The sequence below is a fragment of the Bacillus halotolerans genome, assembly GCF_001517105.1.
In the GTDB taxonomy this organism is placed as follows: Bacteria; Bacillota; Bacilli; order Bacillales; family Bacillaceae; genus Bacillus; species Bacillus halotolerans.
Genome location: NZ_LPVF01000008.1, coordinates 230,687 through 288,357 on the forward strand (window position 1 = coordinate 230,687; position 57,671 = coordinate 288,357).

Here is a 57,671-nt window from a genome sequence, read left to right on the forward strand (position 1 = left end):
GAGATTTATGGTACTTCCCGTCAGGCCTGCCGCACTCGATTCAAGCGCTTGAAGAAGGGGCAGAGTTCCTGCTCGTATTTGACGACGGGTCATTCTCTGAAAACAGCACGTTCCAGCTGACAGACTGGCTTGCCCACACCCCTAAAGAAGTGATTGCCGCTAATTTTGGCGTAACAGAAAAAGAAATCGCCAATTTGCCAGGCAAAGAAAAATATATATTTGAAAAACCTGTGCCCGGCTGTTTAAAAGATGACATTGTGGAAGGGCCGTACGGCGAAGTGCCTTATCCGTTTACGTACCGCCTTCTTGAACAGGAGCCGATTGTATCAGAAGGAGGAAAGGTGTACATTGCGGATTCGACAAACTTTACAGTGTCTAAAACCATTGCATCCGCGCTTGTAATCGTGGAACCAGGCGCCATGAGAGAGCTTCACTGGCATCCGAATACGCATGAATGGCAATATTACATCTCCGGTAAAGCGAGAATGACTGTTTTTGCTGCTGACGGCCATGCGAGAACCTTTAACTATCAAGCCGGTGATGTCGGTTATGTTCCATTTGCGATGGGCCACTACGTAGAAAACCTCGGCGATGAACCGCTCGTCTTTTTAGAAATCTTTAAAGATGACCATTATGCCGATGTGTCTTTAAACCAATGGCTCGCAATGCTTCCTGAAACCTTCGTCCAAGAACACCTTGACTTAGGCAAAGAATTTACGGATGTCCTTTCAAAAGAAAAGCATCCGGTTGTGAAAAAGAAAAGCAGCAAATAAAAAACTGGCAGCTTGCAGAGAGCGCTCGTTCTCTCTCTGCAAGCGCTGATAAGGAGATGAACCAGTGATACATCAAAAATATTTATTACGGCAGGCCGTACAGTATGTGCTGGCAGCGGCGGCTGTGTTATTTTGCTATTTTACAATCATTCTCTGTGTCTTTTCTTTGGCGGGAACGAGCTACCGATCAGCTGCTCATGTCCTGCTTTTTGCTGTGTTATTTCTTGTGCTCGGACTATGCTTTGAACCTTTTGAACGGCTGATGATACATAGTTTTACGTTTTTTAAGACTGGAAAACGAGCTTTTATCCTTATGGCCGGCACCGTCCAGCTGCTGTTTTTATGGATGACCGCTTATACGGCAGATCAAATGATTCATAACATTTGGCTGTCAACCACAGAAGAAATGATCCTCGCAGCCGTTTTTCTTATTTTAGATAAATGCAATTCAGCACTGCCCAGCTAAAAAAAGAACGCCATCCGATTGGATGCGTTCTTTTTATTCATATCGAAGCGCGTCAACAGGCTGAAGCTTCGATGCCTTAATGGACGGCAGCAAGCCGAAAATAATGCCGACTGCCATTGAGAAAATGAGTGCTCCGATAACTGCCGGAACGGAGATGATAAAAGGCATCGGAAAGATAACCGTGATAAGTTTAGCGATGCCAAAGCCCGCCAGCACACCGAGAATTCCGCCAATACTTGTCAGCACGACGGCCTCTGTTAAAAATTGAAATAAAATCACGCGCCGCTTGGCACCGAGCGCCTTCTTAATTCCGATTTCCCGCGTGCGCTCCGTCACTGAAACAAGCATAATGTTCATGACACCGATGCCTCCGACCAAAAGCGATATGCTTGCAATTCCGCCAAGCAGCAGAGCAAATGACTGGTTAAAGGACTCCACTTCCTGAGCGACCTCCTGAAGGTCCATCACGCTGTACTCCGCTTTTTCCAAATCAGCATCTGACAGTCCTTGATTTAGAAGGTCCGCGGCCATTACACCGGCTTCTTGGATATGCTCAGAAGAGTCTGCCTGCACCGCAATCTGTGTCGGCGCGTCAAATCCTTCAATAAGCGGCCACACTTTTTTCGGCACATATAAAACCGGATTCGCATAGTCGCCATCAAACATGCTTTCTTCCTGTTTCTTTTCATGAAAAACACCGGCAACCCGGAACGGCACACCGTTCATCTCAATGTTTTTGTGCAGAGCGTCACCGTCAGGAAACAGCTCATCTCTTGCGGCCTCATTGATCATAACCACTTGGTGTGTGCTGTTTAATTCTTTTTCCGCCAGCTTTCTCCCCTCAGTGATGCTGATCGGGAACATATTGAAATAATCAGCATCCACTCCGTACACTTGAGGATAAGAAACGTTCGTTAAGTGAAAAACGGTGGCGCCTTCGGACAAGTAATATAAAGATAATCCTTTTACAACCGGGTCTGATTTTATCGTCTTAATGGTTTCTTCAGATACAGGGGGTGCGGACGTATAAGAAACCTCCTGGTAACCGCCTTCCTCCTCCCCGCCTGTTGGCTGGTACACAACATTAATCGCGTTATTTCCCATGCCGATCATGCTTTGCTTTAATTGCTCGCTTTGGCCTTTCAGCATAGAGACGATCGCAATGATCGCAGCTATACCGATAATGACACCAAGCATCGTAAGAATCGACCTCAGCTTATGTGAAAAAATAGATTGAAAGGAGATCCGAATATGTTCAAGCATGGCTAATCCCTCTCTCGTCTAACACTAATTCTCCGTCTCTGATAAACACGGTTCTTTCGGCTTTTCTGGCGACGTCCGGATCATGGGTAATCATAATAATCGTTGTGCCTTCCTGATGCAATTGTGAAAACAGCGACAAAATTTGTTCACTTGATTTTGTATCAAGCGCCCCGGTCGGTTCATCTGCCAGAATAAACCGAGGCTGATTGACAAGGGCTCTGGCAATCGCCACCCGCTGCTTTTGTCCGCCGGACAGCTTTGGCGGCTTGTAAGAAATCCTATCTTTCAAACCAACCTTTTCAAGAGCTTCATAAGCTCTTTGCCTTCTTTCTTTTTTCTTTACCTTATTGTAAATCATCGGCAGCTCGACATTTTGCAGTGCGGTAAGGCGCGGCAGCAAATGAAAGGTTTGAAACACAAACCCGATCGATTCGTTGCGAATGTCAGCCAAAGCACCGTCTTTCCCTTTTAATACATCCATCTGGTCCAGCATATAGGTTCCGGAGGTCGGCCTGTCCAAACAGCCTATAATATTCATTAACGTAGACTTCCCTGAACCGGACGGCCCCATAATGGCCAGAAATTCACCAGCTTTAACGGTGAGATTAATATGCTTTAAGATCGGCACCTCTTCTTTGCCCAGCTTGTACGATTTAGAGATATTATTCAGTGTCAGCATTGACTGTAACCTGCTTTCCTTCCTTGACGGTGGGATCAGGATAGATCACATAATCTTCCGGTGTCAGGCCGCTTTTGATTTCGACCATGTCACTTTCGTCTGTCTCCCCGATTTCAACAGGCTGTTTAACCGCCTTCTGCTCCTCATCCGTCTTCCAAACGTATGGTTCGCCATCGTCCTGGATAATCATGTCGGACGGCAGCTTAATCGTATTCGCATCTGCTTCGTCACTCATGACTTCAATATTGACATGATAGCCGACTTCAAGGCCCTTATGGCTGTCCAATAAAACAGTGAAAGGATAGTTAGAGGATTGGGGATTCATTTCCTCTTCAGCATAACTTTCTGACTCTTCCCCCTCGCCTGTTCCAGCAGGAAGCTTGCCGATTGAAGTGATCTTGCCTTTCCACTCGCCTTCACCGCCTGTTTTCAGCGTAACTCTGACTTTGCTGCCTTTTTTAATCGTGTCCATTAACAGCTCGTTGATTTGGCTTTTCACAAGGTATTTGCCCGTTGAAACGATTTGGATATACGGGCCTGCTGCCTGATCACCCGTTGCGCCGTCCGCAATATCCTGATTGACGCTTTGAACGATACCGTCATGCTTGCTTGTAATCACATTAGAACCTTTGTTTTTCGTTAGTGCAGCCAGTTCTTTTTGGTGCTGCTTCAATTCAAGCTGGCTTGTCTTTAAATCAAAATTGGCCTGGTCAAGCTCGTGTTGAAGCTGTGCTTTCTCGTCTTTTCCGGCTGTCTTCAGCTTCTTTTCAGTTTCTGCTATTGATTTTTGCAAGCGGCTGATTTGAAGGTTTGTCATTTCGGTTTGTAAATTGCTTTGCTCAATTTCGTCAGAATGATCCTCGCCCTCGTACTCGAAAAGCTTATCGCCTTTTTTAACCTTATCGCCTTCTTTGACGTACGTTTTTTTAATGCTTCCTTTCTCTGAATCTATGTATACTTTTTGCTGTTTCTCTGGTTCAACTTTTCCCGAAAACGATTGGGCAGATTCAGATTCACCGCCCATATACACCGCGACCGATTCAGCATAAGGCTCCGATGATACGGCAACTTGGTTCATATGAGTAAAAAAGTAAAAACCGCCGGCGCCGATCCCCGCCAGTAGGAGCACGCCGGCACATATCGAACCGGCAATAAGCCATTTTTTCTTCTTGGACACAATGATCTCCTCTTTCTGTAATCTTCGTAATATTTTCGAAACATTCTAACCAATATTATCTATTAATTCAAATAGACTTTCAATCTTTTTCTTCAAAATCTGGAATTAGCAAGGAAAATTATATTTTTACAGTTAAAAATAAAAAATCCCGGCGTCATACCGGGATTTTTCTTACACAGAAACAAGCTGTTTTTCAGTTTTAATCAGGTCATAAGTTAAGCATACTGGTTTATTTGTACGAGGATCAGTGACGATTTCGGCATCAATCTGGAATACCCGTTTCAAAATATCCGGCGTCATGACCTCCAGTGCGGTTCCTTCCTTGATGACCGTGCCTTTTTTGAGTGCAATCATATAATGGGAAAAACGGGCCGCATGATTCAGATCATGAATCACCATTAAAATCGTCCGCCCCTGTTCCTTGTTCAGCCTGTCAAGCAGCTGCAGGATTTCGAGCTGATGTGCGAGATCGAGATATGTTGTTGGTTCGTCAAGCAAAAGCAGCTCTGTCCCTTGTGCGAGCGCCATCGCAATCCACACGCGCTGACGCTGTCCGCCTGACAATGCCTCAATCGGACGCTCATGGTATTCCGCCATGCCGGTTTCTTCGAGGGCCCATTTGATGATGCGGCGGTCTTCATCATTTAATCTGCCGAAGCCTGATTGATGCGGAAATCTGCCGTACGACACCAATTCGTACACCGTTAATCCGCTCGGAGCCTCAGGCGTCTGCGGCAGAATGGCCATATCCTTCGCAATGTCCTTAGTAGACATTTTATGAATCGCATTGCCGTTTAAGTAAACGGCACCTTGATGTGAGCGCATAATTCTGGACATCGTTTTTAATATCGTTGACTTTCCGCAGCCATTCGGTCCAATTAAGGTTGTTATTTTCCCTTTAGGAATGGATATATTTAAATCTTCTACAATCAGCCTGTCGCCATAACCGATCCCAAGCTGTTCCGTTGATAATGAATTCAAGTTCGGTCCCCTCCTCAATTCGATTTCATCAATAAATAAATAAAGTAAGGCGCACCTAAAACGGAGATGACAAGTCCGACCGGAATTTCTGACGGGGCCAACACATTTCTCGCCAGCGTATCAGCCAGCAGAAACAGAAACGCGCCGATGAAGGCGGAAACCGGTATAAGCGTCTGGTGGCGGGGACCGGTAAGCCTTCTTGCCACATGCGGTGCAATTAATCCGAGGAACGCGATGCCTCCTGCAGCTGCGACACAGGATGCGGCAAGAGCGACCGCTGCCAGAAGGAGAATCCGTCTTTCCTTTTCAACAGCAGTGCCAAGTCCGGTCGCTAATTGGTCTCCCAGCTGTAAAATGTTCAGATAGCGTGCTTTATATAAAGTAAAAGGAAGCAAGATCACAATCCAGGGGAGTACCGCCCAGATCATGTTCCAATTGGCCCCCCATATCGAGCCTGATATCCAAACTGCAGCCTGCATAAAGTCATGCGGGTCCATTTTGAGCTGAAAAATAAGCAAAAGGGCATTAAATCCGGCATTCACACCGATTCCGACTAGGATCAGCCGAATCGGAGTCACACCTTTTTTCCAAGCCAGAAGATAAATGAGAAACGCGGCGAGGAACGCGCCTGCCAAAGCGCTGAACGGCAGCATAAACGTCCCTAAAAAGCCGAGATCTGATGCTGATCCTTGAAAAAAGTAAATAAAGAGCACAACAGCAAGCGAACCCCCGGCGTTAATCCCGAGAATACCGGGTTCAGCCAAATCATTTTGAGACACGCTTTGCAAAATGGCTCCGGCAACAGCGATACCCGCCCCAACAAGCAACGACAACATTATTCGCGGCAGCCTGAACTCAAATAAGACAAGCTCATCCCGTGCCGTCCCTTGGCCGAAAAAGACCTTGAGCGTTTGCAATGGGGCAATTTTAATGACACCCAGATTCAGACTGATAAAAAAGACAAGCACGATCAGCAGAAAAGTCACTGCTATCACAACAAGAGGTTTTTTCGTTTTCGTTTTCATTACAGCCCTCTCCTTTCACGACGTGCCAAATAAAAGAAAAAGGGAACACCGATGAGGGAGGTCAGCGCGCCGACAGGCGTTTCAAACGGCGCGTTCACGAGTCTGGCCGCAATGTCAGCAAAAACAAGCAAAACAGCGCCAAGCACCGCCGAGCAAGGAATGATCCACCGATAATCAACCCCTACCAAAAACCTTGTGATATGAGGAATGATCAGTCCGATAAACGCGATGGTGCCGGCAATGGAAACAGCAGCTCCCGTCAACACCACAACGACAAGCATGCCAACCAGTTTCACCGCTGATGTATACTGCCCAAGCCCCTTCGCCAGATCGTCACCGAGGCTTAACACCGTCACAGACCGGGCAATGATAAACGCAAACGTCAAACCGACAGCTCCTGCAATAACCAGAAGCTGAACGCCTGACCATTTCACACCCGCTACCCCGCCTGCGTACCAAAAGCTGACATCCTGTGCTACATCAAAACGGAGCGCAATTGCGGTTGAAATGCCCGTAAAGAAATAACTGACGGCCGTTCCGGCAAGAGCAAGCTTTACAGGCGTGAGACCGCCCCTGGAAAACATGCCGATGCCCAATACCGTCGATGCCCCCAGTCCCGCGCCCGCAAAGGACCACAGCACAAGCCCGAAGGCAGAAAGTCCTGGAAAAAAAAGCAAACGCAATCGAAATAGCAAAAGCAGAGCCCGATGTTATCCCCATAATAGAAGGCTCCGCCAATGGGTTTCTCGTCATGCCCTGCATGATCGCCCCAGACACGGCTAACAATGCGCCGACAAGCGCGGCAGCAGCCGTTCTTGGCAGCCGAAGATCGTGTATGATTTGGTGTGAGGTTTCATTTGGCTGGAAATGAAAGATGGCGTCCCACACAGTCCGTAAATGGATATCCGCAGCACCGAGAGAAATGGACAGCATCGTGCCGAAGCATAATAAACATACCCCCGCAACAAGCACAATGACCGCACCAAACGACCGGGATGTCCATTGAATTTCTTCATCTGATATCATCTGTTTATTTTTCATGTGACTCAACAGCCGTACTTCCTTTCGATAATGATAATGATTATCAATTGCTGTTTCAGTATATCACTTTTTTCCGCTGATTTAATAGAGCGTTTTGATAAAAACGAAAATATAAATGCAATAATATCGTGTCAACTGGCAATTATAATGGTATAATCACAGATGATAATGATTCTCTTTATCATCTATTTTTTTGGAAAGAAGGTATGAGATATGACCCATACATACAAGAAGCTTGGTGCCGCTTTTTTTGCTCTTTTATTGATTGCAGCGCTGGCAGCCTGCGGAAATCACTCAGAAAGCAAAGGCTCTTCCTCTGATTCAAAAGACGAAGAAACCGTTACATACAAGGCTGAAAACGGAAATGTGAAAATTCCTAAACATCCTAAACGGGTGGTTGTCATGGCTGACGGCTACTACGGAGACTTCAAAACACTGGGCATCAACGTCGTCGGTGCACCTGAAAATGTATTTAAAAACCCTTACTACAAAGGTAAAACCGATGGTGTCACAAATATCGGAGACGGCACTTCTGTTGAAAAAGTGATTGATTTAAAGCCTGACCTGATCATCGTTTGGACAACACAAGGCGCCGATATTAAAAAGCTCGAAAAAATCGCACCGACTGTTGCGGTGAAATACGATAAGCTCGATAACATCGAACAGCTGAAAGAATTCGCAAAAATGACAGGAACGGAAGATAAAGCGGAGAAGTGGCTTGCCGAGTGGGACAAAAAAGTTGCGGAAGCCAAAACAAAAATCCAAAAAGTCATCGGTGACAAAACGGTTTCTATTATGCAAACAAACGGCAAAGACATTTATGTATTCGGTAAAGATTTCGGAAGAGGCGGAAGCATCGTCTACAAAGATCTTGGTTTACAGGCCACAAAGCTGACAAAGGAAAAAGCCATTGACCAAGGCCCAGGATATACCAGCATTTCTTTAGAAAAGCTCCCTGACTTCGCCGGAGATTACATTTTCGCGGGTCCATGGCAATCAGGCGGAGACGATGGCGGCGTATTTGACAGTTCCATCTGGAAAAACCTCGATGCTGTCAAAAATGATCATGTCTATAAAATTGACCCGATCGGCTTCTATTTCTCAGACCCGATTTCACTAGAAGGACAGCTGAAATTCATTACGAAAAGCTTAACCAAATAAACAAAGAGCCGCACTGATCTGCGGCTCTTTTCTATATTGCAAAGAAACCGACAGGACGGAGCAGCTCATATTAAACCGCATCGCATATTTTCTTTCTCAATTCATATTAAGCTGCATCATCATCGCCGTAAGTTTTTTCAACGGTCTTTATATCGGAAAGCCTTTGTCCTTCTCCATTTTTATCTTAGTGCTGGCTTTGTTTCATTTTCTGGAGAAACTGAAAAAGCGTTTTTTGCATATTCGAATGTCTCTATCACTGACAGCGTTCCTGTCCCCTATTTTGTGTATGGGACTCATAACAGGAGAAATAAACGTTTTTATAAAAAAGACACCTGACTGCATTGTCAGGTGTCTTTTTTTATGCTTGTTTTTCTTTCGAGAATTTCTTAATCACAAACGGATAAATTGCCAGACCGACAAAGAACAAACCGATGCCGAGAATAAATGTCGTTAAATCCGCTGTACCTGTTACGATAACAAACAATGAGTATACACACGCTAAAATCGCGATCAATCCGTCTTTTACCCGGGAACCTTTCAGCTGATCATACGTTTCGCCTTTTATAACAAGCTTCAGGCTGTAAATCGCAGACACTAAATACGGAATTAAATACGCAAGGGTCGCCGCTGTCGTTAAAAACGTAAATGCGTCACTTATTGTCCGGGAAATAACAGAGAATATAAAGACCTGTGACATCACATTTGTAATGATCAGTGAAATAACCGGGCTTCCCTTTTTATTTGTTTTCGCAAAGACCGCCGGAAAATCTCCTGCTTTAGCAGCTTGGTACGGAACTTCAGAGCCAAGCAAAATCCAGCCGAGCATCGTTCCGAATAAGCAAAGAATCGCCAGCAGCGCCATAATCACGCTTCCTGCGTTTCCGACAATCGCATACAGCACATCAACGAACGGTTTTTCAGATCCGACAAGCTTATCGTGCGGCAGAACCCCCATTGTGATCAATGTGACAATAATGTAAATGCTTAACGCGATCAACAAACCTGTGATGGTCGCACGTTTCACATCACGCTGAGTACGCGCGCGTCCAGACAAGATCACTGCTGATTCAATTCCGACAAACGCCCATAGAGTAGAAATGGCGGCGTTGTGAACCTGTCCGCCGATGCCAATGCTTGTGCCGTTCTCACCTTGAATCGGAAAATAAAAATGATCGAATAATGTCGTTTGAAATACAAACAATCCGGCAATGATAAAGAAAACAAAACCTAATACTTTTGAAAACGTTGTGATAAAGTTTAATTTACTTGCACCGTTAATGCTTGCAACAAGAATCGTGTGCGTTCCCCAGAGCAAAATCGTACATACTGCAAACGTCAGCAATTGGCCGAGTGTCACCTCTTGGCTGCCGACAGCAAACAGTACACGTTTATCAACTAAAATCGGGAAAAACGAAGTCAAGTAACCGGCAAGACTTGTGATAATCGCCACGTTACTGATCCAGCTCGCCACCCAGTAGCCCCACACCATTGTGAATCCGGCAGCGTTCCCTTTCTTCGGATCAGAAAACAGCGCTCTCGCATAACTTTGCGGTCCCGCTGTCAGCTCAGGCTTGCGAATGGACAAGTGCCCGAAGACAAGCGCAATCATCAGCACGCCCGCACCTGTCAAAAGCCAAGCGGACGTAGCGCCAAGCGGACTTGCAATCGAAGCAAGCGAACTCGGCAGGGAGAAAATCCCCGATCCAACCATATTTCCAACGACAAACGCCGTTAATAACCAAAAACCCCATTTTTTTGTCTGTTCCATTCCAGTACCTCCAATGATTCTTTGTACGGACCAGAACCCGAGATCATGTAAACACAAAAAAAGCCTGAACAAAAGTCCATGCTTAAAGAAACACACACCCTTGATCTCCGGATAGCCCTCCGCGAAAAAGCACGCGGCAGTCCTGCACTTATTCAGATACAGTCCCAGCATAGAGAAGGATCGGCTTTCTCCACACTTCGGCGCTGATGCCTTTTACACATGTTTAACAGCTCCTGTCAGCCTGGCATGTGTGACTCATCATCCGCGCAACCTCTACCTCACTGAGAAAGAGTGAGGATTTATTTATTCAGTTACTCCCAGAAGGTTATCAAAGAAAGAATGATCTGTCAAAGGGAACAGATGGAAAATGCGGATAGAGCCAAGCCCTATCCGCATGCGGTTAGCGATTATTTTTCTTTTTTTGTACAGCTTCTTGAAGCGGATCATCTTTAAGAGCTGAACCGGCATCCTCAAGAGCTCCTTGGATTACGTTTTTTTCTTTTTCAGAACGTTTACCTTTATCTTTATTAAAGAAAGCCATTCGTATCACCTCTTTTAGAAAATAGGTACATCTTTAAGATGCCTTTTTCTCAGGAAATTATGCGGCTCATTTTTTTATCGGCCAAAGTTCTGTTGCTCAAACATACATTCTCTTGATATATTTGTAATTCAGAGATTTTTGCAAAAGATAAAGGAGAAGCGGGTAAATGACAGGAAAAACACACATCATGGGAGGCATCGCTTCTTGTACCGCAGCGGCTTATTATTATGGATTTGACCCAGTACTCATGGCGGCGTCCGGCGCGGTTGGCGCATTAATTCCCGACATCTGCCACACGCAAAGTAAAATCGGAAGAAGATTTCCTATCTTATCGAAAATTGTCAGTTCCGTATTTGGCCACCGCACCTTTACACACAGCCTGCTGTTTCTGCTCATCATGTTTTTTATCACAGCCACATATATTCCGGATAAAAACATATCAGCAGGGCTGATGATCGGAATGGCAAGCCACTTGGTTCTGGATGCCTGGACAGTGAACGGCATCAAATTGTTATTCCCTTCAACCATTCGCATACGGCTGCCGCTGTATATGAAGACAGGCAGTTTTTCCGAACAGCTTGTGTTGGCCGGTCTGACAATAGCATCATGCTATTATTTTTATATGCTGTTCCATGGGCGTATGTTTTAAACACGAGTGCTGAAGCTTGTCTAAGAAGACTGTTTTTAGTAGGTTTTACATAAGAAGCATCTCATGGCAGATGTTCAAGAAAACGTGAGGAGTTATCAATTGATGAAAGGAACCTTTTTTCACAATCAGCGTTTTTTAAGTTTATCCATCTTATTCATGTGGATCAAAACTTATGTGATCTATAAACTGGGTTTTGATTTGCAGATCGACTCTCTACTGCAGGAGCTGATTCTGCTGATCAATCCGCTTAGCTTCATACTCCCTCTATTTGGGATTGGACTGCTTTTAAAAGGCAGCAAGCAGCGCATCTTTTTGCTGATTGCCAATTTGGTTCTGACTGCCATTTTGATCTCCAACACGATTTTTTATGGCTTTTATATCGATTTTATTACCATCCCGGTTTTGTTTCAGGCCAGCAACATGAGCGATATGGGCAGCAGTGTAAAAGAACTGTTCAATCCTTTGTTCATCGCTCTGTTTGCGGATTTGGCTTTTCTTCTGCTGCTCTCCAGAAAAGAGAAGAGTCCCGAATCGAAAGCGAACCCCCGTACGGTCAAGCGGTACTATGCTGCTTCCTGCGGGATTCTTATATGTACGCTGGGGCTTGCAGAAATTGAACAGCCGAAGCTATTAGCACATTCCTTCGACCGGGAAGTGCTCGTCAAAAGCATTGGCCTGTTTCAGTTCCACATCTACGATACCATTTCTCAGACTGTCAATATGAGTGCGAAGGCATTTGCCGATGAAGACAGCCTCTCTACAATCAAAAACTATACTGAGGCTGACTACAGCAAGCCTGATCAAAGCAAGTTCGGACTGGCAAAGGGACGGAATGTGATTTTTGTGACGCTTGAATCAACTCAAAGCTTTGTTCTGAATGAAAAGGTAAACGGAAAAGAAATTACCCCGTTTATGAATGACCTGATGAAAAAGAGCTATTCCTTTGATCATTTTTACCAGCAAACAGAGCAAGGCAAAACGTCTGATTCGGAATTTATCGTCGCTAACTCTCTATATCCTTCACTAAGCGGCGCCGTCTTTTTTACGAAAAGTGACCATCAATTTCATACGATGTACAAATCACTCAAGCAGAATGATTATTATTCAGCCGTCTTTCACGCCAATCATAAAACATTTTGGAACAGAGATGTGATGTATAAAACGTTTGGGATTGACCGCTTTTTTGATGTCGATGAGTTCCATGTGACTCCCGAAACCTCAACAAGCTGGGGATTAAAGGATAAGGAATTTCTGGAACAGTCAGCTTCTAAACTGAAAAGCCTGCCGCAGCCGTTCTACAGCAATTTCATCACATTGACGAACCATTTTCCGTTTGAAATTGATGAAAAGAATCAGCTGATTGATGAATATGATTCAAGCAGCGACCTGTTAAACCGCTATGTGACGACGGTTCGCTATGAGGATGAAGCACTGAAGCATTTTATCAAAAAGCTCAAGGATGAAGACTTATACGAAAACTCGATGATTGTCTTTATGGGAGATCATTACGGCATATCAGAAGCCCATAATAAAGCTCTGGCTGAGTTTTTAGGAAAACGTGAAATTACGCCATATGACACCATCCAGCTTCAGCGGGTGCCGTTTATCATTCATATTCCTGGAATCACTGATCAAAATCCGGAAACAATCTCCGATGCCGGAGGACAGGTTGACGTCAGGCCGACTCTGATGCACCTGCTCGGAATTGATACAAAAGGTGATATTCAGTTTGGCAATGATTTGCTGTCAAACAACCGAACGCCATTTGCCGTGCTGAGAAACGGCAGCTTTATCACGAACGATTATGTATATACGAAAAACACATGCTACAGCCAAAAAACAGGAGAAGTGTTAGAAAATCAAGATGCGTGCGCTCCCTATAAAGAAAAAGCAAATGAAGAGCTGTCTCTCTCTGATAAAATGTTAAACGGAGACCTTCTGCGTTTTTATGGTCAATAAAAAAATCCCTTTACGAGGGATTTTTTTCATGTTTCGTATATCACTTTACCTGTCAGCTTCGTTTGATAGCCATTAAGATGAGACAGGTTGGCCTTATATTCTTCCGATTTCAAGATGCTCTTTACAGCTTCAAGCAGCTGCTGGTGTTTTTTCAAAATGACAATGTCGTATTGTTCCTCGATGAGCGGGATAAAATCAACGCTTCCCATATGTGCCGCGTGCTGCGCCCCGATTCCCGCGTCTGCATGTCCGCTCGAGACTTGGGAGGCAACAGCATAATGATCAGTCACAATGTCACTGTAGCCCTTGACGTCTGAAGGTGTCACACCAAGCAGACCAAGCTGTTCGTCAAGCAGCACTCTTGCGCCCGATCCTTTTTCTCTGTTGATGATGCGGATGTCGGTTCGTTTCAGGTCATCCCAGCCTTGTATGTTTTTCGGATTTCCTTTTTCAACATATAAGCCGGCTTTGCGAAGGACAACATTCATCTGACAAAACGGTTCGCCTGACAGAATGCGTTTGACATAAGGCGTATTATATTGAGCGGTTTCCGCATCGTACAGATGAAGACTGACAATGTCGCATTTGCCTTGGTACATGTCAATGAGGCTGTTTAAGCTGCCTTTGTATTGGCGGAGCGGCGTCTCTTGAATGGCACTTTCCAAATGCTTGCTGAGCAGATCCATCGATATATCCTGTCCGCTGATGACGACATTCCGCCTTCCCTCCGGCATCGGCTCCTGTGCCTTTCTCGGTTCTTCGGGTGAAGACACAGGCTGAGACATTCTCATGTTCGCCTTATATTGCTTTAAATCTGCTTCATCGACACGCATCTGTCTTCCGACACGGTAAGCAGGGATCATGCCTTTTTTAATCAAATCATAAACGGTCAGCTTTGATACCTTCAGCAGACCAGCAACTTCTTCTATCGTATAGGAAGAGGTTTCATTCATCATCATCACTCTCCTATTTCATTATACCTTTTCGGAGAATGTAAAAAAACCCACATACCCCAAACATAATCAGTTATAATTAGATATAACTAATTATAAGGGGTGCAATCATGTTTAAGAAGTATTTCATTCTGACCGCAGCATTAACTGCTTTTCTGCTTGCAGCAGGCTGCTCTGCCAGCCAATCATCAAGTGACAATGAGAAAAAAGTGACCTTAACTGTCTCAGCAGCTGCCAGTGCCCAGGATGCACTCGAGGAAATTCAAAAGAATTACGAGAAAACCCATCACAATATTACGATCCAAGATAACTTTGGCTCATCAGGTGCCTTGCAAAAGCAATTTTCTCAAGGAGCCGGGGCCGATCTGTTCTTCTCAGCCGCTGAGGACAAATTCCAAAAGCTTGTAGATGATGGGGATATCGCTAAAAAAGACAGCACTCATTTAGTCGGAAATGAAATTGTGCTCGTTGTGCCTAAGGATGGAGATTCACCAGTCACAGGCTTTGACAATCTGACTGATTCAGAAAAAATTGCTCTCGGGACTCCAGAATCTGTACCGGCAGGAGCTTATGGAAAAGAATCACTGACAAAGCTGTCTCTTTGGGACAAAGTAAAGGATAAGATCGTGTACGGAAAAGACGTTCGCCAGGTTCTTTCATATGTAGAAACAGGCAATGTAGACGCAGGTGCCGTTTATAAAACAGACGCGCTGATCTCTAAGAAAGTCAAAATCGTTGACGAGGCAAAAGCTGATACACACAGCCCGATCGTTTATCCGTTAGGAATTGTAAAAGATACGAAACACCATAAGGAAGCGAAGGAATTTTACGATTACCTGCAAACAGATGAAGCGATGAAAGTGTTTGAGAAATATGGTTTTACTGCTGAATAACATCAGCATTTCAGAATTCTTCACGCCGGTTATGCTTTCCTTTCAAGTGGCGGCGGTCGCCGGAATCGCGGTGATCATTCTCGGAACTTTGGCGGGGGCATGGATGTCACGAGCATCATTTTTCGGAAAAACCATACTCGAAACGATTTTTATGCTTCCTCTCGTTCTTCCGCCCACCGTTGTCGGTTTTATTTTGATCGTCATGTTTGGAAAGCATAGCTTCATCGGACAAGCGATCGAATGGATCTTTCATCAGCCCGTGATTTTCACCTGGTGGGCTGCTGTGATTGCGTCTGCTATCGTGGCTTTTCCGCTTATGTATCAATCGGCCAAAACCGGATTTTCCGATATTGACCCCGATATAGAGGGAGCGGCAATGGTAGACGGAGCAAGCAGATGGAAGGTGTTTATCCATATCTCCATTCCGCTGGCGTATCCATCGCTGCTGACCGGAAGCATTCTCAGTCTGGCGCGGGCGCTCGGTGAATTCGGCGCCACCTTAATGTTTGCCGGGAATATCCCGGGTGTTACCCAAACACTGCCGACAGCCATTTATGTCGCTTTGGATTCCGGCAACAACGCACTTGCATGGGCGTGGGTCGTCTGTATCATCGTGATTTCCTTTCTGATGCTGTTTTTGATTCAACTGAAAAAAACGCACTAAAAAAACTCCCCGTGTGCAGACGGGGAGTTTTTGATTAAAACAGAAGCTCATCGGGGTTTGGACCGACACGTTCATCTTGATTTAACGCATCAATCTTGTCCATGTCTTCTTGAGACAATTCGAAATCAAAAATATCAGCGTTTTCGATAATACGGTGTTCTTTAATCGATTTTGGAATCGTTACAACTTCATGCTGAAGATCCCAGCGCAAAATCACTTGTGCTACAGATTTATTATATTTTTCAGCGATCTGTGTCAGCACTTCGTTATCAAGCAGCTGGCCCTGCATAAGCGGAGACCATGCTTCCAGCTGGATGCCTTGCTTTTTGCAGTAGTCTCTTAATTCTTTTTGCGTCAAACGAGGGTGAAATTCAACTTGGTTCACCATCGGTTTGATTTCAGCATCTTTCAAAAGCTCTTCTAAATGATGAACTTGGAAGTTGCTAACGCCGATCGCGCGGATTTTGCCGTCTTTGTACAGCTTTTCAAGCGCGCGCCATGTATCTTTATACTTATCCTTTCCAGGCCAGTGGATTAAATATAAGTCTAAATAATCAAGCTGAAGTCTTTCAAGGCTTTTTTCAAAGGCAGCAAGCGTTGTGTCGTAACCCTGATCTTCATTCCATACTTTTGATGTAATGAAGAGCTCTTCTCTTGCAACACCGGATTCTTTAATGCCGATGCCTACACCTTCTTCATTTTTATAGACAGCCGCTGTATCAATGCTGCGGTAGCCATTTTTAATCGCAGCTTTAACCGATTCAGTCGCTTCACTTCCGTTTTCTACTTTAAATACACCAAGACCGAACCAAGGCATTTCAACTCCGTTATGTAGCTTTACAGTATCTTTTAAACTTGTTGCCACTTGAACATCCACCCTTTCATCGAAATGTAAGCGTCTATATTATCTCACATTCCTCTCAGCAGATACCAATAATACGCTTAAGAGCCTCTTTTTGCTTCTTTTTTCATACAGACGTTTTTTATTTCATAGTAAACAATGCGCATTTATACTATTTTTTTCCTATTTTATCAATTATAAGATTATTTAGACAGTGAGCAGGGTAAGCGAATACTGTAGCCCACAAAAACATAGAGGAGGAAACAAATTGAAACGTATTCGTATCCCAATGACTCTTGCACTTGGCGCCGCTTTGACAATTGCCCCTTTGTCCCTTGCCTCTGCTGAGGAAAATCCCGCACCGAAGATCTCACATAAAACAACAGCCGGAACAGCTGCCGCAGAAGTCGGTTTAAACGTCAACCTTGATTTGCTTGGGATTGCCAACCAAATCTCAGATGCCATTAAATCAGCCCAGAACCGGGACGGTTTTGTGAAAAATCTCATGGAGTCTTCCTTCTACGCATCCGGCCAAAAATATAACGTCATGGTTTTTAACTTAAGCCAGGAATATGAAGATCACTTAAATGGTGTGCAGTTTTACGGCTCGGCCGTTTATGACGGCATTACGTACGGCATTTGGGTATTTGAAGACGGAAGTTTCACAAACAAAGGAGACGGCGGCTGGATCAACTGGGCCTTCAGAGGCTGGTTCGACCGAAATGACAACACTGTCGAATTCCATCGCCCCTAACCTATAGAAAAAAGCTGGCGTCCGATGCCAGCTTTTTTTCTTGGAATTATTCGCCGCCTTCTAGCATTGCGGCTTCCACATCATTAATATATTGGCGAAGCTCATGAGAGATGTCCCGGGAAATTTCCCGCTCCTCAAAGAGCGTCTGAATCTCATTTCTGATCGCCTGCACAGCCTTCAGCTTCACTTCCAGCTTCTGATTTTCAAAATGGGCGTTCGATTTATGTTCGTGATGGCTGTGCTCCAATCTGAAAATTAATTGTTTATAAAACGAGATGACAGATAAAAATACTTCCTTATGTTCTTCCGGTATATGCTTTTCCAAATGTCCTATCGCAGCTTTAGCCGTTTTAACCCTAGTTGCTCTCATTAATCCCTCTTCGTTTAAAATCGACATCTCCGGCTTTTTATGTTCTCCGAAGAAAATCCAATACATCAGACGTTTCAGCCTTGATTTTGATAAACCGACTTTAAACGGGTTGGCATACAAAATTTCCAATTCATTAAACCGTTCTTGCAGAGCGTTTGCCGTTTCTTCCGGGATGTCTCCCCGCTCCAGCAGTTTCATCAGTTCTTCCTGCTCGGCTTTAATCCCTTGAGCACGGACTTTCCGTTCATACTTTTTTATGCGGGTTGACGTTGTATATTGCTGAAAACGAAGGTTTTTCATTTTCTCATTGTATTCGGCAATGACCGCAAGAGACGCCGTTTTGTTTGTATCATTCATGTCTTCTTTAATCGTTTTGAGAGCCGTTTTAATCAGTTTGCGTCTCGCCGTCAGCAGCTTCTTATTTTTTTCTTCGTCATCTTCTTCTTTTTCTGTCAGAAGCGGAAGCACGAAGGTGGCAATAACAAGCGTGCATAAAATGACGCCTGCGGCTAAAAAGAGAATCAGATTTCTTTCCGGAAACGGTGTGCCATCCTCCAGGAAATATGGGATGGAGAATGAACCGGCAAGCGTAACCGCTCCCCGCACACCTGAAATGGAAATTAACAATGTAGAACGAAGTCCCGGCTTATAAATGGTTTGATCTTTATTAAAGAACCACTTGCCGTTCCAGAAGAACAGCACCCACAGAAATCTAAGAAGCATTAACGTAAATGTAATGACCAGAATATAGCCGATCACTTTCATGTTGCTGATCGCTGTATCGTTAAAAATCACCGAAATGACATCCGGAATTTGTGTGCCAAGGATGACAAAGACAAGACCGTTTAAAATAAATAAAATAATGTTCCACGTACTCGATGAGACGATTTGCAGCTTCACCATCGTCGATTCGAGACGGTCCTGTTCAACCGCATGCGTAATACCGCCCGCCACAACGGCTAAAATGCCGGAAACACCGATTTCCTCCGCTGCCAAATAAATCACAAAAGGCGTCAGAATTTGAATCAGCATGTGCATCGTGACATCCTGCATGCCAAGGCGGCGCAGGAATAGACGAAAGCGGATAATCAAGAACGAAATGACAACCCCGCACAAAAGGCCGCCAACAGAAATAAACACAAAGCTGACAGCTGCTTGCGCCAGTGAAAATGCCCCGGTAACCGCTGCGGCAATCGCAAATTTAAAGGCGACCAGACCTGATGCATCATTCATCAGCCCTTCCCCTTCAAGCAGGCGCAGAATTCCTTTCGGCATCTTCACCCTTCCTGATAATGCGCTGACAGCGACAACATCAGTCGGTGAAAGAATGGCTGCCAGTCCAAAGGCCGCTGCCAGCGGAATATCAGGAATCATCCAGTGGATCGTGTATCCTCCTACAATCACAGTCGCAAATACAAGGCCAAGTGCAAGCAATAAAATTGGAGCTCTTAAATTCCAAAGCTCCGCCCGAGGCGTCCTCTTTCCATCATTAAATAGAAGAGGCGCAATAAACAAGACGAAAAACAATTCCGTGTTTAATTCAAAATGAAGCCCCTGTGGAAATGAGGCGGCAATAATCCCAAGCGCCACCTGAATCAGAGGCACTGGAATAAGCGGGATAAACCGATTGACAATGTTAGAAATCGCAATAATAGCCAGTAAAACAAGGACGACTAAAAATATGTCCAAATGCATAACCTCCTTAATCTGCTGCATATCTGCATGATGAGTTGATAAATATTTGTCCGAAGAGGCTGAGGCTTGCAAAAGATAAAGGATGGCCTTACATCCAATACTGGATTCCGCAGGAGTCTCCTCCACACTAGTCTTCTTTTATAGTACCCTTTTTAGGGTATTTTTTCTCATGATATGCTCATGGTGAACTTTTTTGCCGCAAAGCAAAATCAAAAAGAGACAGGGGCAATCCCCTGTCTCTCATCTCAATTATGAAAATTCATCCCGTCAGTTGTCGCTTTAATGATACCGGCGCGAATGACGAAATCACCGAAGTGCTCACCTTCCTCGCGTTCTTTCGCATAGCGGGAAAGCAGGACGCGCAGCTCGCTCAAAATGTCTTCTTCTCCGATATTTTCGCGGTACATTTTGCTTAAGCGGCTGCCGTCAAACGCAGCGCCTAGATACATATTATATTTGCCAGGCGCCTTTCCGATAAATCCGATCTCTCCGAGCGCATGGCGGGCGCAGCCGTTCGGACAGCCTGTCATGCGAATGGTAATTTCCTCATCACGAAGACCGTTTTCGTCAATAATCTCATCCACTTTATCTAAAAGAGACGGCAAATAACGTTCTGCTTCAGCCATCGCCAATCCGCAGGTCGGAAGAGCAACACACGCCATAGAGCTGCGGCGCAGCGCTGTATAATGCTTTCCGTCAGTTAACCCGTATTGATCGATTAATGCGTTGATTTCATCCTTTTTCTCGCTTGGAACATTGCCGATAATCAAGTTCTGATTGGCTGTCAGACGGAAATCGCCTGTATGAACTTTAGCAATTTCACGCAAGCCTGTCATCAGCTTATAATCCTCGTAATCCGTCACACGGCCGCCTTCGACAAACAGCGTAAAATGCCATTTATCTTCAATGCCTTCCACCCATCCGTAGCGGTCGCCGTTATGATCAAAATGGTACGGCTTCGCTTCTTCCAGGCTCCAGCCGAGACGGTTTTCCAATTCCTCTTTCACTGTTTCCAAACCGAGGCGGTCAACTGTGTATTTGAAACGGGCATTTTTACGGACGGAACGGTTTCCGTAGTCACGCTGAATCGTAATTGTTTTTTCAGCAACGTCATACATTTGTTCAGGGCGGCAGAACCCAATTACCTTGGCTAACTGCGGATATGTCGCTTTGTCGCCGTGCGTCATTCCCATACCGCCGCCGATTGCCACGTTAAAACCGATGAGCTTGCCATCTTCCACAATCGCAATGAATCCGAGATCCTGCGAAAAGACGTCAATGTCATTTGACGGCGGAACCGCAATACCGATTTTGAATTTCCGCGGCAGGTAAAGCGGCCCGTACATTGGCTCGACTTCTTCTGCGTCAGGCGTGCCGGCCACTCTTTCCTCATCAAGCCAAATTTCATGATACGCTCTTGTTCGAGGCAGGAGATCATCACTTAATTTTTTGGACCATTCGTATACTTCAGAATGGATTTCAGACTGGTAAGGATTCGATGCGCACATCACATTCCGGTTTACGTCTCCGCAAGCCGCGATTGTATCCAGAAGAGCCGAATGGATCGTCTGAATGGTTTTTTTCATGTTCCATTTTAAAATCCCGTGCATCTGGAACGTTTCACGCGTCGTCAGCTTTAGGGTGCCATTACCGTATTTCTGCGAAAGATCATCCATCACGAGCCATTGCTCAGGCGTCGATACGCCGCCCGGCATACGGACGCGCAGCATGAACTGATAAGCCGGTTCAAGCTTTTGCTTTTGGCGTTCATTGCGGAGATCGCGGTCATCCTGCAAATAACTGCCGTGGTGTTTCATCAGGCGGTTGTCATCATCCGGAATTCCCGCACTGATCCGATCCAGCATCACTTCTTTTAGTGTGCCGCGCAAATAATCGCTTTCTTCTTTAATGCGCTCGACGTCACTTGGAGAGCCGTCCGGTGCTTTTAAGATTTTGGTCACCATGTTGAAAAACTCCTTTCAGGTCAAATCAGTATACATCACGCTGATAACGTTTTTGCTGCTGCATATCGGCAAGATAAACTTCCGCTTTTTCACGGGTCATATTGCCTTCTTTTTCTATAATGTCTAAGAGTGTGTTATGGACATCGTGTGCCATGTGCTTTTCATCTCCGCAAATGTAAACAGCCGCTCCTTCTTGAAGCCATTCAAACAGTTCTGCGCTCTGTTCAAGCATGCGGTGCTGCACATACACTTTTTCTTCCGTATCGCGTGAGAACGCTACGTCCATTTTTGTCAGCACGCCGTCTTTCAGCCAATTCTGCCACTCTGTCTGATAAAGGAAATCTGTGACAAAATGCTGATCACCGAAGAACATCCATGCTTTTCCTTCAGCTCCCGTCTCCTCGCGCTCCTGCATAAAGGAACGGAACGGCGCAACGCCTGTCCCAGGGCCGACCATGATAATCGGTGTTTCAGGATCCTTCGGAAGCTTGAAGTTCTGATTATGCTGGACATAAACCGGCAGTGTGTCTCCCGGCTGCAGACGCTCCGCGCATAAAATCGAGCAGACGCCTTTTCGTTCGCGGCCATGCGCGTCGTACCGGACTGCACCAATCGTTAAATGCACTTCATCCGGGTTTGCGGATAAGCTGCTCGCAATTGAATAGAGGCGGGCCGGCATTTTTCGAAGAATGGATACAAACTCCTGCGCCGTTACACTGAACGGGCCATAATCCCGGATCAGATCAAGCAAATCGCGCCCTTCAATATACGCTTTCACTTTACCCTCATCTCCCGGTGCTAAAAGCTCTCTAAGCTCCTCGCTTCCCGTCAAATGAGCAGCCTGTTCAAGAAGCGGCTTTGTGAGAACAGTAATTTCATAATGAGAAATCAGCGCTTCTTTCAGCGGACGGACATCGCCTTGCTTATTCAGCGTCACAATTTCTTCGGGGTCCCAATTCATTTCCTGAAGCAGCAAATCGACAAGTACCGGATCATTTTCCGGATAGACGCCGAGGCTGTCACCAGGTTCATACGTAAGGCCTGATCCTTCAAGAGACAATTCTACATGGCGTGTTTCTTTATTTGATCCGCGGCCGTTTAAATTTAAATTTTCTAACACTTCCGCCCGGAAAGGATTTGTTCTTGAATACGCAGATTCACCAGTTTGAGGCGCTGCGGCCGGCGCAGGCGCCGAGGCGCTTCCGCCCTCGGCTTCACTTAAGCCCTCACATACGCTTTCCAGCCATTCAGCAGCCGGCTCATCATAATCCAAATCACAGTCAACGCGCGGAGAAATTCGTTTTCCGCCAAGCTCTTCCAAGCGCTGATCAAATTCTTTTCCTGTCTGACAGAAGAATTCGTATGAACTGTCACCAAGCGCCAAAACAGAAAAGCGAAGATCATCAAGCTTAGGCGCCCGTCTTCCGTGCAAAAATTCGTGAAACGACAGCGCATTATCAGGCGGCTCACCTTCGCCATGCGTACTGACGACAATCAGAAGATTGTTAATTTTCTTGAGCTGGTTCGGCTTAAAGTCGCTCATGGATGAAACGGTGACTTGAAAGCCTCGCTCCTCAAGCTGCTTGCCGGCGTTCTCTGCAAGCCCTTGTGCGTTTCCCGTCTGTGAACCGTAAAGGACGGTGACTTCTTTTGAAATGGCCGGTGCCGTTACACCCGCAGACACAGCAGCCAGCGCCCCCGATGTTTCCAAGACGGAAACAGATTGCGCTGATAAATAGCCGCTCAGCCAGATTTTCTGAGATTCTGTCAAGGTTGGCAGAAGGCGGTTAAGGAGCTCTGCCTGCTCCTGATTAAACGGACTGTTCATTACCTGAAGTTGCAACGTATCCACCTCACAAAATTGTATAAACTGATCGAAATAGTATCTAATTGAACTTTACCGGAAGACACACCGCAAGTAAAATATATTTACATGATGATAACGATTAAGATTATTAATGATAAAATCCCTTTATCTCATTTAAATGAAGAAAAAGAGAAGGCCTCCCTTCTCTTTCAATCAGCACTCTTATATAAATGAGGGGGCACAGCACTCACAAACGGACTTGGTTCACCGATAGAAGAAACAGTCAGCCCGTGCATGGCCCGGGTGCAGGCAGTGTACAGCAACCTGCGGTCGTGCTCTGTTCTATATTGTTCTTCTGAGGCATCATAGACAAGTACTGCGTCAAACTCAATTCCCTTCGCTAAATAAACCGGAATAACACAGACTCCCTTTTGAAACGTTTGGTTTTCTTTATGAATCAGCCGGATATCGGTATATTCGCTTATTTGAGCGTGTGCCTGTCTTGACTGCTGCGCCGTTTTGCAAATAACAGCAATGGTTTCATGCCCTTTCTTTCTAAGTCGCCCAATTTCTCGCGTAAGCTTTTGACAAAGATCCTCGCGGCCCTCGCTTTTTAACACGCAGGGCATTTCCCCATCTCTGTTAAAAGGCTCAATGTCCGCCCCATCCTGCAGCAGCGCTTTCGTCAATTCCACAATTTGTCTCGTTGATCTGTACGTTCTTTTTAAATGGACACATTCAGCCTGCTCTTTTTCAAAGCCGGCATCCATACGTGCTGCACCGTTTATCGCATGGGCGTAAATAGACTGATTGATATCACCGAGCACCGTTATGCTGGCAGACGGAAAAATACTCCTTATATACGCCATCTGGAATGGAGAATAATCTTGAGCTTCATCGATAAATAGATGTTTGATCTGCGTGCTTTTCTTTCTGCCTTCTAGCAAATCCTGCAAATATAGAAATGGAGACGCGTCCTCGTAGAGCAATTTATTTTCTCCAAATGCCGACCTTGTCAGCTCCCCTATTGCCGCCGTCGCCTCTGTTTGAGCTTTGCTTCCCCAGTCAGAAAACAATTGCAGATACAGTTGTTTGACATCAAGAAACGCCAGCTGCCTGACCGCCTGTTTAATTGGTTTGAAGGCCTTCTTTACAATCATGGCGGCAAGCAGCTGCTGTTCTCTCTGATGATCGTTAAATGTACTCTCACTAAACCGTTTTCTTGCCTGCAGCTTTTTGTACACTTCCAAATATTCCTCTTTGTCGAGAAGCTCGGCTTCCTGAACGACCCAATCCTTTCGCCGTTCCTTTTTCTCCAGCTTGTTAAGCTCACTCAGCAGCCAATTTGCCGTTTGTTCCATCCGGTTCGGAATCGACAGGCTTCGATCAAGCGAGTAAAAATACGCTTGGACTTGTTCCTTTGTGATCAGTTTTTGTCCGCGGAAAACGATATTTTTAAAGATCATACCTTCAGAAGACAGCCTGCTGGCGTATTCATCAATAAATTGCTGAAAAGATAAGCCTGCCTTCCACGTGATTCCGGCAAGCCTTGATTGAAAACTGCCATCTTTTGTTTTGGTCAGGCAATATTCCAGCTGATCAAAGGGGTTTTCACATTGAAACTTGCGGCCAAGCCGATGCTCGATATATTCCTGAAACGTCGCCTGTTCCATATTTTCTTCGCCTAATTCAGGCAAAATAGAGGAGACATAGCTGTTAAACAAAAAGTTTGGGGAAAATAAAACAATTTGTCCGGCATCAATTACACCGCGGTTCCTGTATAACAAATAAGCGACACGCTGGAGCGCTGCTGACGTTTTTCCGCTGCCTGCCGCACCCTGCACAATCAGAAATTTGCTTTTTTCATTTCGGATAATCTGATTTTGTTCTTTTTGAATCGTGGACACGATGTTTTTCATTTGTGTATCAGAGTGATGGCTTAATACCTCTTGCAACATTTCATCGCCGATCGTCATATCAGTATTAAACATCGCTTTGAGAGCGCCGTTTTTAATGATAAACTGGCGCTTCAGCACCATTTCCCCTTCTATCGTTTCGCCGGGAACCTCGTATTCAGCTTTTCCTGGGGAATAATTATAGTAAAGGCTTGATATCGGTGCTCTCCAATCATAAATCAGAAAGTGTTCCTCCTGCTCATCCATACAGGATGCTAAACCGATATAGATCTGCTCCGCCTGTTTCTCGCCGTTTTCAATAAAATCAATCCGGCCGAAATAAGGCGATGCTTTTAATTGATGAATTCGTTTGAGCTGCTGATCCATATGCCGATGATTCCGTTCCCGATCAGACAGCAGCTCTGCCTGCTGCTTCATGCTTGCCATCGTTTCAACCGCTTCATGGATGTCATCAAAGTTAACCGTGACATCCTCCCAGAAGTTTTTTCGTAATCCGATAATATCATGCTTTAATCCGCCCGCGGACGTTTCGAGAAGCCGCTCTTTATTCTCGAGCTCCTGCAGTACATCATCTATTCTTGACTGCTCTTCTTTCCATTCCTTATCATGCTGATTCATGAACGGCACCTCCAGAAAATAGTTGACAAACGAAGAAGAAATAATGTAAAATAGAATTGGATATATATTTAATATATGATAAAAACAGGCAAATACAATTTATAATAGCACATTCACCCAACATCGTTCAAGGTTTGGGTTATTTATATGCATAAAAAAACCGATTTCAACTCGAAATCGGTTTTTTATTTTAAGATTTCACATTCGTCACTGTTGTACGTGCTTTTTTTAGGTTGCGAAGCTTCTCTTTCTTTAGTCTCGATTCCTTATTCCATTCAATCTTCGATATAATATATCTTTTTCATTTTAAAAACATACAGAGCTTTGCCGTGTTTGTCAGTTCATCTCACGTGAAGAGTGATCAAACTGGCTGTATTATCATCCATATAGCAACTAAAATCAATAGCCTTTCATCCTTGCTATCATACCTATAGACGCAGTAAAATAGTCATTTTTCATCCAATTTCGACATATTTCAACAAAATAAAATTTCTAATTTGGGAGATTAGGACGATGTTACATTATTTCTCGCGATTTATGATATGAACATGAAGAAAGAACCAGAATAATCTAGGAGGAAATACTCAGTGAAGAAAAAGCTATATATGATGTTGCTGGCTTTCGTTGTATCCGTAACTAGTTTTACGGCTATTGACCTAGTAAACAACAAAGCGGAAGCTAAAGATTGGATTAAAAAAGGTCAAATATGGAGTACTCATTACCATTCGGGCTCATTTAAAAACTATACTTACTCGCCAACTTTTCATATTTATTATCCAGGGCAAGGAACTTGGGCCAACATTACGGCAAACGGATCAGGCAGCGGGAAAATTACAGCAACTCTGCAACAAAAGACAAATAAAGGCTGGAAAAATGTGAAAACTTTTTATGCAAAGAAAAAAGGCTCTACAAATTTAAGTTACAAACAAGCTTCTAAAAGCTACAAAACAAATTACAGATTCAAATTCACTAACACAGGAACTAAAAAGACCATCAGCTATACATTTTGGGCTACTTATTAATTTCAAACAACTTTTCTCTGCTCGGTCAGCATTTGAAAGGACTTTGATCCAGCTGGCTGCAATAAAAAAACCTCTCCGACATGGATGAGGTTTCTTTTATTTACTGGCTATCTAAGCGAAAATAACGGTTTGGCAGCTTCCAATTAAACATATAAGAACAAACGCGGCATACGACAAGCACAAAAAACAGCGCGTATAAACCGATCGAGTTTCCGGTCCAGCCCAAGCCGACGATTAAACCGCCGAGCGCCGCCCATACCGCATAGATTTCCGCTTTCAGCACGAGCGGCTTGCGCCCGGCAAGCAGGTCGCGAATGATTCCTCCGCCGCTTCCCGTCAGCACCGCAGCCACGATAACGGCACTAAGCGGATGCCCCATTTTGACGGCGTACAGGGCACCTTGAATAGCGAAAGCTGCAAGACCGATCGCATCCGATAAATTTCCCCATTTGTTCCAATGCTTCAGCAACAGCTTCGGAAACAGGAAAACGATCGTGATGGATATCAGAGCGATTTGAAAGTACGCACCCTGCTCCCACAAAGCTGACACAGGAACACCGATCAGCAAATTGCGGATCGCTCCTCCTCCAAAAGCTGTGACAATCCCTAATATATAAACACCTAAAATATCATATTCTTCTTCCATCGCAACAATTGCGCCGCTGACCGCAAACGCAATGATGCCGATCACACTGAGCAGCTCCCAAGCCATTCTGATGACTCCCTTTATATTTGTTAAATTTTCTGACGACCTCTAGATTTTATAACCGCTTCAGCTTAAAATCAATAACATTTTTATGATAAAAAAAAGATAAATGTAGAGGGAAAACAGTAAACGCCGATCAGCATGAGTCTGCCGCTGGCAGTGCCTATCATGTGTACCGTAAAAAAAGCGCCCTGCATTCGCGGGCGCTTTTTTCTTATTCAGATTTTTCGCCTTTTAGAAGGCACATAAAAATGATGATCAGAATAAAAGCAATCAAGGCCAGAAACGGAATGGTCACAAAACCAAACCAGTTAATATATTGACCCGAGCAAGGCACACCGCTTACACATGGCTTGATGCCGCTAAAGCCCGGCACTTTTTGCTCCAGATAATGCATAATCGAAATAAATGCGCCGATAATCGCCATCGGCAGCACATATTTTTTCACGCGTGTGTCACCCTGAAAGGTGGCGATTCCTAAAATCAGAACGAGCGGATACATGAGAATACGCTGGTACCAGCACAGTTCACACGGGATGAACTTTCTGATTTCACTGAAATACAGGCTGCCCAGCATGGCGATAAGAGCAACAACCCAGGAAGCATATAAAAAAACAATTCTATTTTTCATTCGCTTACTTCCCTTTCAGCTCTTTTTCTATCGTTTCTTTAATTTCTTCATAATCCGAAAAATTACTGATCACTTTATCATTAACGTAAATCGTAGGCGTTGCTTTTATGTTCATTTTATGATTAAGGTCAGAATCCTTTTCCACTGCAGAAGCAAATGTTTCTTTATCAAGATTATCCTTCAGCGTATCAGGGTTTACCTTTGTCGTGCTTTTTGCGATATCACCGAGAACCGCTGGCGTTACCCATTCCTGTTCTGTGTCCGGCTGCTTGTCAAACAGCTTTTCATGAAATGCCCAGAAAGAATCAGGATCTTCTTTCCATACTTCCTCTGAGGCAAGAGCCGCTAACGTTGAGCCTTTGCCATGGAACATGACGTTCACGAAAGAAAATTTCACATCGCCCTTGTCAATAAAGTCTTTTTGGATTTTGGGGAAGATGTCGCTATTAAACACCTTGCAAGACGGACATTTATAATCTCCGAATTCCACTACCGTTACCGGTGCATCATCTTTGCCAAGCACAGGCTGGCCTTTGATAGACGGCTGTCCTGACACTGCTTCGTTGCCTTGCTCCGTTTTGTTATTAATGATGACAATTGCTGCTAATAAGACAACAACGACAACCGTAAGGATGACCGCGAATTTCGCAGAAGACTGCTGTTTCTTTTTCACTCCGACACCTCATCGTTTTAAAATTAAAAAAGAAGCGGATCTCAATTGACCCACTTCTTTATTTTAACAAGACAACCGTCTATAAGAAAAGCCCGAAATAGTGAATTCTCTCCGACAATTATCTCATTTTGAGGCGCATCACGCGCATAGCGTTTGCAACAGCAAGAAGCGTAACACCGACATCTGAGAAAACCGCCTCCCACATGGTCGCGAATCCAAACGCTCCGAGTAAGAGGAAAATGGCCTTAACACCTAAAGCAAAGCCGATGTTTTGCCACACGATTCGCCGAGTCCGTTTTGCAATCCGAATCGCTTCCGCTATTTTTGACGGCTGATCTGTCATCAGCACAACATCCGCGGCTTCTACAGCTGCATCTGATCCGAGTCCGCCCATCGCCGCTCCAATATCCGCGCGTGCAAGCACCGGAGTGTCATTAATTCCATCACCGACAAAAATGAGTTTTTCATTCGGGAGCAGCTTCGATTCCAATGCTTCTACCCGCTCCACTTTATCCTCCGGCAGCAGCTCCGTATAAACCTCGTCGAGGCCGAGCTGTTTTCCGACTGTTTCCCCTGTCTGTTTTGAATCGCCCGTCAGCATGACTGTCTGTTTGATACCGAGCGATTTCAAATCTGCGATCGCTTGTTTTGCGTCTTCCTTTACTTCATCTGCTATGATGATCGCCCCGGCATAGCTTTGATCAATAGCCACGTGAACAATTGTACCGGCGTTTTCATCCGGGACGTTCTCAATCTGCTCTCTTTCCATCAGCTTCTTGTTCCCCGCAAGGATTTCTTTTCCGTTCACCTTTGCGAAAATACCGTGCCCGGATATTTCCTCATATGACTCGATTGTGTCCGGGGAAAGCGGCTTTCCATAGGCTTTCCGCACAGATTCTGCAATCGGGTGCTGAGAGTGAAGCTCAGCGTATGCCGCGGCTTCGAGTAACGTCTCCTTCGAAAAACCTTCCGCAGGTTTGATCTCTGTCACTTCAAAGCTGCCTTTTGTCAGTGTGCCTGTTTTATCAAACACAGCGTATTTGACTTGATGTAAGGCTTCTAAGTAATTGCTTCCTTTCACAAGCACCCCGGCCTTCGAAGCTGCGCCGATTCCGCCGAAGAAACCGAGCGGAATGGAGACAACAAGGGCGCACGGGCATGAAATGACTAAGAAAATAAGCGCGCGGTACACCCAATCAGAAAGTAAAGTGCCAGGAATAAACAGCGGCGGGACAAATGCCAGCAGGACGGCGATGATGACGACAGCCGGTGTATAATACTTGGCAAACTTCGTGATAAAGTTTTCAGTCCGCGCTTTGCGGCTGCTCGCATTTTGAACCAAATCTAATATTTTGGATACTGCGGAATCCTGATAGCCTTTTGTTACTTCGATATGCAGAACGCCGTTTTGATTGATAAAGCCGGACATGACTTCTTGTCCTTCTGCCGCTTTTCTTGGGACAGATTCTCCTGTCAGCGCTGATGTATCAACCATCGCCGATCCCTGCACAACCTTTCCGTCCAGCGGTATGCTTTCTCCTGGGTTGACGACAATGATGTCTCCTGTCTGCACGTCCTCCGGAGAAACGGTCTTGATGCCGTCTCCTATTTTTATATTGGCGTAATTCGGCCTGATATCCATTAATGCACTGATCGATTTTCTAGAACGGCTGACCGCAGCTCCTTGAAACAGCTCGCCGATTTGATAAAACAGCATCACAGCAACGCCTTCCGGGTATTGCTGAATCAAAAAAGCGCCGATTGTAGCAAGAGCCATTAAAAAATGTTCATCAAACACTTGTCCGCGGCTGATATTTTTGACCGCTCGAACGACAATGTCTCCTCCGATTATCAAGTAGGCGGCGAAAAATAATAAAAATTCCAGCATTGGGCCGGCATGAATCAAATATGCCGCCGCTCCGAGAAGGACCGCTGCTGCCATTCTGATCAGCATATTGATCATTCTTTTTCGATAACCGTCATCTGCTGATTTCTTTTTATGTTTCGGACGAACTGTTACATGAGGATCAATTGATTTTACTTTTTTCTCGACCTTATTGGTGACCCATTGTTCTTCTTTGCCATCGGCTGAGACAGTCAGTGTGCTTGCTGCAAAGTTAACCGCGCATCCGTCAACACCTTTGATGCCTTTGACGCCATTTTCGATTTTTTGTGCGCAGTTGCTGCAATCCAAACCGTCCAGAACATATTCCCGCGTCACTTGTTTCATTTGTCTCACCTTACCTTCCGATTTAGGGTTCCCTCATCAAAGCATATGAATGAGTGTGAGTATCAAAATTACATATATGAGCATATACTCATATAATAGTTACATCTATTATATGGTGTTTTCCAAGAAAGTGTCAATGAAAAATAAAAACCGGCAAATCACCGGTTTTTATTTTACTTTTTGCAGACGCAGCGCATTCAGAACAACAGATACAGAGCTAAAAGCCATTGCCGCCCCCGCTATCCATGGCGCTAAAAATCCAAGGGCCGCGACTGGTATGCCGAGACTGTTATAGCCAAGCGCCCAGAATAAGTTTTGTTTAATGTTTTTCATCGTAAGTCTGCTCATACGGATGGCGTCCGCAATACTGTTCAGATCGCCGCGAATGAGCGTTATGTCCGCTGTTTCCATCGCGATGTCGGTGCCTGTTCCAATTGCCATCCCGATATCCGCTGTGGCAAGCGCGGGTGCATCGTTGATTCCATCACCGACCATTGCCGTCTGGCGTCCTTCTTTTTGCAGGCGGGAGATTTCCGCTGCCTTTTGCTCAGGAAGGACCTCAGCAATGACGCTGTCAATTCTAGCTTCCTTTGCTATCGCTTCTGCCGTTCTGCGATTGTCCCCTGTCATCATGATGACATCCAGACCCATCTCTTTCAGACGGGTGACTGCCTCCCGCGACGTGTCTTTTATCGTGTCGGCAACCGCTACAAGCCCCGCTGCTGCTCCATCAATGGATACGAGCATCACCGTTTTTCCTTCTCCTTCAAGCTCCTCCATCCGAGGAAGAAAAGCCTCATGCTCAATCCGTTCGCTCTCCATTAACCGTCTTGTGCCGACGAGTATCGTTTTGCCTCCGGCTTCGGCTGAAATACCAGCGCCTACTTTCGCTTCAAAATGGGTCAGTTTCGGTATCTCCAGCCCTTTATCTTTCACACCGGCAACGATCGCTTCGCCGAGCGGGTGTTCCGAGCCCGTTTCAGCTGCTGCTGCGAACCGGAGCAGCTCTGTTTCTTCAAAGCCATCGGCCGGAATGGCATCAGTCAGCTTCGGCTTTCCGTTTGTCACTGTTCCGGTTTTATCGAGAACAATGGTATCAAGGCGATGTGTTTTTTCTAAATGCTCTCCGCCTTTAAAAAGAATGCCGAATTCAGCCGCCCGTCCGGATCCTGCCATAATGCTTGTCGGGGTGGCAAGGCCCAGTGCACATGGACAGGCGATGACGAGAACCGCAATAAACTTGCTGATCGCTTCAGCAAAATCACCTGGAGACGCCCAAAGATACCAAATAAGGAACGTGAGGACGGCGATCCCCAATACAATTGGCACAAAAATGCCGGAGATCTGGTCGGCGAGACGCTGGATCGGCGCTTTTGATCCTTGTGCTTCCTCCACAATTTTGATGATATGAGAAAGCGCTGTTTCTTTCCCGACGTTAACAGCCTTGATTTTCAGGAAACCGTTTGCGTTCACAGTCGCTCCTGTCACGCTGTCACCGGGAGATTTGTCAACGGGAAGACTTTCTCCTGTAATCATGGATTCATCTACAGCCGAGCGGCCTTCCAGCACCTCTCCATCGACAGGAATTCGTTCGCCTGGTTTGACATGAACAACATCACCAACAGCCACTTCATCTATCGGGATGATTTGCTCCTGTCCGTCTCTTACGACCGCAGCTGTTTTGGCTTGCAGCTTCATGAGCTTTTTAATGGCATCTGATGAGCGCCCTTTCGCCTTCGTTTCAAACAGCTTTCCTAACAAAATGAGCGTCAGCAAAATCGCGCTTGTTTCATAGTAAAGGCCGTCAGTATGCCCATGGGAACCGAGGCTTCGAATCGTAAGATAAAGACTGTAAGCATAAGCAGCCGTTGTTCCGAGTGCAACCAATACATCCATATTGGCGCTTTTATTTCTGAGCGCCTTATATGCGCCGACGTAAAACGGCCAGCCGATCAAAAACTGCACCGGGGTCGCAAGGGCAAATTGCATCCACGGATTGAGGAATAAATCCGGCACCCAAATGAACGAAGTAAACGTAAAATGGCTCACCATCGCCCACAGCAAAGGAAATGACAGAATAGCTGAAAAGATCAGTCTCGCTGTTTGCTGCCGTTCTTCTTTCTTTTTAGAAGCAGCGGCTTCGCTATCCTCATCGCCTTTCAGCTTAAGTTGATATCCGAGCTTATCAACGGCTTCTTTAAAATCGCTGACAGCCGCTTCTTTTGGGTTGTATTCAACTGTTACAGTTTCTAACGCAAAGTTCACCGGAGCATTTGTAACGCCTTCTAATTTGCTAAGCCTCTTTTCAATCCGATTGGCGCATGCCGCACAGGTCATGCCCTCGATATCAAACTCAGCTTTTTCCGTTACGACGTGATAACCCAGTTTTTCTATTTTTTCTTGGATTGCTTCTGTTCCTGTTTCAGCAGGGTCATAGGTGACATTTGACGTTTCCGTCGCCAGATTCACATTGGCATCCGTGACACCAGGCATCCGCTTCAGGCCTTTTTCAATTCTTGCGGCACACGCCGCACAAGTCATACCAGATACTTGCATCGCAATTTCCTTTTGCTCACTCAATACACTCACTCCTTTATATACACCCGGGGGGTATATAAAAATGAAAGAAATATCGCGCCTTGATGAAGGCGCGATACCGTGAATCAGTTGGCTACATCATAACCTTGGTCTTCTATCGCATCCGTAATGTCTTTGACTGACACTTTGCCGGCATCAAACGTGACATCAACTTTCCCCGCTTCAAGATTGACATGAACAGCACTAACTCCGTCAAGCTCTCCCACACTCGTTTCAACTGCTTTGACGCAGTGCTGACAAGACATGCCTTCAACTTGCAATGTTTTTTGTTCCATATGAATTCCTCCTGTTTATTCGATCTGTTTTCATCCTACCATACCCCCGTAGGGTATTACAATAATAAAACATCATTATTTCGCTAATTTTTTAAATACGTCTAATAGCTCCGAGATGGCTTGATCCCCGTCTCCGCTTTTGATGGCGTCTGCTACGCAATGATGGGCGTGATCTTCAAGCAAGTGGAGAGCCACTTTTTGCATTGCCGCCTGAACAGCTGAAATCTGCACTAGAATGTCAACACAATATCGATCGTTTTCCACCATATTTTGAATGCCTCTGACCTGGCCTTCTATCCGTTTCAATCGGTTTGTAATTTGATCCTTTTCTTTCGAGCTTTTATGGTTTAATGCTTTATGTTCATTATGCTTCTCCATGCGCACACCTCTGTTTCATATATTAATTCCCATTATACTGATTGTCCAAACCGTTGTCTAAGCTTGCGGCGGCAAAAAAATTCACTATGCAGGTTTTACCATTTGAAGATAAGGGTATATACCTTTATCAATGCACTTTTAAAAGGGGAGAAGAAAAGTGAATACGATACAGGTAGGGATATTAGGGTATGGACTGTCAGGCTCGGTCTTTCACGCGCCGCTGCTTGCCGTTCTGGATGAGTATCATATCAGCAAGGTGATGACATCGCGAACGGAAGAGGTGAAGCGTGATTTCCCTGATGCCGAGGTAGTGCATGAGCTTGAGGAGATGACAAATGATCCGGCAATTGACCTTGTCATCGTCACCACTCCGAGCGGCCTCCACTACGAATACGCATTGGCATGCATTCAGGCGGGCAAACATGTCGTTATTGAAAAACCGATGACAGCCACTGCTGAAGAAGGGGAGAAATTAAAAAAAGCGGCCGACGAACGAGGCGTCTTGTTAAGCGTATATCATAACAGGCGATGGGATAATGACTTTTTAACAATTAAGAAACTCATTGATGACGGGTCTCTAGAAGATATTAATACATATCAGATCTCCTATGACCGATACAAACCTGAGGTTCAAGCAAAATGGCGGGAAAAAGAAGGTGCTGCCACCGGTACGCTGTATGATCTCGGCTCTCATATCATAGACCAGGCACTGCATTTATTCGGCATGCCTAAAGCTGTAACCGCAAAAGTCATGGCTCAAAGAGAACATGCTGAAACCGTTGATTATTTTCATCTGACAATGGATTACGGCAAGCTCCAAGCCATTCTATATGGCGGATCAATCGCCCCGGCAAACGGTCCGCGTTATCAAATTCACGGACAGCAATCAAGCTTTATCAAATATGGGATCGACGGACAGGAGGATGCCCTCAGAGCCGGGAAAAAACCGGAGGATGACAGCTGGGGTGCGGATGATCCTGAGTCTTACGGTCAGCTGACAACTGTTCATGGCGAGAACAAAAAAACAGAAACCATTCCATCAGTTAACGGCTCTTACCTTACCTATTACCGCAAAATAGCAGACAGCATACGCGAAGGCGCGCCGCTGCCTGTCACAGCTGAAGAGGGAATTGATGTCATCCGGATCATTGAAGCGGCTTTGAAAAGCAGTGAAGAGAAACGGACCATTTCGTTAGAATAATAAATAAAGCCTCCCTTTATACGGGGAGGCTTTTCATTAGAATGTTTTTCCTGCTTCTTTTGCACGGGCAATCGCATCTTCTTTGATTTGCTGTGCTTTGTCAGGCTCTGCATTATGACCCTCTACGAAAATGCCATCGAAGGATGGAACGCCGAAGAAGTTCATCATGATGCCAATGTAACGGTGGCCCATTTCCATTTCAGCCGCAGGGCCTTCTGAATAATAGCCGCCGCGCGCTTGAATGTGAATCGCTTTTTTATCAGTTAACAAGCCGATAGGACCTTGTTCAGTATATTTAAAAGATTTTCCTGCTACTGCAACTGAATCAAGGTACGCTTTCATCACCGGCGGGAATGAGAAGTTCCATAATGGTGTGACGAACACATATTTATCAGCAGATGCAAATTGATCGCTAAGCTCTCCTAAACGGCCCACTTTCGCTTTTTCGTTCTCAGAAAGTGCATCGCCGGACTGGAGTTTGCCCCAGCCGCTGAATACATCAGCATCAATGTGAGGAATGTTTTCTTTGTACAAGTCGATATGTACAACTTCATCCTTTGGATTTGCTTCTTTGTATGATTCGATGAACGCTTTACCGGTTGCCATGCTGTAAGAAGTCGCTTCATCATGCGGGTGAGCAGTGATATACAATACTTTTGCCATTTTTACCAGCCCTTTCAATTTTAAAATTATACATCCGTTATTATCATTCAGACGCGTCATGATTATTCTTTATCTCTTAAACCTTATTATAGGTGCAATAAAAATTGCTTTCAAGTAAAATATCTCGAATTAAAGATTTTTTTAAAAAACCAGTACGAACAGCTTACTTTTCATAAGCTGTTCGCAAACCTGTATACAATGTGTAGAGCTCCCCGCTGATTCGCGGATAATACGGAAAACGCGGCACTTCTATAACAGCGGGCGGCATTTTCATCAATACTGATTGCTCGGCCTGTTCAAAAAACGCTCTCAATTGGTTTATTTCTTCTTCAGAAACCGGAGAGGGCGGTCGGTGATGGGCTTGAGCCGAGAGCAAATAATAACCTAAGTGCTGTATTCCAGAGATCGCCGGCCACAGCGTATCCGCTTTTGCTTTTGGAAAATCTCCAAGTGCTTTATCATATGCATCCCGAAGCCTGACTAAGCCCACTCTAAGCTGATGTCCGTCTATTTGCTGTCCGGCTAACAGTTTCTCCATAAACTCCCCTTCCAGCCTGATCACTTCCCTCATGTATTCAGGCAGGCGTTTTGCCGAAAAACGTCTCCACAAAAGCATCGTTCCCACTAGGCCAATTATGCTGCCGACAGCCACATCGGTCAGCCTCGCCGCTATAAAATAACCAGCCCCCAAGCCGCCATGCATGCTTTCTGTGATGACAAGCGCGTTTGCGGTCAGAAAAGGAACGGCCAAAGCATAATTGCGGACAATCAGCATTTCAAGAAGGAATTGAAGCATTGTGATGCATAAAGCGATATACACGCCGGATGGCTTAAAGAACAGGATCGCCCCTGCCAGCATCACTCCAATTACGGTTCCTGCCGAACGCTGAATGGCTCTTTGCAGCGTAAAGACAACAGTCGTGCCCAGCATCACCGCCGCTGCCGAGAGCGGAATCCAGTAAGAGCGGTGAAAACCGAAGGCATTGGCAAACAAAGCCGCCCCAAACAGCACAATCCCATACTTTAATGCCCGAATCAAAACAGGTGACTCCCAGTCAAAGGCATTTCTCAGAAAGTAATAGGAGGATGGCAGCCGGCTTGGCTCCGCGTCCGATGGATCATCATTCCGCCGTGAAGCGATACTCAACACCTCGTTGATTTCTTCATACAGCTTCCGGGCTGGCTCCGCTTCATCCTCCTGAATAGGAAACGCATCGGAAACACGAGATTGCCCCAGCATGTCGGCAGTTTGGCGAAGTGCCTTTGCGATCTGCGCCTTATCTGCGTTTGGTGTTTCGGCAGAAAAATGAATGATTGAGATGAAGAGATCGTCCGCTTTTTCCAGCAAGCGGATAAAACGTTCATCATGAGGCGATTTTCTCCATCTATTCCCTTTGCCGAGCACCGTTTGACGGGCTGTTCTCAGCATCAGCACGGTCTGATGCTGCGCGTTATGAAAATCAGGAGTTCCGACATCGGAAAGGCAGGATGCAAGCTGGCGGTATGTTCTTTTCAGCACTGTATTTTCCGGTCCATGCCTGTTATTGATCCAGCCAATCAAGGCGATTCCTGTGGCGAAAAGCCCGCCGGCAAATGTCAGTCCCGCTCTGAACAGAGCTTCTGAAGGATCTGCCGGCAAACCCGAGCTCACCAAAAAGGCAAGGACAAAAAACATCGGTGCCGGCCCTTGTATCCCAAGCGCGCCAAAAATAAACATTGCAGCTGCCCCGATAAGCCCCAGAACAGCCGCCATGCTCCAGAAAGTCCCTGCCAAAAGCGTCCCTAATCCAAACGATGCGGCGATCCCCATTGAAACTAACAGCAGCTTCAGAATACGTTTCGTATACGATTCCCCGCCTGCATATAAAAAAACAAAACCGCCGATGCTAGCGGTCAAACCGAAATCCGTGTGTCCCGACAATGCGCCGACAAACACAGGAAATCCTGAAGCGATGCCTGACCCGATTGCCTTTTTCCATGGGAAAGGGGTTGCATGAATGCGAAAGGCATCCTTGACAACACTTGGCACTGTTCTTCGATTTTGATCAGAAGACTTGTTCATATTACATAACCCTCTTTAACGACATGATGTTGGTCTCTTCCCGTTTATTCGCCATAGTATGCCCAGAAACAGACTCATCTTCTCATTGGATATGCTCTCATTAAAAAAGACAGAGACATATCTTCTCTGCCTTCATTACACAAGTTTTTTCGCAATGTCATGCATTGGTTTAATCCAGTTGCTGTATGTCAGCTCAGCCGCCTTTTTCCGGTCTTTCTCCTTATATGCCTGAATGATTTGGTTATGTTCTTCAATTGAATTCTGCGGAGACTTGAAAAAAAGGTACTCAAGCCGAAGAATATGCATGTGAAGAACTGAGGTAAAATTGCGGATATATTCATTATCAGCCGCCTCAATGATCACATCATGAAACGCTTTATCAATGCCAAGCACTTCATAGATTTCGTTTCGGTCAATTGCCGCTTTCATTTCGTGATTGATGGCTGTCAGCTGCTCTATATGAGACGATTGAATGTTTTCAATTGCCAATTCGGCAGCGGCGGACTGGAGAGACGCCATCGGCGGATAGACTTTGAAGACATCATTTTTTTCAATCTGTGAAATTCTTGTTTCTTTCCCCGGAGACATTTCAACAAACCCCTGCATCTCTAATAATTGCAAAGCCTCTCTGACCGGTGTTCTGCTGACGCCTAGCGCTTTAGCCAACGCATCGTCATTCAATTTTTCTCCGGGCACAAGCACTCCTTCCACGATCCACTTTTGAATTTGCTCAAAAGCAAGCTTTTTGGCAGTCTGCCGTTTCGGCTTCGGGGCATTTGACGGTATCGGCACAAAGCATCACCTCTGAATATGGGTTTGGTTTTTTAATGCTGCCGTTTTGCCGGCACTTTTCTTCTGTGAAAGGACAAAAATCATGACTAAAATGCATGCCGCTCCTGCTGCTTGAAACAACCCAAAGGACACGCCAAGCCACAGAATTGAAGACGCGACTGCGGCAACCGGCTCAGTGCATCCCAGCATGCTCGCTTCTTGCGGGAATAAATATTTCAAACTTTCTAGGTACATGCAGAATCCCAATAACGTTCCGAAAATAACAATAAAAGCGACCGATGCAATTCCAGAAACCGTCCAGCCTTCTGCCTGTACAGCCCAAGGCGGATGAATAAAACTCATGCCGACGCCCCCGATCAGCATCCCCCAGCCAATGACGAGAGCCGACCCCCATGCTTTCAAAAGAGAACTGGAATACAGCGTATAGAAGGCAAGCGCGCCAGCAGAAAGAAGACCCCATACAACAGATAAAGGAGAAACTGTTAAATTGCTGATGTTTCCATTTGTCAGCAGCAAAAAAGTGCCTGATAAAGCCAATAATAGCCCAAAAAAATCGGAAAACTGAAATGAATTCTTTTGGGTCAGAAGCAAATACAGCATAATCAGAACAGGCGCTAAGTATTGAAGCAGCGTGGCCACCGCTGCGTTTCCGGTTCCGATTGAAGCTAAAAATGTATACTGAACACCCAGCATGCCGGCAATCCCGAAAACAATAAGCTGGACAGCCGCTTTTTTATCTTTCCATATGCCCCAAACTGCCCTCCTGTTTTTACCGGCGGACACAATAATCAGCACCAACAGGCCTGATAACAGTAAACGTACCGTTACAAGCCACTCCACCGATACATCACTCGTTTCAAATAAATGCTGGGCAACCGTTCCCGATAATCCCCAAAAAGCAGCTCCGACAATCACCATTAAAAAGCTGTACAACCGTTGTTTCTGAGTCGCCAACGTATATCCTCCCGACATGTAATATGCAATATATTACATATTATATCGTTTTATTTTTCGGAAAACAAAGTGTTTTCAAAAAATAAAACAGTGCTACTCGCACTGCTTAGATAAAAGTCTGTGAATAAAAAATAAAGGATAAATCAAAAGGTATCCATTAAACAGCCACCATGCAAGATCAAAATCCCCGCTAAATGTCCAGAATGATAAAGCCTGAAGGCCTGAACAGAAGGTCAGCACAAGAGAAATCTGCGCCATCTGCCTCCATATTGCTCTTTTGATGCGCTGCAAATACAAGCTGTACAAACCAGTAATGGAGATTAAAATATCCAATGGAAAAAAGGACCAATTCCAGGCGATCATAAACGGGTCTTGATAATGTTTAAAGGCCCAGCTTTCCGGCATTAATGAAAAGCCGGCAGACAGCCAGTACAATATAAAACCGACATCCGTCACGAGAAAGAACAGTTTCATCACTCTCATGTTACTGCTCACTTTTATGTACCGTTTGAGGCTCCGCCCCTTGATCGATCAGGTTTAAAGATACTACACCGGCAATAATCAGCCCGATTGAAATCAGTTTCATGACACTTATATTCTCTTGAAAATACAAAAACCCGACAACTGTGATCAGGACAATGCCCATCCCCGACCAGACAGCGTAAGCAACAGATACATCGATAGATTTGAGCGTAAGCGTCAGAAAGAAAAGACTCCCGCCATAAAAAAACATCAATAGCACACTCGGCAGAAGCTTTGTGAAACCCGCTGAAAGCTTCATACTGACCGTACCGGCAACTTCAAATAAAATGGCCAAACATAAAAACATCCACTGCACGCGCCACCAGCCTCCTCATTTTTCTGTTATCCCGTTACATAATACATCTACGATTGATTCAAGAACCTCTCCTGTCGTGTACTGATGTTTGAGCGGATAATCAGGATCATACACTTGGTTGATGCTTCCTATATACATTTGAACCAATAAATCAATGTTGATATTTCTAATCTTCTTTTGCTCCCTGCACTCGTTTAACAATCCAATAACAACTGACCATTCTTCCTTCATAAACGTGTCTAATTTGAGCCACGCATCGTAATGGGATTTCTTCAGCTCTTGTAATAACCCCATATTCAGCAGATCCAATTCCTTTGGAAGACCGATCAGCATTTGCTTCACCTTTTCAAGCGCATCTAGGGTCTCATCTTCATAGATGCTCTTTTCCATTTGCTTCATCTCCGCGATAAACTGCGCCACGACGGCCTCCGCAAGCTGATCTTTCGACGGGTAATGCGCATAAAGCGTCCGCTTGCTTGTTCCAAGCGCTCCCGCCAGATCGTTCATTGTAAATGAAAAACCTTTCTGTCTGATCAGGCGAATGGTTTCCGCCAATATTCTTTTTTCCAAATCCATCACCTCGCTTTCGGTACTATAAAAACTTTTATGGTACCAAAATTATACGTCAGCAGGTTCTGGAAATCAATACAATAAAAAAACCTCTTCCCAGAGGGAGAGGTTTACTAAAAGACGCTGCGGACCAAACCGCCGTCCGCCCGAAGTGCCGCGCCATTAATCGCGGAAGACAGCGGGCTGCTTAGGAATGTAACAAAGTGAGCGATTTCTTCCGGCCGGATCAGCCTTTGGATAATTGAAGTCGGACGGTTTTCCTTCATAAAACGGGCCTCAGCTTCTTGAACAGTCAGGTTTTCACCAGGATAAAGAGAGTTCAGCATTGTTTCCACTCCCTCTGTTAAGGTTGAACCCGGCATGACTGTATTTACCGTTACATTTGTGCCGGTTGCCAGCTCCGCCAAGCTGCGGGAAATGGAAAGCTGCATCGTTTTCGTCGCGCTGTAATGGGCCATTTCCTGAGAAGGCATGATTGCCGCTTCACTGGCAATAAAAATCACCCGGCCTTCTTTCTTCTCTATCATTTTGTGTAAATACTTGCGTGTGAGCCTCACACCGCTCATAATATTCACTTCAAAAAATCGGAACCACTCATCATCGGGGATATCAAAATACTCTGCCGGTTCAAAAATCCCTAAATTATTGACCAAAATATCAACCTGCGGATATGCCTGAAACAGATCATTGCAGCCTTCTTCGGTTCCAAGATCAAATGCGGCCGGATAAAACACAGCCTCTGCATGCTGTGTTTTCAAATCGTCTATCGTCTGATTCACTTTTTCTTCCCGGCGGCCGTTAATGATAACCGCCGCGCCTTCTTCCGCTAACGAAGCGGCAATCGCTTTGCCGATCCCCGACGTTGAGCCGGTCACCAGTGCGGTTTTGTCATGTAAATTCAATTTCATTCGTTCATCCCTCCGTTTTTGTTTCCTCTTATTTATTAACAGAAATGCGATTGGTAAAACATCTGCTGTAAAACCAGTATGAAACAGCTGGGATTCAGATGGAAGTACGCACTTTTTGGTGCCTGTTATACGAAAAAAATTGAAGCAGAACCTGTAAAAGGTACTGCTGGATAAGGGAAACGACATTCCTTTATACCATTAGACATATGACAAATTACTAATTTTAAAGTAAATATTGGAATTTATCTTTCCATTTGCGATAATAAAACTAATATGTGATGGGTAAATAGGCGAATAAGGATAGGGCATTTAACCAACAGCATTCAGCCTTACTTTATTAACCGACGTGCAAGCCATTTCACCCTCAAGCGATTTTTAAACCGAAGAAAATGGGTACTTTGGATAAGCGGTATAAGCAGACTCTCTGCAAGTCTGTTTTATTTTTTTCTCATAAATAAACGAGGTGAAAATCAATGAATGGTATAGAATTTTTAGAATCTGTGTCGCAATTTGGACAAATCATTTTATTATTCTCCGGCTACGCCCTGTATTGGAGATTAGGTAAAACAAAAAGAGAACGAAGACTTACAAGATATGAAACTTTTCTTAGGTTCTTTGTAATGTTCGGCATATTGGCATGGGCGTTTTCGTTTCTTGCTTTGCATTTGTGGTAACAATCTTCTGTCGATATTTGACTTATTATGATTAAAACCCTTCTTTTGAAAAATGTATGTTGCTTTTACCATTTCAAAAAAGGGGGTGTTCACACATGTTGAATAGATTGTTTTTTCCGGCGTCGGTTTTCTTTCTTGCTATTGCGACAATAGCACCAGCAGTTCAGCAACCCAATTGAATCCGGAGGATGGTTAAGATGGCTTAACTGAAGAACAAGTTAAAAAATCTCTAGCAGAAGTTGAGTACATCTTTACTAAGATTTTAGTTTTTGACAAAGAGACGGGGTATACAGTCAAAGAGGATGGGCTTGAAAAGTCTCCTTAGACTGCAGGTCAAAAAGATGGCATGATCGCTTTCCGCTTATATATGAATAAAGAATATAATTATACGAATGTCAGAATCAGTAGTATTCAAGGATGTTTGGAAGATGCACTTAACTTAAGTAAAGGTGCTTTGAATCAAGTTCATGCAACACTGTGTATTTACTAAAATCCAGTGAGTACGCAGTGCCCGACAAGCTTACATAACCTCCTTTGTTCTTTTTCATGTGTACAGCTCCCCTAACACTATGTCCCAAACCTCCCATACCATCTCAATTGCATCTCCCGAATAATTGGGATTAGGGATAAAATTCACATGCAGATTCAGAGAGAGCCGATAGAATAACTGTCTCTTTTAAAAGACATAAAAATGGCGCTGAAAACACAGCGCCAGTAAAATCAGATTATAGGATTTTTGGTTCTTTTTACGATAGCATAGCGACTAGCACAATTGATAGACGCTACGAAAAATACCTTAGAAAATCAGGGGTGATCCACGACTTCAGACATTCACATGCGTCATACTTAATCAATAAAAAATGCAATCCATTGGTCATCGCATTGAACAAGTATAGTCACCTTTATCCGTCTACACAAATGACGTTATTGGCTTCATGGAAAACGAAAAATTTTAAAAGTGTTACCAAAAAGTAACCGCAGTGCCCTCGAAAGCTTTAGAAGCCTTGATAGCACTGCGGTTACAAAGTATGTATGGAGACGGTGGGAGTCGAACCCACGTCCAGAAACATCGATTACTTAAGCGTCTACGAGCGTAGCCTGCATATTTGTGTTTTCACTCATCTTCTTGCCTGCGGGCGGGCCTTCCGAGAGCTAGTCTGTTTGTCTCTTCTTACGTTCTCAGACGGGAACGCAAGCGTAGCCTACTTGGATGTGCTCTTCACAGACACATAGGCAATGTCAGGAAGAGCTCGCTGCGCTTATTAGGCAGCTAATGCTACGTTTTGGTTAAAACTGTTAGTTTTGCCAGTTATATTTATGTGCGTGTTTACGAGATCGCCTCTCGGCTCGCAGCTCAAGCTCGATCCATCCCTGTCGAATCCGTAACGTCCCCTTGTTATAAGGGAAATACGGGAGAAATATCAAGCTCTCACTCAAACTGGCTACATTCCTATTATAACATGATCACGGCTCATTTCAATTGACAAATCCTTCAAGAAAAAACCGTGTCATCTCATCGTGAAATCAGTATAGCACAGGCTGGATTTCAGTATCAAGCGTTATGCTTTTAGAACCCTTTTTGACTGTCTCTGAACGCTCTTTCAATTTCACGCTTCGCATCCTTGCGCTTCAGATCTTCACGTTTGTCATAGTTTTTCTTCCCTTTACCCAGACCGAGAAGAACTTTGGCAAAGCCGTTTTTCAAATACAGCTTGAGCGGAACGAGAGAATACCCTTTTTCCTTCGTTAAGCCGATCAGCTTGTTAATTTCCTTGCGGTGCATTAACAGCTTTCTCGTCCGGAGCGGATCGTGGTTATAGCGGTTTCCCTGCTCATACGGGCTGACGTGCATATTGTGGAGAAATACTTCTCCCCGTTCGATTTTGGCGAAGGAATCTTTAAGATTCACGCGGCCGGCGCGAATCGCTTTGATTTCTGTTCCTTGCAATACAATGCCTGTTTCATATGTTTCTTCTATAAAATAATCGTGATTGGCTTTTTTATTTTGTGATAATACTTTTCCTGACCCTTTCGGCATGCCAGAACCTCCTCTCACTAAGGAAAAACTGTCGACCTTTGCGATACGCTCTATTTTACCAAATGTCACGCATGGCTACAATGAAAAGCTGTTTCCGAAAGAAAGCAAATAGAGCACTGCGCCCTATTTGCTGGTTGAGCTGCTATTTCTTCTTTTTACGTTTCTGCTTCGGTGCGTTTTGAAAGCCGCGTTTTTTCTTTTTCTTCTTCGGCTTTGTGAACCACTCCCCTTTTTCCTCGGAAGGAGCAGGAGATACAGGCGTATTTGTGCTTAACACGCGTTTTCTGGCAGGTTTTCCGCGTTTTCGGCTGCGGCTGTCCATTTCTCTCGGACGGCGCGGGGTGCCTTTCATACCGACGATTTCGAAGTCAATATTGCGCTCGTCTTTATTGACGTCAACGACTTTGACTGTAATTTCATCTCCGATACGGAACACATTCCCCGTCCGCTCGCCGATCATCGCAAAATGCTGCTCGTCAAAGCGATAATAGTCATCCGTCATAAAGCTGACGTGGACGAGTCCTTCAATTGTATTCGGCAGCTCGACAAACATCCCGAAGTTTGTCACAGAGCTGATCATGCCGTCGAATTCTTCACCGATTTTATCAAGCATATATTCCGCTTTTTTCAGATCATCTGTTTCACGCTCTGCGTCAACTGCACGGCGTTCCATTGATGAAGTATGTTCAGCGATATCCGGAAGCCGTTCAGCCCACTTCTCCTGTGTCGCTTCATCGACCTTGCCGTTGATTAAGTACGTTCTGATCAATCTGTGGACGATTAAATCCGGATAACGGCGGATCGGCGATGTGAAATGGGTATAGAATTCCGTTGACAGGCCGAAGTGCCCCAAGCTTTGCGGGTCGTATTTCGCCTGCTTCATGGAACGTAGCATGACAGTAGAAATCACTGTTTCCTCTGGTCTGTCACGAACAGCGTCAAGAATGCTTTGCAGCGCGCGCGGATGAATATTTCCCGCCGTTCCTTTTACAACATATCCAAATGTTGTCACAAACTCTAAAAACTTTTGCAGTTTTTCAGCATTAGGCTCTTCGTGTATCCGGTAAATAAACGGAACGTTCATCCAATGGAAATGCTCTGCAACGGTTTCGTTCGCAACAAGCATAAATTCTTCAATCAGTTTTTCGGCGACAGATCGTTCTCTGATCACAACGTCTTTGACCGCGCCTTCTTCATCGACAAGCACCTTTGCTTCTTTAAAGTCAAAATCCACGGCGCCGCGGTTCATCCGCTTTTCGCGAAGAATTTCTGCCAGCCGCTCCATGTCTTTGAACATCGGTACGAGCGGTTCGTACTTTCGCTTTAATTCTTCATCATCATCAACAAGAATCTGATTCACATCGGAATATGTCATTCTTTCCGTTGTTTTGATGACGCTTTGGAAGATTTCGTGCTCTGTGACTTCTCCCCGACTGTTGATGGTCATTTCACAAGAAAGTGTCAGGCGGTCAACCTTTGGATTTAATGAACAAATACCGTTTGACAGTCTGTGCGGAATCATCGGAATCACACGGTCAACCAAATACACACTCGTTCCTCTTTCCATCGCTTCTTTGTCAATCGGCGAGTTTTCAGTCACGTAATGGCTGACGTCGGCAATGTGAACGCCAAGCTTATAGCTGCCGTCATCCAGTTTTGTCACTGTAACCGCATCATCCAAGTCCTTCGCGTCCGCTCCGTCAATGGTGACAATGACCTGGTCACGGAGATCACGGCGGTCTTTCAGGTCTTTTTCATCAATCGTATCAGGCGTGCTTGTCGCCTGTTCCATTGCATCGGCAGGGAATTCACCCGGCAGTCCGTGCTTATGGATGACTGATAAAATATCAATGCCCGGATCATTTTTATGGCCGAGAATGGATTCAATCTCACCCTCTGCATTCATTCGGCCTTCAGGATAGCTGGTCAGCTTAACAACCACCTTATGCCCTTCAGCCGCGCCATTTTTTCCGCTATTAGGAATGAAGATATCGCTTGTGATTTTTTTGTCATCCGGAATGACAAAACCAAAGTTTTTTGTTTCTGTATAGGTTCCGACTACCCGCTGAATCGCTCTTTCTAAAATGCGAATGACGGTACCCTCTTGTCTGGAGCCGCTTGACTGCGAATTCAGGCGTACCATGACGATATCGCCGTTCATAGCTGTATTCAGCTCATTAGGCGGAATAAACACATCGCTTAACGACGTATCCTCAGGCAGCAAAAAGGCAAATCCCTTCGGATGCGCAGAAAGCTTTCCTTTAATTAAATTCATTTTTTCCGGAATGCCGTAGCGGTCGCTTCTCGTCCGCACGATAAGCCCTTTTTCCTCCAGCGCAACCAGCGCTTTGACGAGCTCTTTAAATTCCTCGGCATCCGTAATCTGTAACATCTCCTCAAGTTCCTGAACAGTCAGAGGCTTGTACGCCTCTTCCTTCATAAACGAGAGAAGCTTATCCATAAATGCTTCTTTTTCCATAATCCGACCTCCTGTTGGTTACCAATCCAGCTTCTCTAAAAATTCATACACATCTTGATGTACGATGTCCCGTTCCTTGTCCAGCGTGATAACATGGCCTGATTCCTCATACCATTTCAGCTGTTTATCGTCAGTTTCCACTTCATTGTAAATAATATTGGCACTTTCGGTATTAATCATGTGATCATGACGGGCTTGCACAACAAATGTCGGAGAATAGATCATATCGACATTCTTTCGCACATCGGCAATCAAGTCTTGCAGCGCCTTAAGGGTATTCATCGGCGTTTTTTCAAATTCCTTCATTTCCTCTTCTATTTGCTCCGGGCTTTTCCCCTCGAATTTTTTGTAATTGCGCGCGTAGGAAAGGACGCCCTGATACATGACCTCTTCGCTTTTAATATGCATTGGCGCGCACATTGGAACAATTCCCTTTATGGGTACAGTGTAACCCAATTTCAGCGAAAAAACCCCGCCAAGCGACAGTCCGCAGGCAGCAATGTCCTCATAGCCTTCAGATTTTAAATATTCATAGCCATCCATGACGTTTTTCCACCAGTCTTCAGGCCCCGTATGTACCAATTCTTCAGGCGGAACGCCGTGTCCTTCATATTGAGGCGCGTGGCACGTATAGCCCCGTTCATTCAAATAACGTCCCAGCATTCTCACATCTGCTGTATTCCCTGTAAAGCCGTGCAGCAAAAGCACCGCTTTGTCTCCGCCTTTAAATGTAAATGGTTTTGGTGTCACAACTTTCATGCTCATTTCTCCCTTTCTTTCTGCACGATCATTTTAGTTTTCCACAGTTTGATCAGAAAAAAACGCTCTGAATATCAGCCAGAAACGTGAAAAAGGCCTGACTTTACATCAGACCTTATACAAACATTGCCCTATAGGATATAAGCAAGCGCAATCGTCAACACGAAAAACAAGACTGCCAGCACAACAGTAATGCGGTGCAGAATCAAATCAAGACCTCTTGCTTTTTGTTTCCCGAAGAGCTGCTCCGCTCCGCCTGAAATCGCACCAGATAATCCGGCGCTTTTACTGGATTGAAGCAAAACGACAATAATAAGTGCAATACTGACGATAACCAATAAGGTAATCAAAACCGCGTGCATCCCTTACACCTCCAGACTCACTGGCCTACATTACTTCTATTTTACATGAAAAGGTTTGCCATGTCACGCCGTATCAGACGCCAAAAGACCGGATAAGACATTTTGTTTTGGTTAGCCTATTCGTATGAATTGAGCGAAAAGGGAGAACAACAATGCCGATCATCAGCACAGCCAATAAGAAACATCTATATTATGAGGAATATGGACAGGGAATCCCTATCATTTTTATTCACCCGCCGGGCATGGGCCGCAAGGTTTTTTATTATCAGCGCCTTCTGGCGGATCATTTCAGGGTGATATTTCCCGATTTAAGCGGACATGGCGACAGCGATCATGCAGACCAGCAAATCTCGATTTCCTATTACGCAAACGAGATCGTGCAATTTATGGATCGTTTGCACATTGATCAGGCTGCAGTATTCGGGTATTCCGCCGGCAGCTTAATCGCACAGCACATTGGCTTCATCCGGCCGGACAAAGTATCTCATTTGGTGTTGGCCGGCACTTACCCCGCTGTTCATACCATGGCCGGTCAGCAGCTTCACAAAATGGGAATGTATCTTCTTGAAAAAAGTCCCGGCATGCTGATGAAAATTATCGCCAGCAGCCATACGAAAAACAGACAGCTCCGAAATCTATTAACGAGTCATATGAAAAAAGCTGACCTCGGCCATTGGTATCAATATTATCGGGATTCGCTCCGCTACAGCTGCCTTGAACAATTGCCCCGTTTTAACATGCCGATGCTGTTTATGTATGGCGGCCTGCGCGACTGGACCTTTGCACATGCAGGCTATTACCGGAAAGCATGCAGCCACGCTGAATTTTTCAGGCTGGAATACCAAGGCCATCAGCTGCCGACAAAACAATGGAAAACATGCAATGAACTTGTGACGGGTTTTGTTTTGACACATTGATGATAAGGCTTAGAAAACGCTTGGTTCCCCAGGCGTTCTTATATCATTGACTTTTGTCAACAAAATCATAGTAAAAAAGATCCTCAAACTTCAAGTCAAAATAGTGAAGCATTTTTCCGATCACAAGCTGCCCCGGCCGTCTTTCTCCATTCAGCACACGGCTCAGTGTGGCGGGTGAGACTCCGATTTCCAGCGCAAGCTGATTGAGGGAATAATCGTTATTGACCATATACTGCAATACATAATCACGTCTAATCTGTATCTTTTCTACTGGCACTTTCCTCACCTTCCGTTCATGAAAAAACTTTTTCTATACATTTACATTACGGCGTATGTTAACTTTTGTCAATACATTTCCAGCCTACCTATTCCCTTTAGTCAATAAACATACTAAAATATGAGTAATAGTGAGGGACGGGGTGAGACATATGGAAAGCTTCGGCGAACAATTACGGGCATTGCGTGAGGAGAGAAAGCTGACAGTCAACCAGCTGGCGACTTATTCCGGTGTAAGCGCGGCCGGCATCTCCAGAATTGAAAACGGCAAACGCGGCGTTCCTAAACCTGCCACCATCAAAAAAATTGGCGGAGGCCTTAAAAATTCCTTATGAAGGGCTTATGTATAAAGCGGGATATATCGAAGAGGTTCATGAAGCCAGAGCGACTTATGAAACGAAGTGCCAGCTGCTTGAAAAGGCGGAGGCTTATGACCTGAAAAATCTTGCCCTTCTTGAGAGTGAAAAATGGCAGTATCTCAACAAAGAGGATTTGCTCATGCTGGATCATTATTTCTCTTTTATTTCAGACGAAGCCAAAAAACGATCTGCTGATCAATAACTCTTTCCAGAAATGCGAGGCGATCATCATGTCAACATTCGGACAGGAATTAAGGGCGCTGCGCCGCGCCCGCAAACTGACAGTGAATCAGCTTGCGGTGTACTCGGGCATCAGCTCAGCGACCATTTCAAAAATAGAAAACGGCAAGCGCGGCACACCAAAGCCCGCGACCATAAAAAAGCTCGCAGCGGTGCTGAAAATACCGCACGAAAACCTGATGGCAGCCGCAGGGCACATTACCGCTTTTCCTGAAGAAATTCGAGAGGCTTCTGAAAGCTATCAGTCTATTTATGCGATTTATCAGACGGCTGTCACTCGCGGAACGGAGAACCTGTCTCTTTTTAACAGCGAAAAATGGCGGCATCTCTCCAAGCAGGATATTGAAAATCTCAGCAAATACTTCGATTTTTTAGCTTCCGAAGCGAAAAAACGCTCCTCTTCCACGTAATCCTCTGCGTCTCTTTCCGCATTTTATCAATCACGCATGCATACGTTCCCTCGTTATTTGCGTTATAATAATGACAGACGAGGTGAAAAGTATGAACCAATCAGAAATGTGTCCTAGATTTGAAAAAGCAGTCGACATCTTGAGCAAACGCTGGGTTGCTTTAATCGTTTTTCAGCTGTTGAACGGTCAGCAGCGATTTAGCGAAATAGAAGCAGCACTTCCAAATCTAAGCGGCAGAGTTCTGTCAGAAAGGCTGAAAGAACTTGAGCTTGAAGGAGTGGTTAAGCGGGACGTCATCCCCGAAACTCCGGTTCGCATCGAATATTCATTAACCGACAAAGGAATGGCGTTAGCGCCCATTCTGGGTGAAATCTCCAAATGGGCTACTGAATGGATTGACCCTTCCTTTCATATGTAATTGCTAAAACGGTTCTATCTCCACGGAGAGAAGAGCCGTTTTTTATTTTTTATTTCCAGGTGAAAAAACAATTTCTCAGCCGATATATAGTACATCACATCACTTTTTTAAAAGGAGAACACTTATATGCGACTGACGATTTCCCGCAAATTCAGCCTGGTATTTTTGACACTGATTCTCATCAATCTGCTTATATGTGGAATAGGCGCTTTCAATATGCAGCACATCATCAAAAAGACAGATGAAATCAATACAAAATGGATAGACGGCATTAAAGAAATTACATCTATTAATTATTTGACAGAGCACCTTTCCTCTAAGGAAAAGGATTTCTTGATTTATACAGACAAAGATAAAATGGATACCCTGGACCAAGATATGAACCAGATCCTTAAGGATATCAATGAAAAGCTTGATAACTATGAAAAGACAATCTCTAATGACAAAGAACGCAGCATTTTCGAACAGCTCAAGACTGAAGTCAACTCTTATACGAATATTCATAGCCAGATTTTAGAGAGCGGACGCACGAATGATATAGATAAAGCAAGGGGGTTATTGGTACAGACTGAAGCAAGCTTTGAGGATATGAAAAAATCAATCACTGAACTTGTTGACTTTAATAAAGAAGGCAGCAACACGGCGGTGAAAGAAACCAAGGATGTTTATCATAAAGGTCTGATTTACACGGCTTTGCTTCTGGCAGCCTCCATCGCCATCAGCATATGCATTTGGCTTTATATCAATCGCAGCATTGTAAAACCGATTATTCGAATGAAGTCATCTGCGAATGAGATCGCCGAAGGCAATCTTTCAAATGACATAGAGGCGCTGGCCTCAAAAGACGAGCTCGGCGATTTGAACGAAGCGCTTCAGAAAATGGTAGGGAATTTAAGAGATATCGTCGGATATTCAAAAGAAATCTCCACCCGCGTGCTTTCTTCATCACAGGTGCTGACCACTGCAACGAATGAAACAAGAACCGGCAGCAGGCATATTACCGAAACGATGAACGAAATGGCTGAAGGCTCCGAGCAGCAGGCGCAAGACGCTGTGACGATCGCCGAATCAATGAATGAATTTACAGAAAGCATTGATAAAGCCTACAATCACGGCATGACGATCAGCGATACGTCTCAAAACGTACTCGAACTCGCCGTAAACGGAAACGAAAATATGGATACGTCAGTGCAGCAAATGAAAACAATCCATCATATCGTTCAAGAGGCCGTTCATAAAGTGAGATCGCTGGAACAGCATTCTCAGGACATCAACAAGCTTGTTCAGGTCATCAACGGCATTGCCGAGCAAACGAACTTATTGTCACTTAATGCCGCAATTGAGGCAGCCCGCGCAGGAGAAAGCGGCAAAGGCTTCGCTGTTGTGGCCGAGGAGGTCCGAAAGCTCGCAGACGGCGTATCTGACTCCGTTCAGGATATCACTAAAATAGTTGGGGGCACACAGCAGGAAATCAACACTGTCATTCAATACCTGGAAAGCAGCTTTACCGAAGTAGAAAAAGGTACTGAAAACCTGACTGACACCGGACAGGCCATGCAGAACATTAAGCAATCGGTCACCTATGTAGCGGACAGCATTAAGGAAGTAACGGACGGATTAAAGCAGTTAACAAACCAATCGATCACAATTAACCAATCGATTGAAAACATCGCCTCCGTTTCTGAAGAATCCGCCGCCGGCATTGAAGAAACATTTTCCATTACCGAGCAATCCGCCCATTCAATGGATCAAGTGCTTCAAAATGCTGAGGAGCTTGAGCGTTTGGCGAAAGAACTTAATCAGAAAATGGATCAGTTTACAATTTAAATAAGAAAAAAGAGGCTGTAATCATCCAAGCCTCTTTTTTTGTTCTTATGCAGCTGTTTGAATACGCCTCACCTTGGTTCTTTTTTTCTTGACCGGATGTAACACCCGCTCCAGCCAAGCCATGAGCAAATCAGCCGCAACCGCCATCACCGCAGTCGGAATCGCGCCGGCTAGAATAATCGCCGTTCCGTTTGTGGCGTTTGACCCGCGGACGATCATATCCCCAAGGCCGCCGGCGCCGACAAATGTGCCGATTGCTGTAATGCCGATAGCGATGACGAGAGCCGTTCGAAGGCCTGCCATAATGACAGAAAGCGCGAGCGGGAGCTCAACCATCCGAAGAACTTGGAATTTCGTCATTCCCATCGCTTTTCCTGATTCTAAGTATGCGTGTTCAATGCTGACAATGCCTGTGTACGTGTTTCGGATAATCGGCAGCAGGGAATACAGAAATAATGATAAAATCACTGTGTTTGCACCGAGCCCCATGACAAGCATCAGGACTGCCAGCATGGCGAGCGCCGGAATCGTCTGAATGACATTTGTTACGGCGAATACCCATCCTGACAAGCGGCGGAAATGCGCAATGAGGATGCCGACCGGAACCCCGACGACAGCAGCAAACAAGACGCCGTAAGCCGACATAAGAAAATGGCGGCCAAATTCTTCCATGACATAGCTGCCGTTCTGTGCATAATACCTCATTAACTGTTCAAGCACATTCATTGGTCAATCCCCCTTTCACGATTCGAAGTAGTGATGCTTTTGCAAATATTCCTTAGCAACGACAGACGGTTCCTTTAGGTTACCGTCAACTTCATAGTTAAGCTCCTGCATCGTGGCTGTATCGATTTTTCCGATCATTTTCTGAATGATGCCTTCCAGTTCAGGATGTTCTTTAAGCACCTGTTCCGGAACAACCGGAGAACAGTCGTACGGCGGGAAAAATTGTTTATCATCCTTTAGCATTTTGAGATCATAGGACTTGATTCTCCCGTCCGTGGAGTAAGCGAGGACAATGTCCATTTTTCCGCTTTTCACCGCGTCATACACAAGCCCGATCTGCATCGGATACGTGCCGCCGAATGTCATGCCATAGGTTTTTGTAAAATCCTGATAGCCGTTCCCTTTCAGCTTCATCCAATAATTGTCGACGCCCAGCTTTAATTGCGGCGCCCATTTTTTGACGTCTGATACGTTTTCTAAATGATATTGGTCCGCAAGCTTCTTGCTGACGGTAAAGGCATACGTATTATCAAACCCGTAGGAGTCATACCATTTTAAATCATATCTTTTTTTAAACTCCCGCTGTGTCAGCGCCAGCGCTTTGTCTGGATCTTTTTCAGGTTCCATTCTCAGCGTTCCTGTCAGCGCATCGCCGGTATATCTTGTGGCCGCAATATCGATTTCTCCGTTCATCAAGGCCTGCTGCTGCACCGCGTTGGAGCCGAGATTTTTAATGGTTGTTGTTTTTAGATCCGTATGGTGTTCGATCAGCTGTCCAAGCATGCTTGCGATGATTTCTGATTCACTCATGCTTTGCGCGCCGATTTTGATGGTCTGGTCTGAAGCGGCGCTGAGCCCGGGAAGCGAACAGCCGCTTAGCATCAGCATTACTGCGAGCGTAAATCCGCTCAGCCATTTAAGATGTTGTCTTTTCATGAGCAGCCTCCTTATGAAACTTCCTTCATTCCCTGCAGTCCGGCAGGCGTGATTTTTCGTTCCGTCAACGCCAGCACATAATCAATGACAATCGCCAATATCGTGACGGGAACCGCTCCTCCGAGGATATATTCCGGCTGATATAAATTCAGGCCGATGAAAATGTAATCACCCAATCCGCCGCCTCCGATAAAGGATGCAAGCGTCGCCCAGCCGATTAAATAAATCGTGGATGTTCTGATCCCCGCCATGATGACGGGCGCGGCAAGCGGCAGTTCCACGAGGCGGATTTGTTCAGCGGCCGTCATCCCGATGCCTTTTCCTGATTCAAGCAGATTTTTATTAACGCCGCGAATCCCGGTATACGTGTTGCGCAGGATCGGCAAAACGGAATAGAAAAACAAGGCCACAATAGCCGGAACTTTTCCGACTCCCAAGAGCGGGATAAAGAAAGCGAGGATTGCCAGACTAGGCAGCGTCTGAATGATATTCACAATGCCGATAATGGTGCCGGCTCCTTTTTTCATTCTGGTAAGCACAATCCCAAGAGGCACAGCGGCAGCCACGCCTAAAATGACGGCGATGAGAGAAATGGTGATATGCTCATATGTTTTGTAAAGCAGCTCGCCTCCGTTGGTTTGCAAAAATTCAATGATATGATCCATGTCTCACAACCTCCCTATGACAATACTGCGAGCTGTTTTTCTTCTCCCCAGATGGACTCATACACAATGTCAACCAGGCTCGCTCTCGTCACAATTCCTATTAAACGGCGGTCTTCATCTACAACCGGCACGTACTTTACACCCCGTTTTAAAATTTTGTGTACTGTATCCCGCAGCAGTGTTCCGCCCAAGACGGTATAGATGTCTTGATGAAGGACCTCGCCTACGAGCTCGGCTTTCTTCCGGCATTGATCAATGATTTCCACATCTACATAGCCTAGAAGAACATGGCTGTCATCTACCACCAGCAGCGAATCGACACGCTCCTGCCTCATCAGCTGGATCGCTTCAGAGAGCGTTTTATCCGCCGTAATGGTCACCGGGTGTGTACTCATCATTTGATCAACCCGCTCAACATCAGGACTTGATGACTGAATCAGGCGCTCTTTGCCGATAAACTCCTCAACAAATGCATTTGCCGGATTTCTCAGAATATCATCAGGCGTTCCGATCTGCACAATCTCTCCGCCTTTTAAAATGACGATCCGGTCTGCTAGCTTAATCGCTTCATCCATATCATGGGTAACAAATACGATGGTTTTATGTAAGGTTTTTTGCAGTTTTTTAAATTCTTCCTGAAGGGAATCCCTCGTAATCGGGTCAAGCGCCCCAAACGGTTCATCCATTAAGATAAGCGGCGGTTCCGCGGCAAGTGCCCGTAATACACCTATTCGCTGCTGCTGTCCCCCGCTTAATTCATGAGGATAACGGTCTAAATATTCAGGTCCCATATCGACCAATTTTAAAAGCTCACGCGCACGTTCTTTCCGCTGCTGCTCCGGCCATTTCAGCAGCTTAGGCACAAGTGAAATGTTCTGCTGAATGGTCATATGGGGGAACAGTCCGATCTGCTGAATGACATAGCCGATCTTACGCCTGAGTTCTACCGGGTCCTGTTCCATCATGTTCTCGCCGTCAATAAAAATCTGACCGGCTGACGGCTCAATTAATCGGTTAATCATTTTCATCGTTGTCGTTTTTCCGCAGCCGCTTGGACCGATAAAACAAATAAATTCACCTTTTTCAATTTCCAGATTCACGCTGTTCACAGCTTTTTTGCCGCCCTTATATGTTTTCGAGACATTTTTTAATGTCAGCAAACATCGCACCTCCAAAATTAAATTCATTCAATTCGTTCAGTTCATATTTAATTTTTCAGATAATTGAATGCTTCCCATTATAGAATAAAGTTTATAAAATAAAAAGTTTACAATTTGTTCATATTATTTATAAACTATGTGTAAACCCTGATTTACCCGTATTGACCGGTAATGATCTCCTTATTGCTCCAATTTCCTGCCAAATTCTATGATTACAGCATTTCCGCCTCATCAAAAATGTGGTATATTGACATCGGAATTGTTAGCTGAAAGGATTGAAACTGTTGGATAAAGATCCGTTAACGATAATTGAACAGACTGAAGACCACCTTATAGAAAGAATCGCGGAAAACATGCATGCATTTGGAATGCCCTCTACCGTTGGACGTGTGCTGGGCATTATTTATATGAATCGCAAGCCGATGACGCTGACGGAATTATCAGAAGCGACCGGCATGAGCAAAACGCGAATGAGCCAGGTCGTGCGGGACATGCTCGATGCCAACATCGCCGAGAAGGTGTTCGAAAAGGGCGTGCGAAAAGACTTATACGATGTTGAAGAGGATTACTACCAAACCTTTATCACTCTGTTTACAGCCACTTGGAGCAAAGTCGTCAGCAAAAATAAAATGATGCATAAAAAACTCAACCGAGAGCTGCTCAGTATCTTGGATGGAGAGCTTTCTCCTGAAGCGGAAGAAAAGGTGAATGAGCTGTTGAAGGAATTAAAGGAATGGCTCGACTATTACAATTGGCTCGGCCGTCTGATTGAGTTTTTTGAGAGTGAAGAGATTTTTAAATATGTGCCGAAACCGTAAAAAACGCCCTGTCATGAACAAGGCGTTTTTTTATTATTAAGCTGCACTGGCCAGTTTTTTCTTTTTCTTTTTAATCGGGCTTAACGCGCGTTCAAGCCAGCCCATGACCAAATCAGCTATCACCGCCATAAGGGCTGTCGGGATCGCG

The 57,671-nt window shown here is 45.0% G+C and carries 54 protein-coding genes, 1 other RNA gene, 2 pseudogenes and 1 riboswitch (2 of these 58 running past the window's edge); of the genes and pseudogenes, 17 read left to right on the forward strand and 40 right to left on the reverse strand.

What is annotated here, in order from left to right; genetic code table 11:
• Positions 1–773: the 3' portion of an oxalate decarboxylase gene (oxdC, locus tag AU387_RS03720; protein ID WP_059334869.1), read on the forward strand. The gene continues 385 nt to the left of window position 1, outside the view; 773 of the gene's 1,158 nt are visible here — the last part of the coding sequence; its start codon lies beyond the left edge, outside the window; it ends in the stop codon at positions 771–773.
• A 64-nt stretch (positions 774–837) separates the two neighbouring features.
• Positions 838–1,239, forward strand: coding sequence for a YrvL family regulatory protein (locus AU387_RS03725; RefSeq protein WP_024122817.1), 402 nt, complete (start codon positions 838–840; stop codon positions 1,237–1,239).
• 33 nt (positions 1,240–1,272) lie between these two features.
• On the opposite strand, the gene AU387_RS03730 is transcribed toward AU387_RS03725, so the two are convergent.
• The 6 genes and pseudogenes from AU387_RS03730 to AU387_RS03755 form a co-directional block, all read right to left on the reverse strand.
• A complete protein-coding gene (locus AU387_RS03730) occupies positions 1,273–2,502 on the reverse strand; it encodes an ABC transporter permease (protein WP_044159092.1) in 1,230 nt (409 codons plus the stop codon).
• Positions 2,495–3,181, reverse strand: coding sequence for an ABC transporter ATP-binding protein (locus tag AU387_RS03735; RefSeq protein WP_059334871.1), 687 nt, complete (start codon positions 3,179–3,181; stop codon positions 2,495–2,497). The genes AU387_RS03730 and AU387_RS03735 overlap by 8 nt, the downstream gene beginning before the upstream one ends.
• On the reverse strand, positions 3,165–4,358 hold the full coding sequence (locus AU387_RS03740; protein ID WP_059334873.1) for an efflux RND transporter periplasmic adaptor subunit: 1,194 nt from the start codon (positions 4,356–4,358) through the stop codon (positions 3,165–3,167). The genes AU387_RS03735 and AU387_RS03740 overlap by 17 nt, the downstream gene beginning before the upstream one ends.
• Before the next feature lie 171 nt (positions 4,359–4,529).
• Positions 4,530–5,339: an ABC transporter ATP-binding protein gene (locus AU387_RS03745; protein ID WP_024122821.1), complete on the reverse strand. Its 810-nt coding sequence runs from the start codon at positions 5,337–5,339 to the stop codon at positions 4,530–4,532.
• A gap of 14 nt (positions 5,340–5,353) precedes the next feature.
• The gene (locus AU387_RS03750) at positions 5,354–6,364 is read right to left on the reverse strand and encodes a FecCD family ABC transporter permease (protein ID WP_059334874.1); all 1,011 of its coding nucleotides are present in this window, start codon (positions 6,362–6,364) and stop codon (positions 5,354–5,356) included.
• A pseudogene (locus AU387_RS03755) lies at positions 6,364–7,405 on the reverse strand (FecCD family ABC transporter permease). Before AU387_RS03755 ends, AU387_RS03750 begins: the two are co-directional and overlap by 1 nt.
• 213 nt (positions 7,406–7,618) lie before the next feature.
• Here AU387_RS03755 and AU387_RS03760 point away from each other — a divergent pair.
• Entirely contained in the window at positions 7,619–8,566 is a 948-nt protein-coding gene (locus tag AU387_RS03760; RefSeq protein ID WP_059334876.1) for an iron-hydroxamate ABC transporter substrate-binding protein, read from the forward strand.
• Between the two features lie 358 nt (positions 8,567–8,924).
• On the opposite strand, the gene AU387_RS03770 is transcribed toward AU387_RS03760, so the two are convergent.
• Together AU387_RS03770 and sspJ are read right to left on the reverse strand one after the other, a co-directional pair.
• The gene (locus AU387_RS03770; protein ID WP_024122826.1) at positions 8,925–10,334 is read right to left on the reverse strand and encodes an amino acid permease; all 1,410 of its coding nucleotides are present in this window, start codon (positions 10,332–10,334) and stop codon (positions 8,925–8,927) included.
• Positions 10,335–10,438: 104 nt separating this feature from the next.
• Positions 10,439–10,618: riboswitch (Lysine riboswitch) on the reverse strand.
• Between the two features lie 116 nt (positions 10,619–10,734).
• The gene (gene sspJ, locus AU387_RS03775; RefSeq protein ID WP_010331863.1) at positions 10,735–10,875 is read right to left on the reverse strand and encodes a small acid-soluble spore protein SspJ; all 141 of its coding nucleotides are present in this window, start codon (positions 10,873–10,875) and stop codon (positions 10,735–10,737) included.
• Between the two features lie 166 nt (positions 10,876–11,041).
• On the opposite strand from sspJ, the gene AU387_RS03780 reads away from it, so the two are divergent.
• The gene (locus AU387_RS03780) at positions 11,042–11,524 is read left to right on the forward strand and encodes a metal-dependent hydrolase (protein WP_024122827.1); all 483 of its coding nucleotides are present in this window, start codon (positions 11,042–11,044) and stop codon (positions 11,522–11,524) included.
• A gap of 102 nt (positions 11,525–11,626) precedes the next feature.
• Positions 11,627–13,483, forward strand: coding sequence for an LTA synthase family protein (locus AU387_RS03785; protein ID WP_059334879.1), 1,857 nt, complete (start codon positions 11,627–11,629; stop codon positions 13,481–13,483).
• Between the two features lie 26 nt (positions 13,484–13,509).
• Here the strand turns inward: AU387_RS03785 and AU387_RS03790 are convergent, their stop codons facing one another.
• Positions 13,510–14,436 (reverse strand): substrate-binding domain-containing protein, encoded by a 927-nt coding sequence (locus tag AU387_RS03790; protein WP_059335362.1) that lies wholly within the window; start codon positions 14,434–14,436, stop codon positions 13,510–13,512.
• Positions 14,437–14,546: 110 nt separating this feature from the next.
• Here AU387_RS03790 and modA point away from each other — a divergent pair, with 110 nt between their 5' ends.
• A complete protein-coding gene (gene modA / locus AU387_RS03795; protein WP_059334881.1) occupies positions 14,547–15,329 on the forward strand; it encodes a molybdate ABC transporter substrate-binding protein in 783 nt (260 codons plus the stop codon).
• Complete coding sequence (modB, locus tag AU387_RS03800; RefSeq protein ID WP_139127438.1) at positions 15,301–15,993, forward strand: molybdate ABC transporter permease subunit; 693 nt, start codon at positions 15,301–15,303, stop codon at positions 15,991–15,993. Before modA ends, modB begins: the two co-directional genes overlap by 29 nt.
• A gap of 34 nt (positions 15,994–16,027) precedes the next feature.
• Here modB and pgoN read toward each other — a convergent pair whose 3' ends face one another.
• Entirely contained in the window at positions 16,028–16,858 is an 831-nt protein-coding gene (pgoN, locus tag AU387_RS03805; RefSeq protein WP_044159103.1) for a glyoxal/methylglyoxal reductase, read from the reverse strand.
• Between the two features lie 244 nt (positions 16,859–17,102).
• Between pgoN and yvgO the strand changes: the two genes are divergently transcribed.
• Entirely contained in the window at positions 17,103–17,588 is a 486-nt protein-coding gene (gene yvgO / locus AU387_RS03810) for a stress response protein YvgO (RefSeq protein ID WP_059334884.1), read from the forward strand.
• Between the two features lie 46 nt (positions 17,589–17,634).
• Here the strand turns inward: yvgO and AU387_RS03815 are convergent, their stop codons facing one another.
• From AU387_RS03815 to helD, 4 genes are all read right to left on the reverse strand, one after another.
• Positions 17,635–19,647 carry a Na+/H+ antiporter gene (locus AU387_RS03815; protein WP_044160335.1) on the reverse strand — a complete coding sequence of 671 codons (2,013 nt, stop codon included), beginning with the start codon at positions 19,645–19,647 and terminating at the stop codon, positions 17,635–17,637.
• A gap of 251 nt (positions 19,648–19,898) precedes the next feature.
• Positions 19,899–21,617, reverse strand: a complete 1,719-nt coding sequence (cysI, locus tag AU387_RS03820) for an assimilatory sulfite reductase (NADPH) hemoprotein subunit (RefSeq protein WP_044159104.1) — start codon at positions 21,615–21,617, stop codon at positions 19,899–19,901.
• Positions 21,618–21,642: 25 nt separating this feature from the next.
• Positions 21,643–23,460 (reverse strand): assimilatory sulfite reductase (NADPH) flavoprotein subunit, encoded by a 1,818-nt coding sequence (locus AU387_RS03825; RefSeq protein WP_059334886.1) that lies wholly within the window; start codon positions 23,458–23,460, stop codon positions 21,643–21,645.
• A 173-nt stretch (positions 23,461–23,633) separates the two neighbouring features.
• Entirely contained in the window at positions 23,634–25,958 is a 2,325-nt protein-coding gene (gene helD, locus AU387_RS03830; RefSeq protein WP_059334888.1) for an RNA polymerase recycling motor HelD, read from the reverse strand.
• A gap of 587 nt (positions 25,959–26,545) precedes the next feature.
• Between helD and AU387_RS03835 the strand changes: the two genes are divergently transcribed.
• Positions 26,546–26,980, forward strand: a complete 435-nt coding sequence (locus tag AU387_RS03835) for a hypothetical protein (protein WP_059334890.1) — start codon at positions 26,546–26,548, stop codon at positions 26,978–26,980.
• A 100-nt stretch (positions 26,981–27,080) separates the two neighbouring features.
• On the opposite strand, the gene AU387_RS03840 is transcribed toward AU387_RS03835, so the two are convergent.
• The 7 genes from AU387_RS03840 to csoR form a co-directional block, all read right to left on the reverse strand.
• On the reverse strand, positions 27,081–27,692 hold the full coding sequence (locus AU387_RS03840; protein WP_044159108.1) for a trimeric intracellular cation channel family protein: 612 nt from the start codon (positions 27,690–27,692) through the stop codon (positions 27,081–27,083).
• A gap of 208 nt (positions 27,693–27,900) precedes the next feature.
• On the reverse strand, positions 27,901–28,317 hold the full coding sequence (locus AU387_RS03845; RefSeq protein WP_024122840.1) for a disulfide oxidoreductase: 417 nt from the start codon (positions 28,315–28,317) through the stop codon (positions 27,901–27,903).
• Between the two features lie 4 nt (positions 28,318–28,321).
• Positions 28,322–28,990 (reverse strand): disulfide bond formation protein BdbD, encoded by a 669-nt coding sequence (gene bdbD / locus AU387_RS03850; protein ID WP_059292554.1) that lies wholly within the window; start codon positions 28,988–28,990, stop codon positions 28,322–28,324.
• Between the two features lie 118 nt (positions 28,991–29,108).
• Positions 29,109–31,220: a heavy metal translocating P-type ATPase gene (locus AU387_RS03855; protein ID WP_059334892.1), complete on the reverse strand. Its 2,112-nt coding sequence runs from the start codon at positions 31,218–31,220 to the stop codon at positions 29,109–29,111.
• 168 nt (positions 31,221–31,388) lie between these two features.
• Positions 31,389–33,800, reverse strand: a complete 2,412-nt coding sequence (gene copA / locus AU387_RS03860; RefSeq protein ID WP_059334894.1) for a copper-exporting P-type ATPase CopA — start codon at positions 33,798–33,800, stop codon at positions 31,389–31,391.
• Between the two features lie 83 nt (positions 33,801–33,883).
• Positions 33,884–34,093 (reverse strand): copper chaperone CopZ, encoded by a 210-nt coding sequence (gene copZ, locus AU387_RS03865; protein WP_044159112.1) that lies wholly within the window; start codon positions 34,091–34,093, stop codon positions 33,884–33,886.
• Positions 34,094–34,168: 75 nt separating this feature from the next.
• Entirely contained in the window at positions 34,169–34,471 is a 303-nt protein-coding gene (csoR, locus tag AU387_RS03870) for a copper-sensing transcriptional repressor CsoR (protein ID WP_024122845.1), read from the reverse strand.
• Positions 34,472–34,628: 157 nt separating this feature from the next.
• Between csoR and AU387_RS03875 the strand changes: the two genes are divergently transcribed.
• Entirely contained in the window at positions 34,629–35,672 is a 1,044-nt protein-coding gene (locus AU387_RS03875; protein WP_059334895.1) for an oxidoreductase, read from the forward strand.
• Positions 35,673–35,708: 36 nt separating this feature from the next.
• Here the strand turns inward: AU387_RS03875 and azoRB are convergent, their stop codons facing one another.
• From azoRB to AU387_RS03915, 8 genes are all read right to left on the reverse strand, one after another.
• The gene (azoRB, locus tag AU387_RS03880) at positions 35,709–36,335 is read right to left on the reverse strand and encodes an FMN-dependent NADH-azoreductase AzoRB (RefSeq protein WP_044160338.1); all 627 of its coding nucleotides are present in this window, start codon (positions 36,333–36,335) and stop codon (positions 35,709–35,711) included.
• Between the two features lie 163 nt (positions 36,336–36,498).
• Positions 36,499–38,397 (reverse strand): FUSC family protein, encoded by a 1,899-nt coding sequence (locus tag AU387_RS03885; RefSeq protein ID WP_059334897.1) that lies wholly within the window; start codon positions 38,395–38,397, stop codon positions 36,499–36,501.
• A gap of 135 nt (positions 38,398–38,532) precedes the next feature.
• Positions 38,533–39,189 (reverse strand): GntR family transcriptional regulator, encoded by a 657-nt coding sequence (locus tag AU387_RS03890; protein ID WP_059334899.1) that lies wholly within the window; start codon positions 39,187–39,189, stop codon positions 38,533–38,535.
• Positions 39,190–39,195: 6 nt separating this feature from the next.
• Positions 39,196–40,143, reverse strand: a complete 948-nt coding sequence (locus AU387_RS03895; RefSeq protein ID WP_059334901.1) for an EamA family transporter — start codon at positions 40,141–40,143, stop codon at positions 39,196–39,198.
• A gap of 93 nt (positions 40,144–40,236) precedes the next feature.
• Complete coding sequence (locus AU387_RS03900) at positions 40,237–40,626, reverse strand: YvaD family protein (protein ID WP_059334903.1); 390 nt, start codon at positions 40,624–40,626, stop codon at positions 40,237–40,239.
• A 1-nt stretch (position 40,627) separates the two neighbouring features.
• Positions 40,628–40,981 (reverse strand): DMT family transporter, encoded by a 354-nt coding sequence (locus AU387_RS03905; protein ID WP_024122852.1) that lies wholly within the window; start codon positions 40,979–40,981, stop codon positions 40,628–40,630.
• Positions 40,982–40,996: 15 nt separating this feature from the next.
• The gene (locus AU387_RS03910) at positions 40,997–41,551 is read right to left on the reverse strand and encodes a TetR/AcrR family transcriptional regulator (protein WP_059334904.1); all 555 of its coding nucleotides are present in this window, start codon (positions 41,549–41,551) and stop codon (positions 40,997–40,999) included.
• 113 nt (positions 41,552–41,664) lie between these two features.
• On the reverse strand, positions 41,665–42,459 hold the full coding sequence (locus AU387_RS03915; RefSeq protein WP_059334906.1) for an SDR family NAD(P)-dependent oxidoreductase: 795 nt from the start codon (positions 42,457–42,459) through the stop codon (positions 41,665–41,667).
• A gap of 473 nt (positions 42,460–42,932) precedes the next feature.
• Between AU387_RS03915 and AU387_RS21900 the strand changes: the two genes are divergently transcribed.
• Positions 42,933–43,133, forward strand: coding sequence for a hypothetical protein (locus AU387_RS21900; protein ID WP_044159121.1), 201 nt, complete (start codon positions 42,933–42,935; stop codon positions 43,131–43,133).
• 1,030 nt (positions 43,134–44,163) lie between these two features.
• Here AU387_RS21900 and ssrA read toward each other — a convergent pair.
• The 5 genes from ssrA to secG form a co-directional block, all read right to left on the reverse strand.
• Positions 44,164–44,526: a transfer-messenger RNA gene (ssrA, locus tag AU387_RS03925) on the reverse strand.
• A 174-nt stretch (positions 44,527–44,700) separates the two neighbouring features.
• Complete coding sequence (gene smpB, locus AU387_RS03930) at positions 44,701–45,171, reverse strand: SsrA-binding protein (RefSeq protein WP_010331890.1); 471 nt, start codon at positions 45,169–45,171, stop codon at positions 44,701–44,703.
• Positions 45,172–45,313: 142 nt separating this feature from the next.
• Positions 45,314–47,650: a ribonuclease R gene (rnr, locus tag AU387_RS03935; protein ID WP_059334907.1), complete on the reverse strand. Its 2,337-nt coding sequence runs from the start codon at positions 47,648–47,650 to the stop codon at positions 45,314–45,316.
• Between the two features lie 18 nt (positions 47,651–47,668).
• Complete coding sequence (locus AU387_RS03940) at positions 47,669–48,409, reverse strand: alpha/beta hydrolase (protein WP_044159124.1); 741 nt, start codon at positions 48,407–48,409, stop codon at positions 47,669–47,671.
• Between the two features lie 131 nt (positions 48,410–48,540).
• Positions 48,541–48,771 carry a preprotein translocase subunit SecG gene (secG, locus tag AU387_RS03945; protein ID WP_003220028.1) on the reverse strand — a complete coding sequence of 77 codons (231 nt, stop codon included), beginning with the start codon at positions 48,769–48,771 and terminating at the stop codon, positions 48,541–48,543.
• 152 nt (positions 48,772–48,923) lie between these two features.
• On the opposite strand from secG, the gene AU387_RS03950 reads away from it, so the two are divergent.
• Complete coding sequence (locus AU387_RS03950; RefSeq protein WP_059334909.1) at positions 48,924–49,688, forward strand: alpha/beta fold hydrolase; 765 nt, start codon at positions 48,924–48,926, stop codon at positions 49,686–49,688.
• Between the two features lie 43 nt (positions 49,689–49,731).
• On the opposite strand, the gene AU387_RS03955 is transcribed toward AU387_RS03950, so the two are convergent.
• Positions 49,732–49,965, reverse strand: coding sequence for a helix-turn-helix domain-containing protein (locus tag AU387_RS03955; RefSeq protein ID WP_024122859.1), 234 nt, complete (start codon positions 49,963–49,965; stop codon positions 49,732–49,734).
• Positions 49,966–50,116: 151 nt separating this feature from the next.
• On the opposite strand from AU387_RS03955, the pseudogene rghR reads away from it, so the two are divergent.
• The 4 genes and pseudogenes from rghR to AU387_RS03975 all read left to right on the forward strand — a co-directional run bounded on the left by rghR (position 50,117) and on the right by AU387_RS03975 (position 53,218).
• A pseudogene (rghR, locus tag AU387_RS03960) lies at positions 50,117–50,525 on the forward strand (transcriptional repressor RghR).
• Positions 50,526–50,553: 28 nt separating this feature from the next.
• Positions 50,554–50,973: a helix-turn-helix domain-containing protein gene (locus tag AU387_RS03965; protein WP_024122861.1), complete on the forward strand. Its 420-nt coding sequence runs from the start codon at positions 50,554–50,556 to the stop codon at positions 50,971–50,973.
• Between the two features lie 91 nt (positions 50,974–51,064).
• Positions 51,065–51,391 (forward strand): catDE operon transcriptional regulator CatR, encoded by a 327-nt coding sequence (catR, locus tag AU387_RS03970; protein WP_010331897.1) that lies wholly within the window; start codon positions 51,065–51,067, stop codon positions 51,389–51,391.
• Positions 51,392–51,517: 126 nt separating this feature from the next.
• The gene (locus tag AU387_RS03975; RefSeq protein WP_059334911.1) at positions 51,518–53,218 is read left to right on the forward strand and encodes a methyl-accepting chemotaxis protein; all 1,701 of its coding nucleotides are present in this window, start codon (positions 51,518–51,520) and stop codon (positions 53,216–53,218) included.
• A gap of 45 nt (positions 53,219–53,263) precedes the next feature.
• Here the strand turns inward: AU387_RS03975 and AU387_RS03980 are convergent, their stop codons facing one another.
• From AU387_RS03980 to opuBA, 4 genes are read right to left on the reverse strand one after another with little or no spacing between them, the layout of a single operon-like run.
• A complete protein-coding gene (locus tag AU387_RS03980; protein WP_059334913.1) occupies positions 53,264–53,944 on the reverse strand; it encodes an ABC transporter permease in 681 nt (226 codons plus the stop codon).
• Positions 53,945–53,959: 15 nt separating this feature from the next.
• A complete protein-coding gene (gene opuBC, locus AU387_RS03985) occupies positions 53,960–54,880 on the reverse strand; it encodes a choline ABC transporter substrate-binding lipoprotein OpuBC (RefSeq protein ID WP_059334915.1) in 921 nt (306 codons plus the stop codon).
• 11 nt (positions 54,881–54,891) lie between these two features.
• Entirely contained in the window at positions 54,892–55,545 is a 654-nt protein-coding gene (locus AU387_RS03990; RefSeq protein WP_044159130.1) for an ABC transporter permease, read from the reverse strand.
• Between the two features lie 14 nt (positions 55,546–55,559).
• The gene (gene opuBA, locus AU387_RS03995; protein WP_059334917.1) at positions 55,560–56,705 is read right to left on the reverse strand and encodes a choline ABC transporter ATP-binding protein OpuBA; all 1,146 of its coding nucleotides are present in this window, start codon (positions 56,703–56,705) and stop codon (positions 55,560–55,562) included.
• Between the two features lie 284 nt (positions 56,706–56,989).
• On the opposite strand from opuBA, the gene AU387_RS04000 reads away from it, so the two are divergent.
• Entirely contained in the window at positions 56,990–57,523 is a 534-nt protein-coding gene (locus AU387_RS04000) for a GbsR/MarR family transcriptional regulator (RefSeq protein ID WP_044159132.1), read from the forward strand.
• Between the two features lie 36 nt (positions 57,524–57,559).
• Here AU387_RS04000 and opuCD read toward each other — a convergent pair whose 3' ends face one another.
• Positions 57,560–57,671, reverse strand: partial view of a glycine betaine/carnitine/choline/choline sulfate ABC transporter permease OpuCD gene (opuCD, locus tag AU387_RS04005; protein WP_044159134.1) — the 3' end only. Its footprint extends 560 nt past the window's final position; only the last 112 of its 672 coding nucleotides appear in the window; its start codon lies off the right edge, out of view — the gene reads right to left on this strand; its stop codon occupies positions 57,560–57,562.

Coding starts and splice junctions, on each gene's coding strand:
- AU387_RS03980 (WP_059334913.1), bottom strand. CDS start 53,944: ATGAATGTGCTTGAACAGTTAATGAGGTATTATGCACAGAACGGCAGC.
- AU387_RS03840 (WP_044159108.1), bottom strand. CDS start 27,692: ATGGCTTGGGAGCTGCTCAGTGTGATCGGCATCATTGCGTTTGCGGTC.
- AU387_RS03845 (WP_024122840.1), bottom strand. CDS start 28,317: ATGAAAAATAGAATTGTTTTTTTATATGCTTCCTGGGTTGTTGCTCTT.
- AU387_RS03965 (WP_024122861.1), top strand. CDS start 50,554: ATGTCAACATTCGGACAGGAATTAAGGGCGCTGCGCCGCGCCCGCAAA.
- sspJ (WP_010331863.1), bottom strand. CDS start 10,875: ATGGCTTTCTTTAATAAAGATAAAGGTAAACGTTCTGAAAAAGAAAAA.
- helD (WP_059334888.1), bottom strand. CDS start 25,958: ATGAATCAGCATGATAAGGAATGGAAAGAAGAGCAGTCAAGAATAGAT.
- AU387_RS03950 (WP_059334909.1), top strand. CDS start 48,924: ATGCCGATCATCAGCACAGCCAATAAGAAACATCTATATTATGAGGAA.
- copZ (WP_044159112.1), bottom strand. CDS start 34,093: ATGGAACAAAAAACATTGCAAGTTGAAGGCATGTCTTGTCAGCACTGC.
- AU387_RS03780 (WP_024122827.1), top strand. CDS start 11,042: ATGACAGGAAAAACACACATCATGGGAGGCATCGCTTCTTGTACCGCA.
- AU387_RS03785 (WP_059334879.1), top strand. CDS start 11,627: ATGAAAGGAACCTTTTTTCACAATCAGCGTTTTTTAAGTTTATCCATC.
- AU387_RS21900 (WP_044159121.1), top strand. CDS start 42,933: ATGAATGGTATAGAATTTTTAGAATCTGTGTCGCAATTTGGACAAATC.
- AU387_RS03770 (WP_024122826.1), bottom strand. CDS start 10,334: ATGGAACAGACAAAAAAATGGGGTTTTTGGTTATTAACGGCGTTTGTC.
- AU387_RS03730 (WP_044159092.1), bottom strand. CDS start 2,502: ATGCTTGAACATATTCGGATCTCCTTTCAATCTATTTTTTCACATAAG.
- AU387_RS03900 (WP_059334903.1), bottom strand. CDS start 40,626: ATGAGAGTGATGAAACTGTTCTTTCTCGTGACGGATGTCGGTTTTATA.
- AU387_RS03975 (WP_059334911.1), top strand. CDS start 51,518: ATGCGACTGACGATTTCCCGCAAATTCAGCCTGGTATTTTTGACACTG.
- AU387_RS03750 (WP_059334874.1), bottom strand. CDS start 6,364: ATGAAAACGAAAACGAAAAAACCTCTTGTTGTGATAGCAGTGACTTTT.
- rnr (WP_059334907.1), bottom strand. CDS start 47,650: ATGGAAAAAGAAGCATTTATGGATAAGCTTCTCTCGTTTATGAAGGAA.
- AU387_RS03915 (WP_059334906.1), bottom strand. CDS start 42,459: ATGAAATTGAATTTACATGACAAAACCGCACTGGTGACCGGCTCAACG.
- smpB (WP_010331890.1), bottom strand. CDS start 45,171: ATGCCGAAAGGGTCAGGAAAAGTATTATCACAAAATAAAAAAGCCAAT.
- catR (WP_010331897.1), top strand. CDS start 51,065: ATGAACCAATCAGAAATGTGTCCTAGATTTGAAAAAGCAGTCGACATC.
- secG (WP_003220028.1), bottom strand. CDS start 48,771: ATGCACGCGGTTTTGATTACCTTATTGGTTATCGTCAGTATTGCACTT.
- AU387_RS03855 (WP_059334892.1), bottom strand. CDS start 31,220: ATGAAACAAGTGACGCGGGAATATGTTCTGGACGGTTTGGATTGCAGC.
- opuBC (WP_059334915.1), bottom strand. CDS start 54,880: ATGAAAAGACAACATCTTAAATGGCTGAGCGGATTTACGCTCGCAGTA.
- AU387_RS03940 (WP_044159124.1), bottom strand. CDS start 48,409: ATGAAAGTTGTGACACCAAAACCATTTACATTTAAAGGCGGAGACAAA.
- AU387_RS03790 (WP_059335362.1), bottom strand. CDS start 14,436: ATGAATGAAACCTCTTCCTATACGATAGAAGAAGTTGCTGGTCTGCTG.
- azoRB (WP_044160338.1), bottom strand. CDS start 36,335: ATGGCAAAAGTATTGTATATCACTGCTCACCCGCATGATGAAGCGACT.
- AU387_RS03760 (WP_059334876.1), top strand. CDS start 7,619: ATGACCCATACATACAAGAAGCTTGGTGCCGCTTTTTTTGCTCTTTTA.
- AU387_RS03735 (WP_059334871.1), bottom strand. CDS start 3,181: ATGCTGACACTGAATAATATCTCTAAATCGTACAAGCTGGGCAAAGAA.
- AU387_RS03885 (WP_059334897.1), bottom strand. CDS start 38,397: ATGAACAAGTCTTCTGATCAAAATCGAAGAACAGTGCCAAGTGTTGTC.
- csoR (WP_024122845.1), bottom strand. CDS start 34,471: ATGGAGAAGCATAATGAACATAAAGCATTAAACCATAAAAGCTCGAAA.
- modA (WP_059334881.1), top strand. CDS start 14,547: ATGTTTAAGAAGTATTTCATTCTGACCGCAGCATTAACTGCTTTTCTG.
- cysI (WP_044159104.1), bottom strand. CDS start 21,617: ATGGTGACCAAAATCTTAAAAGCACCGGACGGCTCTCCAAGTGACGTC.
- AU387_RS03990 (WP_044159130.1), bottom strand. CDS start 55,545: ATGGATCATATCATTGAATTTTTGCAAACCAACGGAGGCGAGCTGCTT.